The following is a 57,671-nucleotide window of genomic DNA, read 5'->3' on the forward strand; positions in this document are numbered from 1 at the left end:
TACGTACCCTTGGGAGTTCAACATAATCGCTTCGCCAACACCCGCATAATTGGATTGGATTTTAACCAATACGTTGTTCAGGTAGTTCAGGGATTTGATTTTCGGATTCAGCGCGTCCGGGATATTGCGTCGTTGTGATACGGACACGGCCTTTAACCCCGTCAAATAAGCTTCCTCCGGATAAATTGCGAGCTGCTCCACGATGATAATCACGGAAGCTTTCGGACAACGTGTCGGATCCAACCCCAAATTACCTGCTCCACGCGATACAATCAAACGGATATATCCATTGCGCATCTCGTTGCGGCGCACGGTTTCAGCCACAGCATCAAGCATTTCGTCATACGACAACGGAATGTTCAACGCAATGGATTTGGCGGAATCGTACAAACGGTCCAAATGGGCCTTGCATCTGAAAATATTGCCATTGTAAATGCGGATTCCTTCAAAAATGCCATCCCCGTATAAAAAACCGTGATCGTACACGGATATGGTTGCATTCTCCTTGGTTACAAATTGACCGTCCAAATAAATCCACTGCTCTGACATAATCATTGCACCTCCGTTATATTTCAAAATCACTGCTCCGAATACTCCGTCCAACTCCTCTATTGTACAACAAAAAGCAGTCAGGACGTGAATTTTCACCCATACGCATGACAACCTTCAACAAATCTCAACCCGGCCCTCAGGTCGTCTTCAACGAAGGATAGGTATAACAAGGGTAGCTTCCAAGAACACGCACCTGGCAATTCAAAGCCTCGATTTCGGCCATGGCCGCCGTTAATAGCACGGAGTCTACCGTCTCTTCTACATCAATGTAAAAGTAGTAACTCCCCAGCCTTTTTTTCGTCGGACGCGATTCCAGCCTGGTAAGGTTCAACTTCCGCCATGCAAATGCCGATAACACCTGATGCAGCGCCCCTGGAGCATCCTCCGGAAGCGTGACGAGCAAACTTGTCTTGACATGGTCCGGTTCCCGCGGAATTTGCACCGGCTCATGGCCGATGAGCACAAAGCGAGTATAGTTGTTGTCATGGTCCGTAACCCGTTCCGCCATGATGTCCAGGCCGTGTTTCTTCGCCGCAAGCTTTGTGCCGATGGCCGCCCAGCCTTTGCCCGGATTTTTTTTGACCAATTCCACCGCTTCGGCCGTACTGTTCACCCCTTCAAGATCTGCTTCAGGGGAATAAGTACGGATGAAGTTTTGGCATTGCGGAATCGCAACGGGGTGTGACATGATTTTGGTGATTTTGCCGAAATCATACCCTCCGTCGCCTGTTGCAAATTCAGACCCGTGCCCGATCACGTTTTGTATGGAAGGATAGACCCATTCTGCTTGCATGGGGATATCGACTTCATTGACTAACCAATCCATGTGGAGGCTGACCGAGCCTTCGATCGTATTTTCGATAGGGATCACGCTATATTGGGTCTTTCCGTTGTCTGTTGCGCGGAACACATCGGAAATCAATTTGGAATGGTACAATTCCAGCGGTTCTCCATTAAACAGAAATTCAATAGCCTCGTGGGAAACCGATCCTTCAGGTAACACGGCGATTCTTTTCATGCGTTGATTTCTCCTCTGACGATGTCCAGAAAAGGACTGTTTTCTTGATCTGAAAGCACGGTCACCCCGTCCAGGTCAGGATCAAGCCACAACGCGGAAGCAGCAATGCCCTCGCGCTTCATTGTATCCAACAAATATTGCTCCAAACCGGTCTTGCGAGGATCATGTCGGTCCACCAGCGTCAGTACCGTCGGTCCGGCTCCGCTCAACGCAGCGCCCAAAGCCCCATGATCCGCAGCATGCTCCAAAATCTCAGCCATGCCCGGCACAAGCGATGCCCTGTAAGGCTGATGTACCCGATCCTTCATTGCTGCGTGGATCATGTCCAGACGTCCGCCGGCCAAAGCGGCAACAAGCAGCGAAGATCGGCTCACATTGTACACCAGATCCCCTTTGCTGAATCGATCAGGAACTACATCACGGGCTTTCGAGGTGGACAACTGGAAATCGGGCACAACGACAAGTGCCTGCAGATCCTGATGAGGCTCGATTCGGATATGTTCTACCCGCGTTCCGTCCCAAGCTGCAACAACAACCCCTCCATACAGGGAGGCTCCAACATTATCGGGATGTTTCTCCAACGACGTCGCCATATCAAACAATTTAGCGTCCGTCAGGGGGGACCCAATCAAAGCGTTCGCCGCAGCAAGCGCGCCAACGATGGCGGAAGCGCTGCTGCCTAACCCGCGGGTAAGCGGAATGTCCGAGAACATGGAGACTTCCAGCTCCGGAACAGGCACCCCGGCTTCGCGGAACACCATTTGGGCAACCGCATAGATCAAATTGGTCTTGTCGGATGGCAAACCGTTCAGATTATCCCCATGCAAATGGAAAACGGTCTTATCCGCCGGCTTCATTTCCAGCCATGCATATAATGACAATGCCATGCCTAGAGTATCAAACCCGGGACCCAGATTGGCCGTGCTTGCAGGCACCTTTACAACAACTTTTTGATTCATGCTCATTCGGTTTGCATCTCCAATCGTTCGATTGCCACCATTACGGCTTTCTCGCTATCTTTAACAACCAACGGTTCGGATGCCACCGTCCGGATCGCAACGTTGGGATCTTGCAGCCATGATGGATCAGGACGCCTCTACCGCGGACTCTCCGCCTTTAAAATGCCTTTTCGAGCTTCAGCTCGTATACTCACGATGCCCAAAAGGTTGAAGCGCGCTCAGCAAATATGCTTTAACGCACAGCAAGGTCCGATACGCTTTCAAAATCGTATATCCATTCCGTTGTCCACTGATCCATCAGGCTCTACATCGGCAGCAACCGCCGTTTCCTCGTGATTCGCGCGCGTTAACCTTCTACGCGATATACGCTCTTGATTCGGCGTATGACACTCAAGGATTCAAAATGCTTAAGCACCTTATCCATGCTTGCCTTGCTTGCATTATGCGTCACGATAATGATTTCTGCATCCGGATTGTGCTCATTCGGCTGTTGAACAACCGAAGCAAGGCTAACGTTGTATTCAGCAAAGACTTGCGTAATCTGTGCCAACACACCTGCTTTGTCATCCACATGCAGCAGAATAAAGTTTTTGGATACGATCTGTTCGTCGCTTTGCAAACGTTTCTGCTTATAGGGAACGATAGCTTTAAGGCCGTTGACTCCCAGCTTCAAGTTTTTGATCACAGCCACAAGGTCAGCCACAACGGAAGTTGCCGTTGGCAATTCGCCTGCGCCCGCCCCGTAAAACATCGTTTCACCCACGGCTTCGCCATGGACATAAACCGCATTGAATACGCCGTTGACCGAGGCAATCGGATGGTTCTGTCTGACCATCGTCGGCTGTACGCTAATGCTGATCTCGTCGCCCTCGCGGTCGGCAATGCCGAGCAGTTTCATTTCATAGCCCAAACGTTTGGCGTAGGTGATGTCTTCACGGGTCACCGACGAAATGCCTTTTACGGCGACATCCTTGAGCTCCACGTTTGTCCGAAATCCAAGCGTTGCCAAGATGGCCATTTTCCGTGCGGCATCCAGTCCTTCGACATCTGACGTAGGATCGGATTCAGCGTATCCCAACGCTTGCGCCTCGGCCAACACTTCCTCATAAGAAGCGCCTTCCTGGCTCATTTTGCTCAAAATATAGTTCGTCGTTCCGTTCACGATCCCCATGATGCGGGTAATCCGATCGGAAGAAAAGCCTTCGATCAGCGTGCGGATAATCGGGATTCCTCCGGCCACGCTCGCTTCATAGAACACGTCGCACTGCTTCTCCTGTGCCTTTGCCAAAATTTCCGATCCATGCAGAGCCATCAGGTCTTTATTGGCCGTAACGATATGTTTGCCTCTCTCCAAAGCTTCCAGAATATACTCTTTCGTCCGATCGATCCCCCCCATTACTTCTACGATCACATCGATATCCGGGTGGCGGATGACATCCCAGGGATTTTCCGTCAGCTTGGCACGGTCAATAGGAATGACACGGTCCTTTTCCGTATTTTTCACCGCGATTTTCTCAATGACAATCGGCGATCCCACTTGGCTGCTGAGATCCTCCTGATTGCCTTCCACAATACGAACAACCCCTGTCCCTACTGTTCCGAGACCCAATAGTCCCACTTTTACCGGTTTCACGAACGATCTCCCCCTAATGTCTGTTGATGGTTGCCAACCACCTGCGATGAATCCGTTGCCTTCGAATCTGGCTTTGCATGTTGCCCCATGCAGTCTGTAATACAATCAACCTTGGCCTACAATCCGCGTACGACGAACACCAGGCAGTTCCTGCATCCGTTCCAGCATCTCCCCGATTTCGCCATGCAGATGCGACGTTTCGACTGAAATCACCACGTTGGCCCTTCCCTGGAGGGGGATACTCTGGTTAATGGTAAGCACATTGGCTCCATAGCCGGCCACATGCCCCAATACTTTGGACAGGATGCCCGACTGATGCTCCAGATCAATGGATATGGTCACGATTCTCTCGCGCTCGAGTTGGTTGATCAAATGAATTCCATCTTTGTATTTATAAAACGCACTACGGCTCAATCCTACCTGTTCTACGGCCTCATGCACCGTTTTGACATCCCCTGAAGCGAGCAGCTCCTTCACTTGCATCGTCTTCACGACTGCCTCGGGCAAAATGTCTTCTCGTACTAAGTAATAGCGTTCATTCATGAACGTCCTCTCCTCAAAGACTCATGTTTTTATTTAGTGGACATTATATCGGATATGTGAAAAAAGGGCAATACATAACACGCACATTTTCGAAACGACCGTCTCCCCGTATGCACGTTGGCCCAAAGTATGTAATGTACTAAAAATGACTACGTTCATTCAATACACGCCCAAGAACATAAAAAACGCAGGCAGCGGGAACATCCCGCCACGCTGCGTTCTTTACATCTTTCTTCCGGCAAAGACAGCTTTTAATAATAACTGCTGCTTTCCACGAATTCGAACTCGAAATCGCCAATGCGCACAATGGTGCCTTCTTCGGCCCCGCGCTTCCGCAGTTCGTCGTCTACGCCCATATGGCGCAGCGTGCGTGCAAGCTTGAGGATCGCTTCATGCGAATTCAATTGCATGCGCTTCATCATGCGATCAATCTTGGCGCTATGCACAACGAAGATATCGTTTTCCCGCACGATGCGGAACCCTTCGTCTTCTTTTTTGTCCAAGCTGTATACCTTGCGTTCGGATACCTCGGCCACTTCGTCCACCGTGACTTCTTCCGGCACTTGATCCAGCAGATCGGCGGCACGGTAAAGCAACTCTGAAATGCCCTTCCGCGTGAGGGAAGATATCGCCATAACTTCAATATCCGGTTGGACCTCGCGAACCTGTTTCAGGAATTGTTCCAGATTTTCTTCCGAATCAGGCATATCCATTTTGTTTGCCGCGACGATCTGCGGTCTTTCCGCAAGCAGCGGGTTGTACTGTTTCAATTCTTCGTTGATCTTCTGCCAATCTTCAAACGGATCGCGTCCTTCGGAACCGGACATGTCCACTACATGAATGATGATGCGGGTACGCTCGACATGGCGTAAAAACTCATGCCCCAGCCCGATGCCCTCATGCGCTCCTTCAATGAGTCCAGGCAAATCGGCCATCACGAAGCTGCGGCCCTCATCCACGGCTACAACGCCCAGATTTGGCGTGATGGTTGTGAAATGATATGCCCCGATTTTCGGCTTCGCCGCCGAGACGACGGACAACAACGTCGATTTGCCCACGCTCGGGAAACCGACCAGGCCAACATCCGCCATCACTTTCAGTTCCAGCACAATATAGCGCTCTTCGCCTTCCTCGCCATTTTCCGCAAGTTCGGGCGCAGGGTTGTTCGGCGTAGCGAAGCGAATGTTGCCGCGTCCTCCCCGTCCACCTTTAGCCACGATAACTTGCTGACCATGACGTGTAAGGTCCGCAAGCACTTCTCCGGTATCTTCATCCATTACGATTGTACCTGGTGGTATGCGCACGACCATATTTTCCGCATTGGCTCCATGCTGGCTTTTGTTGCGGCCCTTTTCTCCGCGTTTCGCTTTGAAATGGCGCTGGTAACGGAAGTCCATCAGGGTACGAAGCCCTTCATCCACGCGGAAGATCACATCGCCGCCCTTTCCCCCGTCACCGCCTGCAGGTCCTCCTTCAGGTACGTACTTTTCCCGGCGGAAGGAAACAATCCCGTCTCCACCGTCTCCGCCTTTGACATATATCTTCGCTTTATCTACAAACATGGCTACCCCTTCCTATACCTCACACGACATTCTGAATTGGATAAACGTATCTTCAGACGGAAGTTGCTCCGTTCTGACTTTCTTTCCTTTGAGTACGGCATCAAGCTGTTTTATCGTTTCCGGGTCGGGCGTCTGATCCCCGTCCAGCCGCACAACGACATCCCCGTGATCCTGTCCAAAGCTCAAGGTCAGTTTGCGAACCTCTCCCCAAGACGACCGGCCGCCGCCATACTGATAGGCACGGATGGCATCCGCAATTGCGCATGTTAGTGACTCGCCATCCTCGGGAGAGACCAGAGCACCAAGCTGCAGGTTTTCCTCCACTTCCACGTGCAAATCGAGCGCAGCCCCGCTCGCGCGGAAGGATTGAAGGTAAAATACGAGTGAAGGAATGCCCAGTTTGGAAATCCGGCTTTCCTCCTGAACCCGTTCTTTTATTCTTTCCACACATTGCAATGATTTATCAAGCTTGCCCATTCGAAGGTATCCATACAATACCTGAAGGTCGTTCATCCAATCATGCCGGTGATGATTCAGCGACGATATCGCTCTTTCTTCCAACGATTGTATAATGGCTCTGCGCTCCGCATCCGCCTGCTTTCTCATCGCAGCTAGCGAAACCAGCAGCACAACGACGGACCACAATGCATATGCAACGATCGATACGGCCGCCGGATACAGCATGATGAAAACCAAAGGAATCAGAAGTGAACATGCCGCAATCCACGGCACTCTTTTCCAAGATTTCATGGCTTCTCCCCGTTCTACCAAACTCGGTTGGTTTATCCCACCGTTACCAAGTATATCATGTCTGATCTGCCAGTTCATTACCGAATGCACATCCACGCAAAAAAGCCTCCGGCAAAAATGCCGAAGGCTTTCTGGCGAAGAATGCCGATATTACGCCTCTACTGCAGCTGCTACTGGAGCAACATCTACAGGATAGACGCTAACTTTTTTGCGGTCACGGCCCCAACGTTCGAATTTAACAACGCCGTCCACTTTGGCGAACAAAGTGTCGTCTTTGCCGATTCCCACGTTAGTTCCTGGGTGGATCTTGGTTCCGCGTTGACGAACCAGGATGCTTCCACCAGTCACGGCTTGACCGTCAGCACGTTTAGCGCCAAGGCGTTTGGAGCGGCTGTCGCGTCCGTTCTTCGTGGAACCCACACCTTTTTTCGATGCGAACAACTGAAGATTTAATTTCAACATGATGGTTGACCTCCTTCTTTAATTATTGAACTGCTCTATTTTAATATACTTCCCGTATGACTCTGCAATACTAGTGAGCATAATCACCATGGATTCGAGCAATAATTGCACCTGAGACCTGTCTTCATCCTTATTCAACGTTGGCATGGAGGCGCTCAGAAAACCGTTTTTCATCTTGGAATTCATCTCGACACCCGTCAACGCTTCAATGGAATTGACCGTACCTACCGTAACGGCAGAAACTCCGGCACAAACGATATCTTCTCCCCGCTTGGCATAATTGGCATGCCCTTGGATCGAAAATTTCTCTATACTGCCTTCACCATTGCGAAAGATTTGAACGATAATCAATTATCGCACCTTCTTACGCGTTGATTTTCTCAATGATTACTTTAGTGTACGGTTGACGGTGACCTTGCTTCACATGGTAGTTCTTTTTCGGTTTGTATTTGTATACAACAACCTTTTGACCTTTACCATGCTTCTCCACCTTAGCTGTTACAGTTGCTCCGGATACAACTGGAGTTCCTGCAGTCAGACCTTGCTCGCTGGATACAGCCAGGACACGATCGAACGTTACGCTTTCGCCGTCGTTCGCAGCCAATTTCTCGATGAACAGAACATCGCCCTCTTGAACTTTGTACTGTTTGCCGCCTGTTTCAATAATTGCGTACATTTGCCTTGCACCTCCTCATGTCTCAGACTCGCCCGATCTCGGGTGTCAGCCACCTCGCGGGGCTGTTCTTGTACCCGGCCAGTGCGGTTACAGCATGTGCAAGACCTACCGGCTCAACACATACCTGAACATTATAGCACTACTCACGGCAAAAATCAATGCAACGGCGAAATATATCTTTTCCCCGTTCCATGACAGGAAGAGCATGCCTCCACGTAAGGGAGCGTGCTTTCCTCACGCACCTTTTTGCGGGTCATTTCAAGCAGGCCAAGTTTGGTCCAACCTATCACGAATGCTTTCGTTCTGTCTTTTTTGAGCTGGGCCTCCAGCGTGGCCGCCACTTCCTGCCGATTCGCCTCTTCCTCCATATCGATGAAGTCCACGATAATCATGCCGCCAATGTCACGAAGCCGCATTAAGCGGGCAATTTCGACTGCAGCCTGCATGTTGGTTTCAGTGACGGTGTCTTCCAGTCGGTCTCCGCCAGCACCGGTATATTTGCCGGTATTTACATCCACCACAGTTAGTGCTTCCGTGTGGTCGATCACGATATATCCTCCGCCCGGCAGCCAAACTTTGCGCGCAAAATCAAGCTTCAGCTGCTCCTGCACGCCGTATGCCGCAAAAATCGGATCTTGCCCTCTGTAAACTTGCACTTTAGGCCGATGTCCCGGTCCGATTTCTTCCAGCAGGGCGGCGATCGCATCGGCATTCGGCTGGCTGTCGGTAATGACCTCATCGCTTCCAGGCGTGTACACGTCCCGGATAATGCGCTGCACCAGCCCAATATCACGATGCAGAAGTTTCGGAGAAGGCATTCCCTCGGCCTTTCGGAGAATATTTAGCCATTGTTGGCGCAGAACTTCAAGGTCTGCCTGGATGGCCTCCTGATGCTTCTCTGCAGATACGGTACGAATAATCAACCCTTCTTCGCCGTTCCGAAGTTGTTCACCGAGTGCCTTGAGTCGGGAGCGGTCCCCTTCGCGGGCAATCTTTTTGGATACGGCCACATAATCTGCCATGGGCATGTACACTAACCAGCGTCCCGGCAAAGAATAATGCGTCGTCACCCTCGCTCCTTTTCCGCCCACCGGCTCTTTCAGTACCTGAACAATAATATCCTGTCCAGGTTTGACCAACTCCGAGATGGAGGGCTTCACCTTGGGCTGTTTCTCCAGGTGTGGATGAAGCAGGTCATCCACGTACAGAAATGCGTTTTTTTTCTGCCCGATATCGACGAAAGCAGCCTGCATTCCCGGCAATACATTCACGATCCGTCCCTTGAAAAAGGAGCCGAGCAGTCCCCGGTCATTGGTATGCTCTGCCGCGAATTCTACAACCCTTCCTTCTTCCAGTAGCGCCATTTGCACGAGGTTGTGTTCATTATGTATGATCATTTGTTTCATGGCTGCACCTCAAGAAGAGCATTCAATTCTTCCACATCCGTTTCTGTATGTTAGCAATGCATGCACGCATGCATACATGAACCGTATAACCTTGATTTCGGCCGGTTAACCAGCCAAAACTATTATTTTTCGGTATTTTGCTTGAAATAAGAACCGATAATCCGCTGTTCCGGCAGAACGGCCATAATGCGGCCCTCTTTGTTCATGACGTATATCATATGATATCTTTCTCTCTTTAATAGACGCAAAATGGTATCCAAAGGTTTCGCCGGAAATGAGATTATCGGCTGCACAAGACTGCCAGCGGTCGCATGACGAACAAAAACTTCTTCCCTATTCATCAGAAAGCGGATAAATCGATAGGGAACATTCCTAAAATCGGTTACATTCGAATACAGCAGGAACACCCCGATCAGCAGCAGGTTTAAAGGCAATCCGTCTCCTGCAGCCAGCCAACGGCTAATTGCATATCCACTAATGCCCAAGCTGCACAAGATGCCTATACGATACGTCCACATCAATGTGCTGTAATAAGGAGCAAACAGGCTGACAAGCGCCTGCACGATTTTGCCGCCATCCAGCGGCATTACGGGTAGAAGGTTGAACAAAGCGATGAGCATGTTTCCCTGGATGATGTACCGGATAAATTCCGGATCGCCCACACCCAACTGCAGTATTAGCAGAGCAGCTCCTACCATCAGCATATTCTGCATTGGACCGGCGAGCGCGATCAGAATTTCCTTTCCCGCCGTAAGATTCCCCCGATCCTCGATGACAGCCACGCCCCCGAACGGAAGCATCTGAATCGAAAGGACTCGGCAGCCCAGCAGGCCCGCTGCAGCCGCATGCCCGCATTCATGAATGAATACGATGGCGAACAAGGTCACCAGCTCGATAAAATGCCCTGTCAGCACGGAAGCCAACATAATGATGACAAAGAACGGATGCATCGTGATGCGGACGCCCCAAAACCTAATCAAGGGCAACCACTTCTGCCGGATCTACATATTGGTCGCCTTCCTTAATGGCAAAATACAACGATGCAGGCTGTTCGCCCCGGCTTGCGGGCAAGCTTCCTACGACGCCTCCGGCTTCCAACCAGTCATTCACCGCTACATCGCTCTCTCCGAGTCGTCCGTAAATAGCCGTGAGGCCACCCGTATGCTGAACAACAACCGTAATGCCGCTCTCCGGGTCCCCCAGCACCTGCAGAACCCTGCCTGCATCCGAGCTGACCACCCGCACGGAATCTTCTCCGGACAGATCAGGAACGATCTCGATCCCTTTCATGCTCATCGCAAAAGGCTGCACAACGGTTCCGGATATCGGCTTGCCCAGCAGCGAATGCACTCCCTCCCCGCCGTTGACAGCATCCGCGGCATGCCCGAATACCGGCAAAAATGAGGGGTGTCCCCCAAAGTGCTTCTCATACCAAGCCGTTGCAGCCTCAAAATCCATCTCCCGATGCAATGCATCGGCTACTGCCGTTTTGGGAGATACCGTCCAGGAAGCATTCCATTGAAACATTCCCCAGACTGCTCCAAACAGCACTGCACTGACAAGCGTTCGCTTCATCAATGATTTAAAAAAATGGAAGCGGACGTGTCCATTCGGTCCGTACCGCCCATTCTCCTGCTTCCATAACAGCTCAGGATCGCGCTCCCTTTCCTGCATCGACGATGCAAGGTCTCGAGGCTTGTCCTGTATATCATCAGACATCGACGGTATGCGCCGCTGATTGGCTTTGTCTTCCTTATGAACGAATCCCGGCCGCTCCTCCAGCATGATCTCCTTCGCAGCTCCGTCCAGCAGCCGCCTGATCCGCTCTTCCCTTCTCTGCTTCACCCTCAGTTTGGTATCCATGGAATGTCCTCCCGCCAAGGCTTGTTCAGGATGCCGCGATTCTGCGTTAACCGCCATTCGCATCCTGTGATTTCGCCAGAAAACCTCCGTCATATGACAGACGGCTTGTCTGCTTGCGATGATCAATTCACAAACGCATTTCTTTGGTACATTCTATGAAGGGTCTGTCCATAATATGAGCAGGCACGTTCGGAGGAAAAGCAAATTCGGGACACAACAATAACGGCGTAAATAAAAAAAGAAGAGAAGCCGAAAAAGCCGCGCTTACCGCCACGGCTGTTCGTCTGAGGGAATCATGAATCGGCAAGCTAAACCTATCGCTTAACCCATACCGAAAAACTTTTTAAAGCGTGAGAATGCTCCCTTTTTTTGATCCATCTGCATCAAGGGAACGGTATCTCCGAGAATACGACGCGCAATATTGCGATAGGCAATCGCTGCATTCGAATCCGGGTTCATGACCGTCGGTTCGCCGGAATTGGCGGACTTGATCACCAGCTCGTCATCGGGCACGATCCCGATTAGATCAATGTTAAGCACCTGCAAAATACCATCGATATCGAGCATATCCCCCGACTTGACCATATTGTTGCGTATACGGTTCACCACAAGCTTCGGTGATTGTACATGGGAACTTTCGAGCAATCCGATGACCCGGTCTGCATCGCGAACGGCAGCATTCTCGGGCGTCGTAACAACGATAGCCTGGTCTGCGCCGGCAACCGCATTTTTGAATCCCTGTTCAATCCCGGCCGGGCAATCAATAATAACGTACTCAAAATCTTTTTTCAGTTCAAGGATGATATCCTTCACCTGTTCAGGCGATACGGAATTTTTATCTCTCGTTTGTGCTGCAGGCAGCATGTATAATTGTTCGAAGCGTTTATCTTTAACCAGAGCCTGATTCAGCCGGCAGCGGCCGTCGGCAACGTCACACAAATCGTAAATGATCCGGTTTTCGAGTCCCATTACGACATCCAGATTGCGAAGGCCGATATCCGTATCGACCAGACAAACCTTTTTCCCGAGCAGCGCCAGCGCCGTTCCGATGTTTGCCGAGGTCGTCGTTTTGCCAACGCCACCTTTACCCGAAGTGATCACGATCGCCTCTCCCATGAGCTACACTCCTTTAAACACATTAAAATCACGGCGTAACCGAACGATATTGCTCATTTTGTCGATCTGCATCTGATTGTCCTGCAAATAAGCAAATTCCATCCCGGCTTCGCGGCTCTCCCATTCATCGGGAGGACGGCTGATGATGTCAGCGATCCGCAACTGCGTCGGCGCAAAAAACGAGGCCGCAATAATGGATTCCTCATCCCCGCCGATCCCCGCGTGAGCCATGCCCCGAAGAGAACCCATTATGTATATATCACCGGTACACGTAACCGTTCCTCCCGGATTGATATCTCCCAAAAACAGCAGATTTCCTTCATGGTGCAGCACTTGGCCCGAACGAACCATGCCGCACATCGTTACGATTGGCGGCGGTCCTATCACCTCTGGTTTTAGGTCGGGCGAGTCGATGGAACGAATGAGCAGGTTGCCCTTTTGACTCAAAATATTCAGTATTGATTCTTTCTGGTCCTGGGTAACCTCACGTTTGCCCAATTTGACGTCGACATGAACGATGGGACCCGTCAGAATATTTTGATGGCTATGTTCCAGCTTATAGCGGAGCTCAACGAGCAGATCCTCGAATTCACATTGATCGTCCAGCAAAAAAACCAGGCCGTCTCGGATGCCTTTTATCGTCACGTGATTCGATTTGACCGTCATAAGCCTGTCCCTCCCATCTCATTACATTTCGTGCCCGACGCCTCAAGTTCCTGCTTCCCTATCCAGAAATGGTTTAAGAAGCTTCCTTTGGTTTGCTGCGCTTCTTCGCAATCTTCTCCAGCTGCTTGCGAAGCGGCACGTAAATGATCAAAGCAAACACAAAATGAACAAACAAATTCGGAATCATGTACTCGATCAGCGCCCAATCAAACGTAACATGATTCAGACGAAAAAGCTTGTACAGGAAAAACAGCATCGTATCGTTAAGAAGGCTTCCCAAAAAAACGACCGTAACCATTACCGGAAGCGGTGCGCGCGGTGCCTGGAAAATGAGGCCCATCATATAGGCGGACAATCCCATGGAGAATCCGTAAGGGCCGATCATCTCGCCATAGAATACGACATCGTGCAGCAAGCCGAATAATATCCCGAGCACCAGCGCCGTATGACGGTGGTAATAGACAGCGAAGAAAAGGATAACGATATACACAAGATTAGCCGAAATCCGCATCTGCCAGGCAGAGGGAATCAGAAGCGGCAGCACGGTTCCTTCTAAAATGAAGAGAATGAACAACAACAGAAACAGAACCTGTTTGCGAGCGCCCACTATTTTTTCACCTCTGGAGGGACAACCACCATCAGCTCTTTCCAATCCAGAAAGCTGGCATAAGGCTCAATCATTGCAGTCCGTGTCAGTCCATACTCCCCGACTTCAATGCTTTTCACTTTACCGATACGCATGTATTTCGGGAAGTTGTTGATAATCCCGGACGAAATGATTTCATCGCCTTCTTTAATTTTGGATTCTTCCGATATTTTGGTCATCTTGAACATGCCTGTTTTGGGATCATAACTTTCGATCATGCCGAATACGTTGTCTTCCTTACCCACGGCCGTAGCGGCGATGGCATTGGAGTTGGGATCGTTGGCATCCAGGGAAGTCAACAGATTGACGGTCGACGTGTATGCACTAACATGACTAATTACACCAACTAGACCTTCTTGTGAGGTCACAGCCATTCCCGGTTTGATGTTTGCATTTTCTCCGATGTCGATATTGATCGTCCTGCTGTTTGGATCGGCATTGGCACTGATGACCTGTGCGATTCGATAATCGTAGTTATAACGGTTTCTTTGTTCTTCCGTGAAATGAAAAAGTTCTTTGTATCTTGCGTTAACCTGCTCCATCTCATTGTATTTCAATCGATCCCGCGTATAGTGACCCATGGCAATACGAAGCCGTTCATTCTCTTCATAAACGGAACTCATGTTCGCTATATCCTTAAAAAAGCCCGCTACGTAGGAAGCGGGCTTGTAAAATACGTATTGTACGAAACCGACGGAATCCTTCAGGAATTTTTCCGGCCAGGATAACGCCGTCCGCGGACCGAGCGTAAAGCCCATTAACGCGATAAATGTAACAAGGCCCACCAGCAAAACAAAAAGTCTTTTGTTGCCCAGCAGCTTAAACAGTTCGAACACCCTCTAACATCCATTATTCTCTTCCGAGCCTGGCCCGGCGGGGAGACTGTCAGGTCTATAGTCCCTTTGAGAATATTCGCCATCTCCCCGAATACGCGGGTTTAGCTCTCCCGGCCATCCGCCGGGATTATTTTCGCTGTTTATACATATTCCGGTTCACAGGGAACCAGAATGTGCTTATCTTTCAATTAACGTTTGGAGCGAACTGCCGAGCTGCTTCTGCTTTTGAACAAATGGATGTTTTCCAACGCTTTACCGGTACCGATCGCTACGCAATCCAGCGGATTCTCCGCGACAATGACAGGCATACCGGTCTCGCCCGCCAGCAGCTTGTCCAGGTTGCGAAGCAATGCGCCGCCGCCAGTCAGTACGATCCCGCGGTCCATGATGTCGGCCGCCAGTTCCGGCGGGCATTTTTCAAGCGTCACTTTAACCGCTTCAACGATGGCGTTCACCGTATCCGCCAAAGCTTCGCTGATTTCATCGGAAGTGATGGTGATCGTTTTAGGCAGGCCTGTAACGAGGTCACGACCGCGAATTTCCATCGTTTCCACGGACTCGAGCGGCATCGCGGAACCGATCTCCATTTTCAACTGTTCGGACGTACGCTCACCGATCATCAGATTGTACTGGCGTTTGATGTACTGAATGATGGACTCATCCATTTCATCGCCCGCAACGCGAACGGAACGGCTGGTTACGATTCCTCCGAGGGAAATAACGGCCACTTCAGTCGTACCGCCGCCGATATCCACAACCATGCTTCCGGTCGGCTCCCATACCGGCAGATCGGCACCGATTGCGGCTGCAAACGGCTCCTCGATCGTGTAAGCTTCGCGTGCGCCGGCTTGCTTCGTTGCATCTTCAACCGCGCGTTGCTCCACCGCAGTGATCCCGGATGGTACGCACACCATCACGTTTGGATGACGCTGGAACATGGAACGCTGCTTTTGTGCCTGACGGATAAAATATTTGATCATCGTTGCCGTCGTGTCGAAATCGGCAATAACGCCATCCTTCATGGGACGAATGGCACGAATGTTGCCAGGTGTCCGGCCGATCATTTTTTTCGCCGATTCACCCACGGCCTCAATGCTTTTGGTATCCGTGCGAAGAGCAACAACCGAAGGTTCACGCACCGCAATCCCTTTCCCACGAACATAAACCAACGTATTTGCTGTCCCCAAATCAATCCCTAAATCCTTACTTCCAAACATGACGTAATCTCCTTTTCTGCCTTATATAGCCGTCCTGAATTTTCAGAACATTTTCATTTTTTTAGAATGCTTTTTGATTTGACATGCCATTTTTCATCATCGTTTTCATTTCCCGGCAATCTGCAGGGAGATTAGTATTGATCAAAAATTAGTTCAACGCCACCCATTATATTATACCAAGCCCTTCTCCTTCAAACTTACATAGGTTCCATCGCCAATAACTAGGTGATCCAGCACATCTATGCCAACAATCGTGCCGGCTTCGATCAATCGCTTCGTGATTTGGATATCCTCTGGGCTCGGTGTAGGATCACCGCTTGGATGGTTGTGAGCGCACACAATCGATGCGCTGCTGCATTTGATGGCAGCACGGAACACTTCGCGCGGGTGGACAATGGAAGCGTTCAGGCTGCCCATGGAGAGTGTTTCCTGGGCAATAATGTGGTTTTTGCTGTTCAAAAAGAGACAAACAAAATGTTCTTTTTGCAGATAACGCAACTGCTCGACCAAAATATCAGCCGCATCGCGCGGAGTGCGAATCGAAGGAGACTGTGCCAGTTTGCTCTTGGCAATCCGGTGGCCCAGCTCGATGCCCGCTTTCAACTGCACGGCTTTGGCTTTGCCGATGCCCTTCATTGCCGTCAGTTCCTCAAGCGTCAAGTCCATTAGCGAGCGGATCCCGCCCGTCTCTGCAAGAATTCGCTGCGCCATGTGAACGGCGGATTCTTTTCTTGTACCGGTTCGAAGCAGAATGGCCAGCAGTTCGGCATGGCTCAAGGCGCCCGCCCCATATTCCATCATGCGTTCTCTCGGGCGTTCTTCATGGGGGATGTCGCGCATCATATACTGCGGCGACTCCATATACTCCCTCTTTTCACGTCATCCATTCGAATTATTCATGTGCCGGGGCTCATTCACGCGGCAATACATGTACCCCGAATCCGTCCAGCATATCGCTGAGCAAGGATAAAGGCAGACCTACGACATTGAAATAACATCCTTCGATGCGATCAACCAGAGAAGCACCAATGCCTTGTATGGCGTACGATCCTGCCTTGTCCATAGGTTCTCCCGTACGTACATAAGCACGGATCGTGGCTTCAGACAATGCTTTCATCGTTACATCCGTTTGCCGATAATGAACCGAAGACTGACCGCTAATGGCATCGATACAAGCTACGCCTGTAAACACGCGGTGGGTTCGTCCTTGCAGCCTCGCAAGCATGTTCTCCGCATCCTTCTCATCTGCCGGCTTGCCCAAAATATCTCCATCCAGAACAACGATCGTGTCGCTCCCAACGATGACGGCATCCCGCTGCTGGCCTTCGACGCTGCGAAAGACGGCAAGCGCTTTGCGCATCGCAAGCTCCTGCACCGTTTGTTCAGGAGTCCATGATGGGGGCGTAGCTTCGTCAGCACGGCTTGGGATTACTTCAAAATCCAACATCAGTCCGGCCAGCAGTTCTTTGCGACGTGGCGATGTAGACGCCAAAATAATGCGGCGTTGTCCTGTTTTATCCAATATCAACGGCTCCTCACATTCCAGTGGTGTCCTCGTCCTTGCATACGCTTCTTGCGGTTCTGCAGCGTTCGTTGTTGTTCAATTCATCATAATTCGTCATTCTCCTACAATCTGCGGTATAGCCATACAGCGGCGATGATGCCGATCAGACTGAGGAGGCTCATTTGAAATTGAAGTGAAATGTCATAACTGAAAATGTCAAGATCAGCCTGTGGCGACCAGCGAATGGTCGTGGCTTTGGTTAAAAAAGCTACAGCCTTGACCGGCTGCAGTGCCTTGGCGATCCATGCTCCGGCCAACCAGCCGAGCAGCAGGAAAAGTAATAACATGCCGAAGTTTTTTTTCATCCGTTATCGTCCCTCGCCATTTTTTGACACCCACATTATTATACGGGGTTTTGTACGTCAATACAAACACAAATCCGGCAAGGGGAACTATTTCCAGTTCCCTGCCGGACAAGCATTTCAAGACTGTGTTAGGAGATCCAACGATTACTGCTCCTGCAGCGTATCAAGCCATTTTTTTTGCTGCAGCACGTAGTCCATCAAATTCGTCTGCACCGACCACATATGTGCGGCAGAAGGTTTTTTGTTATATTCGGCAACCGCCGTGATGGCGCTGTTCATCGCTTTGGCCATCGCCGCCGCATAAGGCGCTGCCTCCCCGTTCGTGTTTGCGGACAGGTCGTTGAAGCCGCGCAGCCACGATTCATGCCGATTCTGAATGGAGGTCATCGTTTCGGCGGATACCGCTTGGGGCGCTGCTTTGCCCAGTTCTCCGATGGACAACGTCGAGAGCAGCCCGATCAACGTTTCGCTATCGTTAAAGAACTGTGTCGCGGTTGCCTGGTTAACGCCCAACGCCGCCACACCGACTTCCGGATACGGAATCTCTTTAACGTAAAGTTCCACGCCCTGGGCCTTTAGGCGCGTGCTGAGCAGTTTGGCCTCTTCGCGATCAGGGGATATGCCGGCATAGACCCGATTACCGTCCTCCGGGTCCGCCTCTGCAGCAATCCCGGCCTGAGTCAATTCAAGTTTGGCCTGTTCAGCACGCTCCGGAGAACTGAAAACGCCGTACTGCAGCGCATAGTAATTGCCGCCAGCCAATGTGGCCTGGGCCTGCTGCCCTGCCGAGACCGATACATTGGCCGTATTCTTTTGAGGTACGACGTTCGGAGCTGCCCCGTCTTTGTTGAAAAACGAAAGGATGACGAGGCCGAACAATGCTCCGGTGACGATTGCTCCCGTTACGGAACCAATCATTTTCCACCCCCGCGGGGCCCGGTTTCGCTGATAGGAATAGTGATTGTGCTCGCTTACCCAGTTGTGGTCCGCGTACTCCTCGTTCCATGGATCAACGGCTTCGCTCGCTTCCGGAAGATCCCGGCGCTCATTGGCATACCCTGCCTGCGGGTACTCGCGTTCAGAAGCACGCTTGTCCATTCTTTCCCCCGGTTTGAGACCCTCGGTAAGTATCGGCAGCGTTTCCCCCCAATCTCCCGGTATCTCCTCCGCAGACCATTGCGGAGCACTGTCTATGCTCGCTGGAGCATGCGTTATCTCCTCGTTCGCCGCCTGGAGCGTTGCAGGCGCGAGCCGCCCTTCGTTTTGCGGCTTGACAGCATCGTGCTCCCCGAAGCGAAACGTCATTCTAGCATTGTTCACCCCGTACCCTCTCCCTTTGTCCCATTTATACAAGCTATATGCGGGAGAGCAGCCATTCATTCCTGAAACAACGAAAAACCCGTCTCTTCCCTAATACGGGAGACGGGTTTCCCCTTGTGTTCCGATTCTATGCTTTGATCAATTTGGCGAGCGTGTCGCCCACCTTCCAGATGTCGCCTGCGCCCATGGTAAGAACAAGATCACCCGGCTGCAAACGGCTCTGCAGATCGGCAACCACGTCCTCCTTCGCAGGCAAGTAACGAGCCGATGCATTGCTGTTCTGCACGATCAGTTCCACCAATTTGGCGGAATGCACGCCTTCGATCTGTTTTTCCCCTGCCGGAGAATAAATGTCGGTAATCAACACCTCATCGGCTTCGGCAAATGCACGGCTAAATGCGTCCAGCAGGAAAAACGTGCGCGTGTACCGCTGCGGCTGGAACACCGCGATGATGCGTTTTCCTGTTGCTTTCGCCGCACTGATCGTGGCCTCGATCTCGGTCGGGTGATGTGCGTAATCATCGATAATCAACATGTCGTTGGCTTCGCCCAGCACCTGGAATCTGCGTTTGGCTCCATGGAACTCAATGATAGCTTCGACGATTTTATCGAATGAAATTCCTGCTTCCAAACACGTAATGACCGTTGCCATCGCGTTGTATACATTGTGCTTGCCTGGTACGGAAAGTTCAACGGTTCCGAGCGTTTTGCCCTGGTGGTTCATCGTAAAGGAGATTTGACGGTCTCCCAATTGGATATCCGTTGCAGTGTAATCCGCATCCCGATCAATGCCGTACGTAGTAACGCGTGCCTGCAGCTGAGGCAAAATACTTTGAATGTTCTCGTCGTCGGCGCATACGATAGCCGTGCCTTCCGGACGAATCTGGCTAAGGAACTGCACGTATGCCTTTTTGAGCTCTTCAAAGTCGCTATTGTAATTTTCGAGGTGATCGGCTTCGATGTTGGTTACGATGCCAAGCCATGGATGGTATTGCAAAAACGAGCCGTCGCTCTCATCAGCCTCCGCAACGACCCAATCGCCTTGACCCGCTTTCGCGTTGGTGCCCAGGTTCATGATTTCCCCGCCGATGATGTATGTCGGATCCGTTCCGCATTTATCCATGACGAGCGCGATCATCGAGGAGGTTGTCGTTTTGCCGTGTGCTCCCGCAACCGCCACGCCCTTGCGTTCGTTAAGTAACCGTGCCAGCATCTGGGCCCGGTGCAATATAGGAATGTTCAGCTGCTGAGCAGCCACACGCTCCACATTGTCCGCCGGAGCTGCCGTCGAATAAACGACCAAGTCGGCCCCGTTTACATGCTCCGCAGTATGTCCGATGTATATTTTCGCCCCTTTGGCTGCCAACTTCTCGGTCAACTCCTGGGAAGCGACATCCGATCCGGTCACGGTGTATCCCATTTCAAGCATAACTCTGGCAATGGCACTCATGCCATAACCGCCAATCCCTATAAAATGAACGTGTTCCGATGTATTTAACAAAACCTTCACCAACCTTTTTCAGAATCGGTTTGATGCAAAAGGGCTGCCCGCACATCCGCAATCAAGTACAATGTGCCGGAGACTACCCCCAGATCTTCCGCTTCCGTCCGTGATTTCAATAATTCAAGCGCCTTCACCCAATCGGGCTCGACGATGATTTCAAGTTCCTTCTTCGCGAAACCGGGACGCACCCGTGCTACAACGTCCTGAAGCTTGGCTGCATCCATTTTGCGCCTAAAGTCCGGCTCGGTCAGGATCAGCGTATCCACTAGTGGCAGTATATGCTGCAAATATGCTTCATGATGCTTATTCTCCAGCATGCCCATCATCAAATTTAACCTTTTGTGGGGGTAGACCTCCTTAATGCTTTGGGCCAGCGATTCCGCCCCTTCCGGATTATGTGCTCCATCCAGAACGATCCGCGGATCATCAACCACTTTTTCGAAGCGCCCCGCCCAAAATGCATGTTCAAATCCTTGCACGAGATCCTTGTCTTCCAATACAAACGCCATGTATTGCCGCAGCACTTCAAGCGCCATAAGCGCGCCTGCGGCGTTGTCGCATTGGTATGTACCCTTCATGCAAATGCGAATGTCCAGTTCGCGGAAAGGTCCGGCAAAATGAATGGTCTGACTGTTTTCGTCGCGATCCACTCTGCGATAAGAAAACTGCTGCCCTGCCACATAAGCCGTCGAACGAAGTTCTTGGGCCCGATCCGTGATGACCTTGATGGCTTCAGGCTGCGACGCACAGGTGACCACAGGTACCCCCGGCTTGATAATGCCCGCCTTTTCCCACGCAATGGCCTCGACCGTATCCCCAAGCACATCCGTATGGTCCATGCCGATGTTGGTAATGACCGAAACGACTGGAGTAACGATGTTGGTTACGTCCATCCTTCCCCCAAGCCCAGTCTCCCATACTACCACGTCGGGGTAGCACTCCTCCGCATAATAGAGAAGCGCAAGCGTCGTCGACACTTCGAACATGGTTGGAGAACCGAGCGGAGTCGAAGCCATCTCCCGCACGAGCGGATGCAGCCGATTGGCAATTTTCAGCAGCGTCTCCTCAGGGATATCCTCTCCGTTGTATTGAAAACGGTTCGTGAATTTGGTGATGTAGGGCGACGTGAACGTACCTACGTCATACCCTGCCTGAAGAAGTACCGACGTCAAAAAAGCGCAAGTCGAACCTTTTCCGTTCGTTCCCGCGACATGAATGAATTTGAGACGCCGATGCGGATTCCCCAGCCGTGCCATCAGCGCTTCGATACGCTCCAGCCCCGGTCTGATGCCAAAAGGAATAAGACCATTGATCCAGTCTACCGCCTCGACATATGTCTGCAAAGGTGCCTTTTCGCCTGCTCCATTGATTTCCGTCATCTGATTTCACCTTCGGTCCCAATGTAATTGAAAAAATCGGCCGGATGGCGAACAGCCGCCATCCGACCCAGAAATGCCTTACGCCTTCAGTTCATTGATCCGGGCAATGACTTTATCCCGTTTGTCCGAATAATCGGCCATTTTGGCGCGTTCTTCTTCAATAACCTTGGCAGGAGCCTTGGATACGAAGCCTTCGTTCGCCAGCTTTTTCTCTACGCGCGACACTTCGTTTTCCAGATTCTGCAGTTCTTTCTCCAAGCGGGCAACTTCCTGCTCGATATCGATCAGTCCCGCCAGCGGCAAATACAATTCGGCGCCTGTGATGACTGCCGTCATCGCTTTGTCCGGAGAGCTGAGGTTCAGACCGCTGTCGAATTCGGACGTGTTGCAGAAACGTCTGATGAAATGGCTGTTGCGTTCGATGATGCTGTTGGCCTCGGCGCTATTGGCTTTGATCAGCAATTCGACTTTTTTGCTCATCGGCACGTTGACTTCGGCGCGAATGTTCCGTACCGCACGGATCGTATCCATCAGCAGGTTCATTTCGGCAACGGCTTCCGGGTTTTCCATGGCCGGGTCATACGTCGGCCAAGCAGCCAGCGTAATCGTCTCGCCTTCATGCGGCAGATGCTGCCAAATCTCTTCGGAGATGTAAGGCATGAACGGATGAATCAGGCGCATGGTCTGATCGAGCACATAAGCCAATACGGATTGGGTTTTCTTTTTCGCCACAGGATCTTCGCCGTAAAAGGACAATTTTGCAAATTCGATGTACCAGTCGCACAGATCGTCCCAGATGAAGTTGTAGAGGAGACGACCGGTTTCGCCAAATTCATACGCTTCGATTAGACGCGTAATGTCACGGGAAGTTTCGTTCAGACGGTGCAAAATCCAATAATCCGCGGTCCCAAGCTCGCCGGAAATGTCGCGATCCTCGATAGTGAAGCCTTCCAGGTTCATCAGGGCAAAGCGGGATGCATTCCAGATTTTGTTCGCAAAGTTGCGGGCCTGCTCCACGCGTTCCCAGCGGAAACGCAAATCTTGCCCCGGCGTGCTGCTCGTCGAGATCATGTAACGCATGGCATCCGCGCCGTATTTCTCGATAACGTCGAGCGGATCAACCCCGTTGCCAAGCGACTTGGACATTTTGCGTCCTTCCGAGTCACGCACCAATCCGTGCATGAGTACGTCCTTGAACGGAATTTCGTCCGTGAATTCCAGCGCGGTGAAAATCATGCGCGCAACCCAGAAATAAATGATGTCATAACCCGTTACAAGCACGCTGGTCGGGTAGTAACGTTTCAGGTCGTCCGTATCTTCAGGCCATCCGAGCGTGGAGAACGGCCACAGCGCGGAGCTGAACCACGTATCGAGCACATCCTCGTCTTGTCTCAGGTTGCGGCCCGCATATTCAGGGAGCGTTGTCGGATCTTCGGCGGAGACGATAATTTCGCCAGTTTCGTCGTCATACCAGGCAGGAATCCGGTGACCCCACCACAGTTGGCGGGAAATACACCAATCGCGAACGTTCTCGATCCAGTTCAAATAGGTTTTCTCGAAACGTTCCGGCACAAAGCGTACGCCGTCGCCTTCTTGCTGTTTCTTGATGGCTCTTTCGGCGAGCGGCTTCATTTCAACGAACCACTGCGTGGACAGATAAGGCTCGATTACTGCCCCCGTACGTTCGCTGTGGCCAACCTGATGGACATGGTCCTCAATGTTGATCAGCACGCCCAGCTCTTTCAGGTCTGCAACAATTTGTTTGCGGCAGTCGCTGCGATCCATGCCTTGATACTTGCCTGCTTCGGCATTCATCGTTCCCGTTTCATCCATGACGATAATTTGCGGCAGATCGTGGCGCAAACCGACTTCGAAGTCGTTCGGGTCATGCGCAGGCGTAATTTTAACGGCACCGCTTCCGAACTCTTTGTCGACGTACTCGTCCGCAATAATCGGGATTTCGCGGCCGATGATCGGCAGCACGAGCGTTTTGCCAATCATGTCGGCATAACGTTCGTCTTTGGGATGCACGGCTACGGCCGTGTCGCCAAGCATCGTTTCCGGACGCGTCGTTGCCACGGTAATATGGCCGCTTCCGTCCTTGAGCGGGTATTGCAAATGGTACAGGTGGCCCTGAACCTCTTTATATTCAACCTCGATGTCGGACAACGCCGTCCGGTTCACCGGATCCCAGTTAATGATCTTTTTGCCGCGGTAAATCAGACCTTTCTCGTACAGCTGCACAAACACTTTGCGCACCGCTTTGGACAAACCTTCGTCCAGTGTAAAACGCTCGCGGGAGTAGTCCAGCGACAGGCCCATTTTGCCCCATTGCTCGCGAATCGTCGTTGCATATTGTTCCTTCCAGTCCCAAACGCGATCCAGGAATTTCTCACGGCCGAGATCGTAGCGGGTCAGTCCTTCTTCCCGAAGCTTTTGTTCCACTTTGGTCTGAGTCGCGATTCCCGCATGGTCCGATCCCGGCAGCCACAGCGCATCGTAACCTTGCATCCGTTTGGTACGGATCAGGATGTCCTGCAGCGTAAAGTCGAGCGCGTGCCCGATATGCAGCATGCCGGTGACGTTCGGCGGCGGAATTACGATGGTAAAAGGCTCAGCGTCTTTGCGCTGTCCTGCTTGAAAATATCCTCGCTCGATCCAGGTCTGATACCATTTTTGCTCCGCAGCCTTCGGGTCATATGTCGTCGGCATTTCGGTTGCGGCTGACTTGTTTTGTTCCGTCATTTGTCATTCCTCCGTTACTCATCATCTTCGCCAAAAAACAAAAAAACCTTTCATCCCTCAAAGGACGAAAGGTTAGCTTTCGCGGTACCACCTTTGTTTCACGCAAGCACAGACCAAGACAGAGCATCCTTGAGGCTTCGCGTGACACTTTAAGCAGATAACGGCTGCTACCGGCCCATTCTACCAAGCAGGGATGAAGCTCATACCGCTTCACGAACTCCCGCGTTCAAAAAGGCAACTCCCGGGCGACTTCGATCAGCTGGTTCCTGCGGAATTTTTCAGCGCTGCAATCCCGCTCTCTGAAAGGTCATACTGTCTACTACTCCCGATCTTCGTCTTTCCTTAAAATTCCCATGAGGCTAATGAAATAACCAAACGCCCGCCATTCGCGGATGTTAGGAAAAAACCTAAACACATCATACCTTGCCCGTGCCCGATAGTCAACCTGGCAACCGCTGATTCACGTCCCTGCCATGCGTTTTGCGGCATACCAATGGCAAAAACCCGCAATCCAAACGGATCACGGGTGAAACAGCGCTTGTTTTTGATTCCAGAACAAACCCTTAACGGCATTGCCATTCAAGGAATGTAAAGGACCTGACCCTCTTCGACGACCTGTTCGGAGAGGCGGTTATACAACTGCAATTCCCTCGTCGTCAATTGATAGCGGTCGGCGATGGTATCCAGCGTTTCTTCCCGTTGAACGATGCACATTTTCACCTTTCGGAAAGGCGTCTGCTCTACGAGCGTACCCAAAAACAGGTTTTTCCACTGCACCTCTTCCGAAGCAGCAGACGGTTCCCGCGACGTTTCTGCAGCCGCCTCATTGGGGCGCTCCTCCTCTGCCTCTCTCGTGCCTTTGCCCGAAATTAAAGATGAAATGCCAACCCCATCCTCCTGGGGCGGACGCGTCTCCCGTTTGCTGCCAAAAGCCACCTTGAGTTCCGGCTTGTCTTCCGTTTCGGCCACGGGTTCGGGAATCGCCGATGGAGTTTCTGCCGGGGGATCAGCCAGCTGCACCTCATTAGACTCGCGTTCCTTTGCAGGAACAACCGCTTCAGAAGCGGCAAACACGTCCTGCCAGTTTTCCCCTCCTGCCGACTCTTCCTTCTGTTCTTCCTGCGTTGGAGCGGATCTTGTTTCTCCAAGGGTCCATGGGTTCGCAAAGGCTTCACGGGATTGACGAGATTCCTGAGCTTCCCGCTCCTGGTTTGCATGTTCCGGCAATGACGATGCCGAAAGTGCATGCCATGCAGGCAAGCTTGGTTCAGGTTCCGGTGGAGCCGGTACCTTCGCGGCATCCGCAGCGGTTCTTTCTTCGACATCCGTATTAGCGTCCGGGTCCGAAGCCGTATCGATCGGCTCGGAATATGCCGCTCCAAAGAAGGATAGATGGGCTGCTCCGTTCGCTTCAGCCTCCTCGTTTGCTTCGGCCTCTTCCACCACTCCCGGCTCACGCTCGGCTGCCTCCTGCGCAAGGAGTTGAGGTTGCTCCGCCGGAACCTGCCCGGAAACAGGACCGTTGATCGTTTCAGGCTCTAACGAATCGTCCAAACGTAAGGCATTGTCCGCTTCAGGCTGGTATAGAAGACCCCTGGCCGCCTCGTCCAGTTTGGGCGCTCCAATAAGCCTTTCCTCTTCGCTTCGCTGCAGCAGATATTCCTGGGCGTGAACGTTTATTTCGCTATCTGGTTGCTCCGGTTCCGTTTCGAAGCCATCCTGCGGCAGCTCCGGCGAATGAACGACTGTGAACTCGTCTGCCGGCCACCCTTGGTTCTCCTCCGCCGCAAAACCCTGAATGCCCCGAAGCGACAACACGCCGGTAATGTTCAAGCTTCGCTCCGATAACAGATCAACATCAAAGTTTTCAATTTCGATCGAAATATCATCAAGGGACCGAACACGGTTGAGCGGAACCGTGATTTCAACAGGAATGAAATGTTTCAACTCTTCGGAATAGTCATTCTCTCCCCTATAAGCCCCCGTTAGCAGCAAATGCCCCCTAAGTGTCGCGTAATCTTCCTGACCGATCACCTGAATGCGCGGAAAAAGCTCAATTTCCTCCAGTTCCTCAATCGCAGGGACTCCCTCTGACAAATGAACGCGCTCATAAATATCGAACCGCAAACCATATGGTTGATTCAGCAAAGGTGGCGTCCTCCTTTCGGCATATGTTCACCATAATCCTTCTCATGGGACTGATGCATGGTCCAAATGTTTCATTACCCCATCTATATGCCCTGCATGAGATAAGCATGCCACCTTTTCCTCAAACCTTATGTTTTAATGGTCCTGGCCCTCCCGCTTGGCCAACTGTTCGAAATCGGACGGCCACGGATCGGCGACCTCCACCTTAGCTCCCGTCAGCGGGTGCGCAAAAGTCAGCCTTTCCCCGTGAAGCGCTTGTCGGCCGATCTGTTCTTTCCGGCCTCCGTATAACACGTCCCCGACAAGGGGATGACCGACGTGAGCCATGTGCACCCGAATCTGGTGGGTGCGTCCCGTTTCCAGCTTTAACCGCACAAGCGTTGCGTTTTCCCATACCTCTACAACCTGCACACGGGTAATCGCCTCCTGTCCCCCATCGGACACGCGCCTGCGCTGTTTGTGATGCCTGTCTTTGCCGATCGGCGCATCAATGATTTTCAGCCGCCCCGGAATCTTGCCTCCTGCAATGGCAACATATTGCCGGTCGATCTCCTTGCGTCGCATGGCTTCGTCCAGCTTGGCTAAAGCAAATGCGTTTTTGGCGTACAAAACCGGACCTGTCGTATCCTCGTCCAAACGATGAATGTGGCGCACGCGGGTTTGTATCCCGTTCATCTCATAGTAAGCTGCCACGGCATGATCCAGAGTGACCGCCCGGTCCTCGCGGCTGCCGTCCGAATGCAGCTTCATGCCTGCCGGCTTGTGTACCACAAGGCAAAAATCATCCTCGTATAATACGTCAATATCTGCCCAGCGCGGCTCCACGTCCAGAGGAAGAGAAGCAAAAAGGGCCAGCCTTAGCCGGTCCCCTGCCAGTTGTATGCCGCCTGTCGCCTTGAGCTGGCGGAGCATTTTGTCGGGCATGCCAAGCTCCGAGAGCAGCCACTGCTCGGCTGCAGCTTGTCTGTCAGCACTGCCCGTTACTTTTTTTCCCGGCGTCAGCTCAAGCCAATCCCCGCGGCGTTTCCAACTTGTTATGCTCATAGCGATTGCAATGCCTTGCGGTTTGCCTCGATCGTGTCGTCGATGTCTTGTTCCGTGTGCACGCCCGATACGAACATGCCCTCAAACTGGGACGGTGCCACGCTGACACCTTGATCGATCATGGATGCAAAGTAGCGACGGAAATGATCCAGATTGCTTTCTTTGGCTATGTCATAGCTCGTCACCGGAGTCCCCGTAAAGAACGGGCAGACCATGGAGCCGACCCGGTTGATCGTGACCGGAATGCCGGCTTCCGCCGCATTTTGCTCGAATCCGGACTGCAGGCGTGCAGATAGCGTTTCAAGCCGATCATAAACTTCGGGCGTAAGCAGCTTCAAAGTTGTATATCCGGCAGTCATCGCAAGCGGATTGCCGCTAAGCGTTCCGGCCTGGTAGATCGGTCCGGTCGGCGCGATCTGCTCCATCAGGTCCCGTCTGCCGCCGTAGGCTCCAACAGGCAAACCGCCGCCAATCACTTTGCCGAGACAAGTCAGGTCAGGCGTTACCCCAAAGCGTCCTTGGGCACAGTTCAAGCCAACCCGGAAGCCTGTCATCACTTCATCGAAAATAAGCAAACTGCCGTATTGTTCCGTCAGGCTGCGCAGCCCTTCAAGAAATCCCGGCAGCGGCGGCACAACGCCCATGTTTCCGGCCACGGGCTCCACGATCACGGCGGCAAGCTCCTCACCATAACGCTCGAATGCCAGGCTTACGGATTCCAGATCATTGTACGGAACCGTAATCGTATTGCTTGCTACACCTTCGGGCACGCCAGGGCTATCCGGCAATCCAAGCGTGGCCACGCCCGATCCGGCTTTGATCAGCAGGCTGTCCGCATGTCCGTGATAGGAGCCCTCGAATTTCAAAATTTTGCTGCGGCCGGTCACGCCGCGAGCCAAGCGGATCGCACTCATCGTCGCTTCCGTACCCGAATTGACCATGCGCACGATGTCGATCGAAGGTACGCGCTCGCACACGAGCTTGGCCATTTCCGTCTCGATGAGCGTTGGAGCCCCAAAGCTCGTCCCTTTCAGGGCAGTCTCGCGCAAAGCTTCAACAACATCGGGATGGGCATGCCCCATAATCAGCGGTCCCCAGGAAGCGACATAATCGATGAATTCGTTCCCGTCGATATCGTAGATTTTGGAGCCTTCGCCGCGCTCTGCATAGATTGGCGTCAATCCAACCGATTTGAATGCGCGAACCGGACTGTTCACTCCACCGGGTATGTACTGCTTGGCTTCCTCGAATGCGCTGCGGGAGCGCTCGTCGTTCCGACGGCTTCCTTGTTGTGCGGTCATTGAACATCCTCCTTTGGATTATCCTCCGGCTGTCCATACAATCAAGTACCGACAGCCGGATGGAAACTTCAATATCAATTTGCTATTTAACGATGGAGTGATGGCTCGGGTGCCATGTCCATGATGCTTATATCGTCTAACCGTTTATTTCTCGGCAAGCCAGCGGCAAGCGTCCTTGCCATGATACGTTATGATCATGTCCGCGCCGGCACGTTTCATGCTGAGCAGGATTTCCATGGCCACTTTTTTCTCATCGATCCAACCTTGCATCGCAGCCGCTTTGACCATCGCGTATTCACCGCTCACATTATAAGCAACCAGCGGCAAGTCGAATTGATCCTTGATCGTGCGCATGACGTCCAGGTAGGAAAGGGATGGCTTCACCATCAGCATATCAGCGCCTTCGAGTACATCTGTCTCCGCTTCGCGAATGGCTTCCCGGACGTTAGCCGGGTCCATCTGATATGATTTGCGGTCCCCGAATTGCGGCGTGGAATCGGCAGCCTCACGGAACGGACCATAGAAGGCGGAGGCGTATTTAACGGAATAGGACATAATCGGAATATGGCTGAAGCCATTTTCGTCCAGTCCCGCCCGGATGGCTTGCACGAAACCGTCCATCATGTTGGAAGGTGCGATGATATCCGCCCCCGCCTTCGCTTGGGATACCGCGGTTTTGACCAACAGCTCCAGCGATTCATCATTCATCACATCGCCGCATACATGCCCGTCCACTTCGGTGGTATGCACCATGCCGCAGTGGCCGTGATCGGTATATTCGCACAGGCAGGTATCCGCTACAACGATCAGTTCGGGATACCAGGATTTGATCAAACGCGTCGCTTCCTGCACGATGCCGTCATCGGCGAAACCGGAAGTGCCTACACTATCCTTCGTTTCCGGAATGCCGAACAATAAGACGGCCGGGATTCCAAGTTCAACAATTTCGGTGACCTCTTCCTTAAGTCGGTCCAACGAGAACCGGAATACGCCGGGCATCGATTTGATCTCGGATTTGACGTTCTCTCCATAAATAACGTAAATCGGCTGGATGAAATCATCCACCGACAGATGTGTTTCTCTCACCATATTGCGAATGCCCGCTGACTGGCGCAAACGGCGATGACGTACAATCGGAAAACTCATAACGTAATGCCTCCCTTAAAATATGTTCATGCAAAAAGGGAAGCGCGCCGGGTTCATATCGAAATCAGCACGCTTCTGTCGTAAGCGCAACCTTGCAATGATCGCACTCTTCGGTTCAGTTCATTAACACCCGATCAACGTGAATCCTTGCCTGCAAGCACAGGCTTTCTTTGCCACTCGCACAGTGCCGAAATCAGGCTCTCCATCGTCGCTTCTTTCGCCATCATCGTTACATGCAATCCGGCCTTCTCGGCCGTTTTGGCTGTAACCGGCCCAATGCACGCAATTTCCACGTTTTTCAGCAGCGGCAGCGGATCGGACAACCCCATGCGCTTTAACATTTCCATAAAGTTCGTCACGGTGGAAGAACTGGTGAACGTCACCGCATGAATTCCGCCTTCTTCAAGCAGCTTCAGCAGCTCGTCGTCGTTCTCGCCCGCAAGCACCGTATCGTAGATTATCGCCTCGGTGACCTCAAGCCCACGTTCCCGCAGCTGCTCGGGCAGCCACGACCTGGCGAGGTCGCCGTGCGGAAGCAGTACTTTTTGCCCCTGGATCAGTTCGTTTTCATAGGCGTCAAGCATGCCTTCGGCCTGGAACGGTCCGGGAATCAGCTCGGCAGCAATGCCGCGTTTGCGCAAGGCTTCCGCCGTGGACGGGCCTACCGCAGCAATTCTCGCTTTGTACATGGAACGAATGTCTTTGCCCTGCTGCTCCAAATGGCGGAAGAAAAATTCGACGCCGTTAACACTCGTAAAAAACACCCAATCATAAGCATCCAGCTGATGAAAGGCTTGCTCTACGCCATGTAAAGCAGCCTCGTTCGTTGGCATCACCGTTTCGATGACCGGGAACTCATAAGGCTCCCCGCCAAGCTCTTCGATGCGGTTCACCAGTTCGCTCGCCTGGCTGCGCGCCCGGGTTACCAGAATCCGCTTGCCAAAGAGCGGCATGAATTCCGCCCACTTCAATTGTTCCCGCTGCTTGACGACATCACCAACGACGATGACTGCCGGCGGCTGGAAATCGGCAGCGAGCACTTTAGCCTCAATGTCCGCCAGCGTACCCGTGAGCGTGTCCTGCTCGGCCCTTGTCCCCCAACGCACCAGCGCTACCGGCGTTTCCGGCGGTCTGCCGTGTTTGATGAGCTGCTCGCTGATATAACCGATTTTCGCTACGCCCATCATAAATACCAGGGTACCCGTAGCGTTCGTCACTTTATCCCAATGAATGCTCCGGTCCAGCTTGTCCGGGCTTTCATGGCCCGTAATGATGGAGATGGATGAGGCGTAATCGCGATGGGTCACAGGAATGCCTGCATACGCAGGCACGCTAATCGCTGCGGTTACGCCAGGTACGATTTCGTAAGGAACGCCGTTTTTGCGCAGCAAATCGGCTTCTTCGCCTACCCGTCCGAATATTGTGGGATCTCCGCCTTTAAGACGGACCACAACTTTGCCTTCAAGTGCAAGATCGACAAGCAGCTGATTGATCTCTTCCTGCTTCATCGTGTGTCTGTCCGGCCGTTTGCCCACATATATTTTAACTGCGCCAGGCTTCATCAGCTTGAGCAATCGCGGACTGGCCAAACGATCATAAACAACCGCATCCGCCTTGCCGATGGATTCCCATCCTTTAACCGTGATCAGCTTTGCGTCCCCTGGACCAGCACCAACCAAAAACACCTTTCCCACCATGTCCTCATCCCCTAACTTCTGCCAGTATCTGCTCTGCTCCCCGTTCAATCAGTCTCCAGGCCACTTCTTCTCCGAGGCGAACCGGGTCCTTGCCGGTAAGAGTCTCCTTCAAAATCAGTCCGCCATCCGGCGTACCGACCATTCCCGTTAATTGTAACGTGTTTTGTCCATCGGGGGAATCCACTTCTTGTTTCGTCCAGACGGCATGTGCACCGATCGGAACCTGGCATCCACCGTTCAGCACGCTGAGAAACCGTCGCTCGGCCATTACCGGCAGCGCTGTCTCCTGATCGTTATAAAGGCTCAGCAAGTGGCGAAGCTCCGCGTCGTCCTCACGGCATTCGATGCCCAGCGCACCTTGTCCTACAGCCGGAAGCGACTGCCCCTCGTTCAGATATTCGGTAATGCGATCCTGCCAGCCCATCCGGTGCAATCCTGCCGCCGCCAAAATGATGGCATCCAAACCTTCGGTCTCCAGCTTGCGCAGGCGGGAATCGATATTTCCGCGCAGCGATTCCAGCTGAAGGTCAGGACGGTAGGCTTTGATCTGGCTGGAACGCCGCAGGCTGCTTGTGCCGACCCGCGCGCCTTCGGGCAGCTGATCCAGTGTAAGACCTTTGCCTGAAATCAGCGCATCCCGGGGATCGACGCGACGGGGAACCGCCCCGTTGATGAGTCCTTCCGGCAATTCTGACGGCATGTCTTTCATGCTGTGCACCGCCATGTCGATCGTATGATCCAGCATGGCCTGTTCGATTTCTTTGACGAAGAGGCCTTTGCCGCCAACCTTGGAGAGCGTTACATCCAGAATAAGGTCCCCTTTGGTGACGATCTTATGGACCTCAAAATCGAACTCCAGCCCCTCGCGTTTGCTTATGCTGCGCAAATCGTCGATGACGTGACCCGTTTGGGTCAATGCCAAGGCACTTTGCCTGCTTCCCACTTTAATGGTTCTCATGTTCTACGTCCCCTCCTGAATTACGGGATATCCAGCTCCCGATTTCTTCTTCCGTCCACCACTTGAACCGGCCGGAACGAATGTCCTCCAGTAGATTCATCTCGGTCAAGCTTCGCAGCAAGATCGCCCGTTTCCGGGGAGATGGCACACGCGCCTTCACTTCCTTGCGCATCCGATGAAGGAATTCGATATATGTTTCGTATTCATCGCCGAACTGCTCTTCCAACGCGGCACGGATTGCCGCAGCTGCGGCCGGACCTGCTCCGGCAGTGGAAATCGCAATGCTCATTCTCCCCCGTCTGACCACGCTCGGGGTGGTGAATGTACTCCGTTCGGATGACATCGCATCGTTGACCAGAATATTTTCAGCCATTGCCTCCTTGACCACGGACAAGTTGACGTCTTCCCGGTCTGTAGCCGCATATACGAGAAAGGCCCCCCGCAAATCTCCGTTGCGGTAGGCCCGGGCCATCCATTCGATTCGGGAATCCTGATGCAATTGTTTCAATTCCGGCGTCGCGTCCGGACTAATGACTTTAATTTTGGCCCCCGTATTCAGAAGTCCTCTGACCTTCCGCTCAGCAACGCGGCCTCCGCCGATTACGCAGCAGGTCTTCCCGGCTGCATCTACAAAGAGCGGCGTGTAACACTCCATGATTCACTCTCCCGTCCAACGATGAAATGCCGAATATGCATTGGATAAAAAGCTTATGATGACCAAACCATAACCGATCAGCGTCCATCTTGCCATAACGATCGCGGAGAACTGCTTTCTTCTTTTGGAGATAAAATACCCGATATAGATCGCGATGGCCAGGCCGGTGGCCAACACCTTCAAATCCAGCAGCAGCATCCAGCGGGTTTCCGCCACGATGGACAACACGGCCAGCACGACCGATACACCTAAGAGCGGCGTTCCGATCAGTGTGGCTCCATCCATGGTTTTGCTGATCACTTCAAGACTGGGCAAACGACGCATCGTTTCATTCCATTTTTTGCTTTTCAGCTTGCGATGCAGGAACATGTAAAGCAAGGCAAACACGGCAGCTACGGTCAAAGCCGCAAACCCCAGATTGGCAAGCGTAATGTGCATAATCAACAGACCGTGTACCGTTTGCCAATTATGGAGCGAAATTTCGCCGGCCGTAAACCACAATCTGTTCAGCACGGTGACCGCAAACCCAACGATGTTCAGCAGCAGGATCGCAAATTCCGAACGCGGAATCCGGGTCATCGCCAAAGACATCAATACAAGGCTGAACGAAAAGATGCAAAGAAAATCAAAGGTCGTATAAATGGGAAAATGCCCCTCGGTCCACATACGCATCACGATATGCGTTACCTGGAGCAACCATACAACGATAAGAAACCCCAAGCCCGTCCGCTTCGCCCCCACATTGCGTCGAATGCAATCCGAGAAATAGAACAGAAGGCTCAGGGCATACATGTAAATCAGAGCTTCATAAATTTGTTCAGCAAGGGTCAAGCCGTCCACCCGCCTTATACACTTGCCGGAGCATATGTTGTCATTGCGCCTTGCCGCGAGTCGTTCATGCGTACAGAACCCGATTTGCGCAATGCGGAGGCGTCGCTTTGATCCACCTTCTCAGCAGCAGTCTCCACGGCATCTTCCAAGGCAAAAATTTGGGTGAACATGCGCAAGGCGTCATCGCCCTGCTTTGTCCCCGCCATTTCCTTGATCCGGTTAATCGGATCCGTGGTCATCTGGTTGACGATGCTTTTGGTCAGTCGGCGAATGACCTTGCGCTGGTGCTCATCCAGCTCGGGCAGCTTGTTGAACAGGCTCTCCATCGTTTCTTCATGGATGGAAGCCCCCTTCTCCTGCAGCGCACGAATGACCGGACGAACACCCAACGTTTTGAGCCAATGATAATAATCTTCCATGTCCAACTCGATCATTTTCTCGATCTTCGCCGCTTCCGCTTTGCGCATCTCCAGATTGCTTTCCACGATCCCTTCAAGGTCGTCGATATCGTACAAAAATACGTTGGACAGCTCTCCAATGGCCGGATCGATATCGCGGGGAACCGCAATGTCGATCAGGAACAACGGACGGGATTGACGGTGTTTCATGCTCTCCCTCACGACTGATGCGTCCAAAACGTAGCGATCAGCTCCTGTCGAACTGATCACGATGTCCACTTCATGCAACCTGTCCAGCGCCTCTTCCACGGTGCACGGCGTCCCCCGGAATTTGGCTGCGAGCTCCTCGGCCCGCGCCAGCGTCCGGTTAGCGACAATCACCTCGGAAGCTCCACTCGCGTACAAATGCTTCACGGTCAGCTCGCTCATTTTACCGGCCCCGAGAATAAGCACCTTCTTGTCCGTAAACATGCCAAAAATCCGCTTGCCCAATTCAACGGCCGCATAACTGACGGAAACGGCGCTTTCGCCGATCGACGTTTCGGAATGCGCACGTTTGCCGAGCGTAACCGCCTGTTTGAACAGCATGTTGAACCAGGTCCCCGTCGCTTTCTCCTCTTGCGCTTTGAAGAAGGCTTGCTTGACCTGACCCAAAATTTGCGTTTCTCCGATGACCATGGAGTCCAGGCCGCAAATGACCCGGAACAAATGGCGGATCGCCTGGTCATCCTCATATATATATAAATGCTGCGTAAATTCCTCGCGCGGAACGCCGAACCACTGTTCCATAAAAGTGCGAATGAAATAACCGCACATGTGAAGACGGTCTACCACGACATACAACTCTGTACGGTTGCAAGTGGCCACGATTACACCTTCCAACACACTCTTGGTCAGCTTGAGCTGCTTCAGCGCTTCGGACAGATCTTTTTCTGCAAACGTGAACCGTTCCCTTACCTCTACAGGCGCCGTGCGATAATTCAAACCAACGACAACGATGTGCATTGCAAGTTCACCTGCCTAATAAATTTCCAATCATAGTGTTTTCTTCATATCTTCATCCATCTTGGATCAACATAGTTAATTATATCACATATCATGGACTTGACAGGGGCGTTTTTATGAAATGTTTATGAAATCCCCATGAGCATGCTTCGCTTGCAATGCCAATAATGGTAGTGTTTCACAAATCTTCAGCGTTATGCGCGCACATCCGATTTAACATGCTTAAGCCAATAGCCACGGAAGAATCCATGGCCATTTTGGCATTCGACTCTCCTTGAAATCCATTGAAATCAAGCAAGCCTTGTCATTAAGCTCGCATCATGGCAGGTCGACCCATCACGTTCAGGTGTCAAGCTTCGGTTTCGTCCTGCGGTTGATCGGTTTGTTCCTCCGATGCCGGCGTTTCGCCGATGCCGGCATAACTTTCAATGATCGCCCACAGTTCTTCTTTTCCCCATCCTTCTTCAGAGGAAAACGGCACGAACGGATCATCGGCACGAAGGCCCAACGCTTCCTTGATCACCTTCAGGTGTTTGGGGCGGCGCGTTTTGGGGATCTTGTCCATCTTCGTCGCCACGACCACGACGGGCAAGCCGTGATGCCGCAGCCATTCATGCATCATGACGTCATCCTTGGAAGGCTCGTGACGCATGTCCACCATTTGCATGACCAGTTTGAGCTCATCACGCTCCAGCAAGTACTTTTCCATCATTTTTCCCCAGGCAAAACGCTGCTGCTTCGACACCTTTGCATAACCGTATCCTGGAAAATCGACGAAATAAAGATCCTGATTGATCCGGTAATAGTTCAATTGCTGCGTTTTCCCCGGCGTTGCGCTTGTACGGGCCAGGTTTTTGCGGCTGATCATGCGGTTGATCAAGGATGACTTGCCCACATTGGAACGCCCCGCCAAGGCGATTTCCGGCAAGCCGTCGGCTGGATACTGCTCAGGCCTCACGGCGCTGATTACAAATTCGGAATGCTTTACTTTCATGTCTGCTCGATCCTCTCTTTACCCCTGCCCACTCAACGAGAATCGATGAGGGCAGGTCGTTCATCATCACCATCATACCAAAAAAACCGTTCCAGCGGACGCCGAAGCCTCCGCAGAACGGTTTATTCTTCATACGCTCCCTCGGATGGCGCGCTACAATTGGATTCCCGTTTGCTCTACCAGTGCATGCTGCAGCACTTGATCCATGTGGGCTACGGGCACAAATTCCACATCTTCCTTGATGCTGTCCGGAATGTCCCGCAAATCCCGCTCATTGTCCTTGGGCAATAATATTTTTTTGTAACCCGCGCGATGGGCAGCGAGGGACTTCTCCTTCAGGCCGCCAATCGGCAAAACGCGTCCACGCAGCGTGATTTCGCCTGTCATGGCGATGTCTTTGGAGACGTGTTTGTTGGTCAGCGCCGAGATGAGAGCCGTCGCCATCGTAATTCCCGCCGACGGACCATCCTTCGGAATCGCTCCCTCCGGTACGTGAATGTGAATGTCGTTTTTCTCGTGAAAATCGGCCGGAATGCCCAGCTGAGCCGCTTTGGAACGGGTATAGCTGAATGCCGCCTGGGCGGATTCCTTCATGACATCACCGAGCTTGCCCGTCAACGTCAGCTTGCCCGTACCTGGCACGACGGTGACCTCAATCACGAGCGTGTCCCCGCCGACCTCGGTCCATGCCAGCCCCGTCACCGTACCGATTTGATCTTCCAATTCGGCCATCCCGTAACGGAATTTGCCTGGGCCCAAATATTCCTTAACGTCATCCGGCTCGATGTTAATCGGCGTTTCCGCGCCTGAAACGATATTTTTCGCCGCTTTGCGGCAGAGCGAAGCCATCTGTTGTTCCAGGTTGCGTACGCCGGATTCGCGGGTGTATTCACGAATGACGCGCAGCAAGCTATCGTCTCCCACATGCAGTTGGTTTTCTTCCAGGCCATGATCGCGTTTCTGCTTCGGAAGCAGATAGTTTTTGGCAATCTGCAGCTTCTCCAGCTCCGTATAACCCGGGATGTTCAGCATTTCCATGCGATCCAGAAGCGGACGCGGAATGTTGTGCACCGTATTGGCCGTCGTTACAAACATGACGTTGGATAAGTCAAAAGGCAGCTCCACGAAATGGTCGCTGAACGTATTGTTTTGCTCCGGATCGAGCACTTCGAGCAGCGCAGCTGACGGATCGCCCCGGAAGTCCGAAGCCATTTTGTCGATCTCGTCCAGCAGGAAAACAGGATTCAACGAACCTGCCGTCTTCATGCCTTGAATGACGCGCCCCGGCATTGCCCCTACATAGGTGCGCCGATGACCGCGAATTTCGGCTTCATCCCGCACGCCGCCCAAGGAAATGCGCACAAATTCCCGACCGAGCGATCTGGCAATGGAACGGGCCAGCGACGTTTTGCCGACCCCTGGCGGTCCCACCAGGCATAGAATCGGTCCTTTAAGCTTTTTCACCAGCTTCTGAACGGCCAAATACTCAAGCACGCGTTCCTTCGGTTTCTCCAGGCCATAATGATCGGCATTCAGCACGTCCTCGGCCTTCTGGATATCGAGATCGTCCTCGGTCATATGGCTCCACGGCAGAGCCAGCAGCCAATCCACATAGTTGCGAATAACCCCGCCTTCGGCGGAGCTTGCGGGCATTTTTTCAAGGCGATCGATTTCCTTCTCGATTTTTTCCTTGACCTGCTCAGGCAGATTCAGTGCTTCCATCTGGCTCCGCAGCTCTTCCACTTCGCCGGCACGGCCTTCTTTTTCGCCGAGCTCCTTCTGGATTGCTTTCATCTGTTCGCGCAAGTAATATTCCTTTTGTGTTTTTTCCATCTGTTTTTTCACGCGCTGGCTGATCTTTCGTTCCAGTTCGAGCACTTCGCGTTCGTTATTCAAAATGTCAAGCAGCTTCTCCAGCCGCTCACGCACGTCGATCGTTTCCAAAATCTCCTGTTTGTCCTTGATTTTAAGGGACAGGTGGCTTGTAATCACGTCGGCAAGACGTCCCGGCTCTTCAATGTCCGACACAGCCGCAAGCGTCTCGGGAGTTACTTTTTTAGATAAATTAATATAGGTTTCGAACTGGTTAAGCACCGTCCGCATAAGCGCATCCGTCTCCGGATGAACGTTGTCCTCTTCAGGCAGCTCCTGCGCGAGCACCTCGTAAAATTCCTCGTTATCCGTATATTCAATGATTTCAGCCCGTTCCAGGCCTTCCACCAGCACACGAATCGTTCCGTTAGGCAGCTTCAGCATTTGTCTGACCTTGGCTACCGTTCCGATTTTGAAAATATCCTCAGGGGTAGGTTCCTCAATATTGACTTCGGCTTGGGAACACAGGAGAATCAAATGTTCTTCTACCATCGCTTTTTCTAAAGCCTTGACCGATTTCTCCCGGCCCACATCGAGATGCAGTACCATACTCGGGTAGACGAGAAGTCCTCTTAAAGGCAGTAAAGGAAAACGACGACCTTTCGTTTTGCTCGGTCCCATCGCTTTCGCACCTCCAATGGCTCTCAGGTTGTAATCCATATTATTTTATCAAATGTTCACATAAAAAACCAATGAAGGGAAGCTCTTAGCAGCTTCCCGAATCGCTAACCTGTCCCGGGCGCGGCAGATCCGCACGCAAAATGGAGGCAGAGGCCGGCGGAAAAATGTCTGAGGCCGGCGCAGCCGGTTCCTCCACCATTCGCTGCTCCTTGGCCTGCTGGGCATCCGGCACCCATGAGAAAACCTCTTGGAATACCTCCTGCACCGTACTCACGGGCACCACCCGCACACCGTCCAGGTTTTCAAAAATGGACTGCCAATTTTCAGCCGGGATGATGACCTTTTTGGCCCCCGCCTGGAAGGCTGCCTCCACTTTGGCCAACACGCCGCCGATCGGCTTCACGCGGCCATGGATGCTGATCTCGCCCGTCATGGCCATTTCGTGGTCTACCGGGCGCTCCTGTATGGCCGAAGCGATCGCAGTTGCCATCGCAATCCCCGCAGACGGGCCGTCAATGGGCGTACCTCCCGGAAAGTTGATATGCAAATCATAATCATATGGGCGAAGTCCCATCGACTTAAGTACGGTGAGCACGTTTTCCACCGAGCCTTTGGCCATGCTCTTGCGCCGAAGCGTGCGGGATCCGCCGCCGATTTCTTCTTCATCCACTACACCCGTAATGTTGATGCGTCCTTGTTCTTTTGCCGCCGGCACAGCCGATACTTCAATTTCGAGAATGGTGCCCATGTTCGGCCCATATACGGCCAAACCGTTTACGAAACCGACCTGCGGATGCTGGGGAATTTTGCGCTCCGGGCGTGGTTGAATCTGGCTGCTGCCAGCTACCCATTCCACGTCAGATGCCTGCAGCAGCTCGCGCTTCTCTGTCAACGCAAGCCCGGCGGCAAGCTGAACGATGTTTACCGCTTCGCGTCCATTGGTCGCATAGCGCTTCACAACGTCCACTGCCTCGGGGCAGGGGTTGAAGCCAATCTTTTGAATTGCGTCCTCGGCGATCCGCCCAATCTCCTCCGGCAGCAGTGGACGGAAATATACTTCCATACAGCGCGAACGCAATGCAGGCGGAAGCTCATGCGGCGAACGCGTGGTCGCACCAACCAGACGAAAATCAGCGGGTAGACCGTTTTGGAAAATATCGTGGATATAAGCAGGAGTATGTGTGTCCTCTGAATTATAGTACGCACTTTCCAAAAAGACTTTGCGGTCTTCCAGCACTTTTAGTAATTTGTTCATCTGAATAGAGTGCAATTCGCCAATCTCGTCAATAAAAAGCATGCCTCCGTGGGCCTTCGTCACCGCCCCGGGTTTCGGCTGCGGAATGCCGGCAACACCCATGGCCCCAGCTCCCTGATAAATGGGATCATGTACCGATCCGATCAACGGGTCAGCAATTCCGCGCTCGTCGAACCGGGCGGTCGTGGCGTCCAGCTCCGTAAACTTGGCATCCGGCTTAAACGGGGACGACGGATTTTTTTTCGCTTCCTCCAACACTACCCTTGCCGCAGCCGTTTTTCCGACGCCCGGAGGCCCATAAATGATGACGTGCTGCGGGTTGGCACTGCATAATGCCGCTTTCAGAGCGCGCAACCCGTCCTTTTGTCCAACAATATCGTTTATCGTCATCGGCCGCGTCTTTTCCGCCAGCGGCTTTGTCAGCGAGATGGAGCGCAGCTTGCGCAGCTTCTCCAGCTCCTTGCGGGATTCGCGCTCAACCGCACCGCGGTTTGTTTTCTGGCTCCGAAGCAGATTCCAGAAGTATAAGCCGATCACCACGCCGAAAAATAGCTGAATCAACATGAATACCATACCTAATTCACCCATGTCTCCACATCCTCCTGTCCAGTATTCATTATTCTGAGACCATGCTAATACTTGGTAGTATAGCCTTTTCCCTAAGACGTAAACGGGCAGGAATGAAATTATGTGGATTAACGTTACAGCTCGACGGTTGGTCGGCTTGCAAACACAAGAAAACCCGCCATCGCTGACGGGTTTTCTTATATTTTGCATATGAATGATCGAGCAATCAGTGCGATCGACCAGGAATAACTCCTGTTTTCTCATAGGCTTCGACGATTTGATCAATTTCCTTTTTGAGTTCGTCGACCATAATTTCTTCCGGTACCTTGCGAATCATTTGGCCGTGACGGAACAGCAGTCCTTCGCCGCGCGCTCCCGCAATGCCGATATCCGCTTCCTTCGCCTCTCCCGGACCATTAACGGCACAACCAAGCACGGACACCTTGATCGGCACTTTCAGCTTCGAAATGTATTCCTCGACCTCGTTGGCAATCGAGAACAGGTCGATATCCAGACGTCCGCATGTCGGACAGGAAATCAGCGTCGCTGCATTGGAAATCAATCCAAAGGTTTTGAGCAAATCGCGGGCAACCTTGATTTCTTCCACCGGGTCCGCGCTGAGCGAAATACGCATCGTGGAACCGATGCCCATCGACAACAGCGCGCCCATGCCGGCAGAACTTTTGATCGTACCCGAGAACAGCGTCCCCGCTTCCGTAATACCCAGATGCAGCGGATACCTGATTAGCTCGGCTGCCTTGGAGTACGCCGCAATGGCCATCGGCACATCTGAAGCTTTGAGCGATACGATAATGTCGTGGAAATCGAGTTCTTCCAGAATGCCTATGTGATAAAGGGCACTTTCTACCATAGCATCGGCTGTAGGATATCCGTATTTTTCAAGCAAATGATTCTCAAGCGACCCGGCATTGACCCCGATCCGAATCGGAATGCCACGTTCTTTGCAGGCTTTGACGACCTCTTCGACTTTCGCACGTTTACCGATGTTGCCCGGATTGATCCGCACTTTATCGATCCCGTTCTCGATCGCCAGAAGAGCAAGCTTGTAGTTGAAATGAATATCCGCCACCAGTGGAATATGAATGCGTTTTTTGATCTCCTTGATGGCTGCGGCAGCTTCCTCATTATTCACTGTTACACGCACGATCTGGCATCCTGCTTCCTCAAGTCGCAAAATCTCTGCTACGGTTGCCTCAATGTCTGCCGTCTTGGTTGTACACATGCTTTGGATAATGACTTCGTTGTTACCGCCGATCGTTAAGTTCCCGACCTTGACGGGACGTGTATCTTGTCTTAAATACATGAGTGATTTCTCTCCCCATAACGTCAAAGCTCCACCTTAACAGAATGCCTTACGCCTTCTGCCAAGGTGGAGAACTGACAAGTCTATATTTCAGAGCCGGACGGAAAAGCGCCTGATTCAGGCACTCTCCTCCTGCTTGTCGTCCTTCGATTGGCCAAGTTCAGGCACGACTTTTTTCTCTACGACCTCTTCGGTAATCACGCAGTTCGTAACATCTTCGCGCGAAGGCACTTCATACATGATATCCAGCATGATGCCCTCGATGATCGCACGCAATCCGCGTGCACCCGTGTTACGTTTAATCGCTTCTTTGGCGATGGCAAGCAAAGCAGCCGGTTCGAAGGACAGATTAACATTGTCCATCTCAAGCAGCTTCTGATATTGTTTGGTCAACGCATTTTTCGGCTCGGACAAAATCCGTACCAGCGTGTCTTCATCCAGCGGCTCCAACGTGGAGATTACTGGAAGACGACCTACGAACTCCGGAATCAAACCGAATTTCAACAGGTCTTCCGGCAGAACCATGCCCAGGTATTCGCCTGGCTTCAGGTCCTTTTGCTCGGATACGGTGTTGAAACCGATCACTTTTTTGCCGATCCGGCGTTTGATCATTTGCTCCAGACCATCGAAGGCTCCGCCGCAGATGAACAAAATGTTCGTCGTATCGATCTGGATAAACTCTTGATGCGGATGCTTGCGGCCACCTTGCGGCGGAACCGAAGCAACCGTACCCTCCAAAATTTTAAGCAATGCTTGCTGCACACCTTCACCCGATACGTCGCGTGTAATAGACGGATTCTCGGATTTGCGCGCCACCTTATCAATCTCATCAATATAAATAATTCCGCGTTCCGCTTTTTCCACATCGTAGTCCGCAGCTTGAATCAATTTGAGCAAAATGTTCTCAACGTCCTCACCTACGTAACCTGCTTCCGTCAAGGAAGTGGCATCCGCAATGGCAAAAGGAACGTTAAGGATTTTGGCCATCGTTTGCGCGAGCAACGTTTTACCGGAACCGGTAGGACCGAGCAGCAGGATATTACTCTTTTGCAGCTCGACATCCTCAATTTTGTTTTGTGTGTTGATCCGTTTATAGTGGTTATACACCGCTACGGAAAGAGATTTTTTCGCAAAATCTTGTCCAATGACGTATTGGTCGAGAATGTCGCGGATTTCTTTCGGTTTCGGAATATCTTTCAGATCAAGCTCTTCATCATGTCCGAGCTCTTCCTCCACGATTTCGGTGCACAACTCGATGCATTCATCACAAATGTAAACACCAGGTCCCGCAACAAGCTTGCGAACTTGCTCCTGAGATTTACCGCAAAAAGAGCATTTCAGCTGCCCTTTCTCATCGTTGAATTTAAACATGTGAAACCACCCCTTTAGGAATTGATCGGTCTGGTGAGCACCTGGTCAATAATGCCGTAAGCCTTGGCTTCTTCAGCGCTCATGAAAAAATCACGGTCCGTATCCCGCTCAATTTTATCAAGGGGCTGACCTGTACGTTCGACGTAAATTTGGTTCAATTTTTGGCGCGTCTTGATGATCCAGTCTGCATGGATTTTAATGTCCGCAGCCTGTCCTTGTATGCCGCCGAGCGGCTGGTGGATCATCACTTCGCTATTGGACAGCGCATATCTTTTGCCAGGCGCGCCGGCTGTCAGCAGCAACGATCCCATACTTGCCGCCATCCCTACGCAGATGGTAGAAACATCTGGCTTAATATATTGCATCGTATCGTATATACCCATTCCTGCGGTGACAGAGCCACCCGGCGAATTAATGTACAAGCTGATATCCTTCTCGGGATCCTCGGCCGCCAAGAACAAAAGCTGTGCTATGACAAGATTGGCTACATCGTCATCAATCGCACTGGTCAGAAAGATAATGCGATCCTTCAGCAAACGCGAATATATATCGTAAGACCGTTCGCCTCGATTGGTTTGTTCCACAACCATTGGCACCAGACTCATGAGACCAACCTCTTTTCTACATGTAATTGGACATCGGGCCACCATTAAAGCATACCCCAAATTTTATTCTAACACGTTCCGATGACAATGTCATTTTTCCAGGAATGTGTCAAGTAAAAGTTGGTTTGCTTTTTAGCCTGATCATATTTAACCATGTTTTCTATGTATGTGCAAATCGGAGGCATCCTATGCCCTCATCCCTTTTTAATTCGCTCCGCCGGGAATCGGAATCTGCAGCCGGTAAAAAACCATCCATTTCGTGAATCATTTATGCATAAAATGGATGTCGTAATTTAAAAATAAGGCACGCAATGAATCACGTGCCTTATCGTTATTCAGCTGTTATCCAACAGCTTGTCTTATTTTTCGTCAGCTTCTGCAGCAGCTTCTTCCGCTGGAGCTTCAACCGGCTCAACCACAGTGCTGTTCTCCACGAGAACGTCGATGGTTTTGCGCAGTTTCACTTCTTCGCGAAGGCTGTCAAGGGAACCGTTGCTTTCCAGAATGCCGCGGATCTCTTCAGCGGAACGCTTGTAGGACTCGGCCATTTTTTCAAGCTCTTGATTCACTTCTTCGTCGGAAACTTCGATGTTTTCCGCTTTACCTACAGCTTCCAACACGAGGTTGTTGCGAACGCGCTTCGCTGCATCGTCTTTCATTTGTCCTCTCAGGTCAGCTTGCGTTTGACCGGAGAAGCTCAGGAACATTTCGAGGTTCATGCCTTGGCTGCGCAGACGGTTGTCGAAATCGCGCATCATGTTTTGAACTTCGCTGTCGATCATCGCAGAAGGGATTTCCACTTCGGCGTTTTCGGCCACTTTTTCCACAACGGCATTCTCTTGAGCGCCTTTGAACTCGTCCGCTTTGCGGGATTCCAGTTGTGTTTTCAGGTCAGCCTTGTACTCTTCCAGAGTATCGAATTCGCTGACGTCTTTAGCAAACTCGTCATCCAGCTCAGGAAGCTGTTTGCGTTTGATTTCGTGAACTTTCACTTTGAATACGGCTTGTTTGCCAGCCAGTTCGGCAGCATGGTACGTTTCAGGGAAAGTCACTTCCACGTCTTTGAAGTCGCCTGTGGACAGACCCACAACTTGCTCTTCAAAACCTGGAATGAATGTGTTAGAGCCCAGCTCCAAGGAGTAACGCTCCGCTTTGCCGCCTTCGAAAGGAACACCGTCAACGGAGCCGTCGAAGTCGATTACAGCGATATCGCCATTTTGTGCAGCGCCTTCGTCGATCACAACGAGTTCTGCATGACGTTGTTGAAGACGCTCGAGCTCTTCATTTACGTCTGCTTCAGTTACTTCAGCTTTTGCTACAGCAACTTCCACACCTTTGTAGTCGCCCAGCGTTACTTCAGGCTTAACGGTTACTTTTGCTTTGAATTTGAAAGCTTGTCCTTTGCCAAATTGCTCGATGTCCACGTCAGGACGATCTACCGGGAAAATATCCGTTTGATCGATCGCTTCAGTGTAAACCTCTGGCAGCAGAATGTCGATTGCATCCTGATACAGGCTTTCCACGCCGAAGCGCGCTTCAAAAATCGGACGTGGCACTCTACCTTTACGGAATCCAGGCACGTTCGCTTGTTTTACCACTTTATTAAAAGCTTTGTCGAGAGCTGCAGCTACACGTTCTGCATCCACTTCAACTTCAAGAACCCCAACGTTCTTCTCTATCTTTTCCCAAGTTGCTTTCATTATAAACTGTCCCCTCCAAAATTCACATGTTCACGTAGGCGATCACAAAATAACCATTTTAGTATAAACAAGTTTACATTCTTTTTCAAGGGGAATCCCTTGAGGCAGGTTAAGGAAAACGTTTCCGCCCCCTACCCGCCCTCCAAACCTGTCGAAACAAATTGTTTCATGGAACGATATGCCTGCTCCAATCGGAAGCGCAAAGGCCCCGAAACAGCATACATGGAACGAATTTCTTCCTCGTCATGTGCCCCGCCCAAACTGTCAGCCACGGTCATGTGCAGGGCGGCTGCCCAGATATCGGTCATCAAATCATCATCTTCAAGCATCGTTTGGTAATCACGCGTTCCGTACACGGCCATGACAAACTGCACCCATAATTCCTGTGCAAAATAAAAAAGCGTTGGCTCGTGCACTTCCGTTTGATCGGCGACCCTTTCCAAAATGTGAACAATCTGGATCGGAAAATCCTCCGGACTAAGCGGAACCGTTTCTACATCCACCTCGATCCGTTCTTCTCCCCGTGAAAAAGACACGACCTGCTGCACGCCTCTGCGCCTCAGTGTCTGAAGCACGCGGAATTGAAGCAAAGGATGAAGCGCCTTTTCCTTTAACCAATCTATAAGCGCGTCATCGATTTCCGGCAGCTCCAGGTAAGCCAGCTGCTCCAGAGCCAGCATCGTTTGTTCGGATAACGGCTCTTCCTTTACCGTGCGAAGCAGTTTGTCTGCATAACCGCTATCCTGCTCAAGCTTAAGTCGGGCATGCTCGCGAGCCATGTCTTGTTCGCTGATTTCTTCGTCCTGATCCTCCTGATCGGTCTCCGCCATCTGCTCGTATTCGGGAAAAGCAGCCTCAAGCCATTCGAGCAGCGCTCTCCATTCCTCATGATGCCGTTCCTCTTCCCCTTGGCACTGCAACAAGAATCGCAGCATATTCATCGCTTCGCCATACCGTTCGTTCTCCAGCATAACCGTCAACTGAATTTGGTAATAGTCCAGCGTTTTCGGAAAAAGAATTAAATTATTGTCCTTACCGGTTTCCCGATTATTGGATTCCTTGATAAGGAGCACCTCCTCATATGTCCTGAATCATCAGTGGCATCAAACCCCGATTCGATGTATATTAAACGAAAAACGCGTCCATTTCCCGAGTTCACCTGATATTCTAACATAATGCCAAATATAAGAAAAACTTCAATCGGTGTATCCGTCAAAGAAGACAGACCGCGTTTATCTGTTGTTTTTCTTGCAATATCCAGAAGTGCCTCCATTTTGTCGGATCAACAGGTGCTGGAAGTCGCCAACGGTCAGCACCTGTACCGAACCTACCTCTTACGAATCTGAGACACCTCATTTACTGCTTTTCGGGCATGTTCATTTTCTAGCGAACGTATATGGTATGAACAGGCTAAACACCACCAAATAGCAGCGCTCAGGTTCGTTAGAAGTTTCCGCCCCCTTAAAATCAGCATATAAGACTTCTCATGTTCGTTAGAGCTTGAAGACTGAGGGAATTTTTCGATCTGGTATTCGGAAGAAAAATATCAGTCATATATTTAGGCACCCTTAAATCCCAATTCCTCAGTTTGGTCAACTCTGCAAGAAATCATACAGATCTTTAATTTCAAAATAAAAGAGGGGAACGTGCTCAACCCTGCCGAACATCGTGGCAATTGACCAACATAGAACAAAACCCTTGATCTCCAGAATTCATTGTGATATAATCATTTTTGCGCGAAAAAATATGTCCCAGTAGCTCAGCTGGATAGAGCAACGGCCTTCTAAGCCGTCGGTCGGGGGTTCGAATCCCTCCTGGGACGTAATGAAAAAGCTCTGTTAAGAGCTTTTTTTGCGTTCCGGGGATGAGAATCCCATTGAAAAATCTCTAAATAACTTGCGCCAGATTCGACGCACTCCACTTTTTATCCACTCTGACTACTACTCCCCTCCATTTATATGTGTTTATAATTACATATTAAACCGATACATCTTAAGCATCGTATCTTTTCCCCTCCCATTGAAGGCATTGACATGTAGTGCTATGCTTGCAGATGTGTATGTATCAATGCATACATATTCACTTCATAGAACACAGGAGACTTTGCCATGTCATTATCAATACAGCAACACGCTTCTTCCCCTTCTTCTGCAGAAGAGCATTCGGCTGCATCGAAGAAATTCGGCCTGTTATTGGCAGGCATTATCGTTATCGCGGCCACCATGCGTTCACCGATTACGGCCACCGGTCCCGTCGTGGAAATGATCCGTGCAGACACGGGAATCGGCCATACGATGGCAGGGCTCTTAACATCGCTCCCTCTGCTTGCCTTTGCCGCAGTCTCTCCCTTCGCACCGCGCCTGGCCAAACGTTGGGGATTAGAAATTGCCTTGTTTATGGCCATTATGATCGTGACCCTTGGGGTGGCCTTAAGATTGCTGCCCTCCGTTTTTGCTTTATATGCGGGAACGGCCATTCTGGGATGCGGCATAGCGTTAAGCAATGTGCTGCTTCCAAGCTTGATCAAACGGGACTTCCCTTTAAGGGTAGGCATCGTAACCGGACTATATTCCGTATCGATGAACATATTCGGCGCCATCGCTTCCGGGATCAGCGTGCCGGCGTCGGGGGCAACCTCCATGGGATGGCGCGCCTCATTAGGCATGTGGGCCTTATTATCCATCTTGGCGCTTGTTTTGTGGATCCCGCACGTCGCGGCAGGACGCCGGCAGAAGCTTCAAGTGTCAGGCCATGTACAGGGATCGACCGTACGGCTTCGCAATTCTTCGCTCGCATGGGCCATTACCATGTTTATGGGGCTGCAGTCTTTAATATTTTATACCACGATTACCTGGCTTCCGGAGATTCTTGCCGAACAAGGCTTTAGTGCCACCTCTGCAGGCTGGATTCTTTCTCTCATGCAAATGGTTAGCGTGCCGGCGAGCTTCATCGTTCCCATTCTTGCCGGAAGAACCAGAGATCAACGTGTTCTTACCATAATGACTTGCTCGTCTTTGATTATTGGGTATTCCTTCTTGTTAAGCGGCATTTCTTCCCTCGTGACCGCGGGCGTCATTTTGGCAGGCATCGGAGCAGGCGCTTCATTCGGCGTAGTAACCATGTTCTTTGTTCTTCGCACAAGTGACGCGAGGCAGGCTGCGAGCATGTCGGGCATGGCCCAGTCTTTTGGTTATATGCTGGCAGCAGGTGGTCCTTTGTTATTCGGCGTGCTGCATGATTGGACGAAAGGATGGACCATTCCCCTGTTGGTTCAGGTTATCCTTGCCATTGTTTTATTAATCGCAGGCATCCAGGCAAGCAAGGATCGCGTAATCGGGTAAATTTCACACCGCCGAAACGAAAATACGAATCCAATCAAAACGGCCTTCATCCCTTGAAATCAAGGATGAAGGCCGTTTTGATGTTGTCCTATATTCTACTTCACTTTTACCGTAATTTTATCGGTGCTGGTCACTCCAGCTTCGTTGATTAATTCCGCCCTGTACGTATACGTACCTGAAGCACGACCCGACAGCTCGCTAACCGCACGTTGAGCAGAAGGCGTAGCTGCGCCCAGTGCTTGAGTATCGATCAACTGATCATTTTCATAAAGACGATACTCCGTCGCATTGGTTCCCCACCACAAGTTCATGGTGATCTTGTAGTTTCCATCTCCATCCCAGTTATCGTGGGAAAGTACAGCCTTGCCTGGCGATGCATCGGTAACCCGGACAGTCAGCGTTTGACTGCGCGTTGTGCCCTTGTCGTTTGTCAGTTCTGCTACATACGTATAGGTGCCATTTGTTTTGCCCGTAATCTTCGTTTGGGCAAATTGTGCCATAGGCGCATTATAGGTCAGCTTCTGGGTATCGATTAACACGCCGTCTTCATAAAGCTTGTAGCTTGTGGCATTCTCCCCCCACCACATGTTCATGCTAACGGTATACGAGCCTCCGAGCAGGCCATTGGCATGACCGTTGTTGTGGGACAATACAGGGGTTCCTGGCGCCCGAGTTGCCGGTGTTTCCGGCTCAGGCTCCGTGAACTTCAAGCTGAGCGCCGTTCTGGCGGTACCGGCAAGCCCCTGTTGATCTTTTACGCTGAACTCGACGACATATTCGCCGGCTTCGATGCCCTCCAAAGGAAGGCTGAAGGTACCGTCGTTCTGCACGTCTAACTTGCCTTCCGCATAGACGGATCCATCCTCCTTTTTCACAACATACGCAGCGTCCAACGAGCCTGCAGGGTCAAACTCGATGTTCCAGCCGCTTTGGAGCGCTGGGGCAACCTGAAAGTACAAATCTTTCACGCTGCCGTCAACGACAACCGTTTCATCATGTTCGAATTCAAGCTTCTCTGGAGCCGTCACGACCGGAGCTGTCTTCTTTACCAAAAACGGAGGCGTGTCTTCGACATACGTTTTGCCGTCCGTTCCGATCGACGTAATATCCACGGTGTACAATCCGTCCGGGATATCCATTGCTGCTTCTGTCGCATAGTCCAAATAATTCCCGGTCCAAGCCAAATTGTATCTCGTATTTGCATTGAAGTTATAATAATTTCCGAAAATGTACCCGATGTATCCATCCTGGTAAGGGCCACCTTCCGGATCCAGGCCGTTGAAAATTTCGATCAACGCAAAATTCATCGGATTGTGGAATTCCATCGCCACGTTCAACGTATCCAACGTACCGTCCGCCTTGAGCGGATAATGGAACGGATTCGTTTCATTGCCATATTTCGTTTCGATATACTTGACGCCGGATTGTGTCAGATTGAAGTGGGCTACGTACGGCACGCTGTACGTTTTCGTTCCATGGCTGAATTGAAGGTAACCTTGGGCTTCTCCTACAGTGGTCACGCCTTTTGGAACTGTAATCGTAACCTGTACTTCTTCCTCCCCGTTCAGCGTGAAGGACGCCTTGTCCACGGATACCGAAACACCGTTCACGGTGCGCGTCGGATTGACGGATACGGCATAATCGCCGCCTTCTCCCTTAAGCGCCTGTACCTTGATCGTTTTGCTGACCGTTTTTTCGTCCGTGCTCAAGAAATTGCCAAAGTTGATGCTGCCCGTTATGTTTTCTTTTTCGATCTCTTCGCCGCTGACCGTATATTTCGTCACGTCCATGACTTTCACGAAAGCCTCGGGATCGAACGCTTCAACCGCCTGAACGCGGCCAGCCCCTTGATCGAATACGTCATAGCTGGCAGTATCCAGAACCTTGGTGTTGTTCATGAGCGCAGCTTTAATGTCAAAAGGAGTCCAATCGGGATGTTTCTCGATGAGCAAAGCAGTTAGTCCCGCCACATGCGGGGTAGCCATGCTTGTCCCCGTTTTGCGGCCATAGGCCTGCGTATAATCCGCTCCCGGCTCATCTTTGCCATAAGCAGGAATCGTGGACAAGATGCTTGTTCCCGGCGCCACTACATCCGGCTTAATGTCTAGCGTAACTTTGGCAGGTCCGCGGGAACTCGAAGAATATACTTCGTCGCCTGGTGCCATGTCTTTGACAAAATCGCTGAAGCTGACCTCGACCTTAAGGCCGGCATCCAGTTGAGCCTTGATGGCTTCTCCATCTTCCTTGCTCATGCTCAGGGCGGGAATGAATTCGAAATCATCCCCCAGGCTTACCCCAATCGGGCCAGGAATATTGTTAAACACAATGACGGCTACCGCGCCCGCCGCTTTGGCATTGGCGATCTTCTCCACGAACGCCAGCTCGCCGCGTTGGATAAGCGCAATTTTACCGTTTATCTCTTTACCTTCGAAATCCGTCGGTTTGCCCAAACCGGTGTACACCAATTCGTATTTTCCATTCAAGACCGCCTCCGGGTCTTCCGCAAGATTCCATCCCATCAAATCCAGATGATAAACGGACTCTGTTACCGACGAAGAATCAGCAGCCGCTGCATCAAGCGCAGGAAGACCTGCTTCCACTGCAGGCGTTGAATTGGAGTCTTCTTCTGCAGGCGCAGAAGGTACACTTACAGGACGTTCTTCATTAGCAACACGTTCGTCAAGACCCGATTCTCCATCAGCATCGGCTCCCTGTTCAGGCTCGGTGTGCTCTGCGGCTTCTTCCGAAACAGCAGGCTCCTCTTTGGGGGCGCTCAACGAAGAATCATCGGATATTGCCCCATTCTCGGGCATGCCCTGAGCAGAGACATCCTCATCGTTTACCTCTGGCACAAGACCCAACTCGGGTGTTTGCTCTGCATCAGGTACGGGTTGTTCCTCAGGCAGTTCCCCTTTGCCCTCCGTGCCGATCCAAAAATGCGCATCTGCCGCAATCGTCTGGCTCGGTCCCGTGGAATTCCCTACCGTGATCGCCATGGCCGAGGCACCCGGCGAGCCCAACGTATAGCGATTAGGCCCATCATTGCCGCTTGCAACGACCGAGGTGACGCCAGCCAGCATCGCGTTGTTCAACGCCACAGAGGTCACATAACTAGGATCGTTCGACTTATTGCCCAATGAAAGGTTGATGATATCCATATTGTCTTCCACCGAACGGTCAATCCCGCCCAAAACCCAGGAGGTTTGGCCGCTGCCGTAAGGGCCCAGCACTCGGTAGGCATAGATTTCGGCCTCAGGCGCTACTCCTTTTACGCCAAAATCGCCTGCTTCGCGGGCAGCGATGGTACCGGCAACATGCGTTCCGTGAGAGGTGTAGTATGCACTGCCGTTTTCGTTAAATTCGGGTTGCCCCGAACCTTTCCACTCTTCATGCGTCGTTTCGTACGGATCATCGTCGTTGTCGACAAAATCCCATCCGCCTTTATAGGCGTCCTGGAGGTTGGGATGCTCGTAATCGATCCCCGTATCAATGACACCGACTTTGACGCCCTCGCCCGTGTATCCAAGCTCCCAAACTTCAGGGGCTCCAATGAAAGGCGCCGAATCCTTCATATAAGGATTGACTTCTTCGTTCTCTGGTGCCAGAGATATTTCCGTATCGGGATAAACGCTGACCACCCCTGGCATACGAATCAATTGCCCCAACTGGTTTCCTTTTATCTCAAGGGCAATTCCATTAAGTGCATATTCATAGTTTTCCACGACCTCGTGGCTGATGTTGTTCTTTGTGAGGTTATGTACAAATGTCTGTTGTTGTTGTTCTACTCGCGCGACAGCATTTGTTTCCATAGAGGAGGTGAATGATCGGCCGGAAAGGGTCGCTTCCCCTTGCGCTACAGCCACGGGTTTATCGGAAAGCTCCACGATGACTTTGGTTGTCTGTCCACCAAGGCCTTCAAGGCTTTGATCCAGATAGGGTTCGGCACCCAGTCGTTCTTCCCGCTGCTCCAAAATTTCCTTCCACTGCTTAAATTCGGCTGCACCAGGCGCTTCGAGCGAAACGGCCGGATCGGCTGGAGCGGCTCCAGCCGCCGGCAAGATGGCAGTACTCATCAACAATGCGCTTAAAAATGCGGACAACAATCGTTTACTCATGGCCAAGCCCTCCTTCTCATGGTTTTTTCGCTAATTCGCTAAAACGGTTCGGGTCACCAAGCAACGACACAGCATCTCTCCCGATCAACGATCCCTCCTTCAACCAGAGTTTGACCCTTGGTAAATTATTCGAGCAGAACACCACGTAAACCTTCTAAATAATTACATTTTTTATATAAAAATTGGTGATATGGGTCCTTTTAAATAGAAATGTGACAAACTGCTTATTTTGTCGATGCTATCGCCCGTGCCAAAAGTCCATGCCATAAAAAAAGGACCAGGCTTCTCGTTGAAGAGAACGTTCCTGATCCTTCGGTTCACATACATGCTCGGTATACTTTACCAACCAAAACCGTAACTTCGATTTAAAAACACTCTGGTTTGATCGCTTCAATCCGAATGCGTTTATAATCGGCATAGACGGCATTGCCGTTCCATAACTGCGGCACCACAATCTCGCTGACTTCCTGACAGATTGCGTTAACCATATCATCATTCATGCCTTGAAAATAATCCCCGCCAAAGTTGGCGAGCCACCCTTCAATACCCGATTCTCCGTCGGCCAATTTGGTCGGACGGTCATAGTGGTAGGCCTGACGAACCATAAAGCCTTGTTTTTCCAACAGAGAGGTGTAATCCCCGATCGTCGGAAAATACCACGGATTGCGTTCGGCGGCGTTGATGCCCGTTTTGCGCTCAATCACTTCTTCCAGCGACTTCACGATCGTTTGCACATTTCCCTTTCCTCCAAACTCGGCCACAAAGCGACCTCCGGGTTTCAACACGTCCCATACCCGGCCGGCAACAAGCTCTGGGCCTCGCATCCAATGAAGGGCTGCATTCGAGAAAACGGCATCATAACGTCCGCGCATTTCAAAGTGATGTGCATCGCCTTGGATAAATTCAAGCTCAGGGAACTTCTCCTTCGCGCGGTGAATCATGTCAGAAGATGCGTCCAAGCCAACAACTTCCGCTCCCGATTGCGAAATTTCGAATGTTAGATCCCCCGTCCCGCAGCCCAGATCGAGAATGCGTTCCCCCTTCTGCGGCTGTAACCATGAGATCAGCGTCTTCCCATATTCCGATACAAAGGCCAGCTTGTCATCATAATCCGCTGCCTTCCATTGGTTGATGGATTGCATAAACACCACCTGCGCTTTCGATAAGATATCTATATTGTGGCACAAATTTATTTATTGATGAAATATATAAAACTAATTTTGTTGATAGGAATTACCTATACAAAAGGCGAATGGCCTCCCTTTGAACAGGAGCACCAAAAGATTTCTTTCAAAGGCCATTTACTCATACAATGAATCATGAAAAGCGTATTTGCGGATGAAATCGAGGTTAAACGGAAACGTTTTGTGCATGGCTTTGTTTTTCAAGCGTTCAAGCGCATCGATGGCTTCAGACTTTAACTCCACTGGGTATCGGTACATCATGCTGTTAGACTCGAACTCGTCCTCATCCACGACGACCCATTCCTTATCCTTTTCCCGGATCAAATCCAGATCCAAATCCGTAAATTGAAGCCCCTTATCAGTCCAAACAGAAGGCATGGCCACATTGCAATACGTGAACGAAACCTCCCCATCGACAACAGCCATGGCAGCCGTAAACCATTCCTTCAGGGAAAAATATTCGATGGACGCATGTTCCATGGTAAACACCTTGTTTTTGGTATGATGGATCAGCTGCCTGCCCGGTTTGCAAAAGACGATCACATGATCGGGTGTACTTTCAATCAGCTGCCCCTCCCATTCATAGTGCGGAATATCCGGATATTTCAAAGCTCTGATTTGGATCATTTTGTTCAAGATCTGTTCTCCCCCTTATCAACGAATGCCACCAAAGCTTATCTCAGGAAGCTCCTTTTGACAAACGTCCGCAGAAAGTGCTGCTCCGACGAACCTTTGGGGTTCTCATCCCCTAATGTAAGCCTCGACAATAAATCACACTACGCCACTACGAGTGCAGTACCATCTTCCGATCGCTGTTATCCCCAGATTTTTTCCGATTCCTTTTCCCAAAGGAAAAATCCGGTGATAAACGCGCCCGCTTCGCTTCTTCAGATTGGTTCTGCCTCTCCGTTAACGTGTGAATATTTTTTCGGGTTTATATTAAGAGAGCTTATTTTACGTCCCAGGAGGGATACTCTCCTTTCAGTCGAGACTGCGGTGTATTCCTCCCGAAGCTTATGCTCCGACGAACCATTGGGGTTCTCATCCCCGGACGCAAAAAAAAGCTCTTCTCAGAGCTTTTCTTTTTACGTCCCAGGAGGGATACTCTCCTTTCAGTCGAGACTGCGATGTATTCCTCCCGAAGCTTATGCTCCGACGAACCTTTGGGGTTCTCATCCCCGGACGCAAGAAAAGCTCTTCTCAGAGCTTTTCTTTTTACGTCCCAGGAGGGATACTCTCCTTTCAGTCGAGACTGCGATGTATTCCTCCCGAAGCTTATGCTCCGACGAACCTTTGGGGTTCTCATCCCCGGACGCAAGAAAAGCTCTTCTCAGAGCTTTTCTTTTTACGTCCCAGGAGGGATTCGAACCCCCGACCGACGGCTTAGAAGGCCGTTGCTCTATCCAGCTGAGCTACTGGGACAAGTATGTATTATTTTTTTCGGAACGTTCTCTATTATACTCCAATTTCTATAATTTTCAATACTTTTTTAAAAAATTAATAATCCTTCTCCATCATCTTCATGCTTCAGACCGATATGGAGAAATAGGCCAAGACCGTTAAAACATAAAGCAGTAAAACCCGTCGTTACAAAGAACGACGGGCCTTGCATTCCGGTTACTTGTTTCCCTGACGCCACGGATTTTTCTGGGCGGCATGCTTGCTGTTTTTCGCCAGCACTTCCTCGGCAAACTCGGTATGATGCGCGTATTGGTTCCCTTTGTTTTTCTTGTACTTGGAAGCCATTGCAGTCACCTCCCCGGAACTGTCTATAGTATGCTCCGGGGGAACAAGCTTACTCTCGAAGCTGGCAGGTAGTTGATGGAGCCATCAACTCGCCCAATCTCAGCGTTGACCAAGCAAATACCGTTGCAAAGTCGGACCAAGCAAACCAAAGCCGAAAAGCTCCTGTTCGAAACGTGCTTTGTCCTCTCCTGAGGTAATGCCCTCACTGTTCTGAAACGCCGTTTCGGTCGCTTCCTCAAAAGCGGTGTGCAGGTTATTGTTGTACCAGTCGAGGGTGGAATCCGAATGATTGCGCACGATCCGAGTGATTTGCAGCGTATTTTGCGGCTGGCTTGCTGCCACATAGACCAGCAACGACGGATCTCCGGCATTGGCAGGCTGGACCTCAACTTCGGCGCAAGACAAACCATCCACTTCGGTTAATCTGCGAATTTTGGCATCCTGAATAGCATACATGTTATATCGCGCTCCTTCTCCATTCATGTCGTTTGCTCGATTTCACGTCTCGTTTCGGAAGTCCCCAAACGGTAGATCTCTCCGTATACGTTTTGCAGCGCTATTTCGTAGGCACGATTTACGGATTCCTCCGGTGTATCTGGCCAGGGCAATACCATTCCCGGAAAAGCCTCCTCTTCCTTCTCCTGCATTACATCAAGCAGTCTCTGCAGCTGCAGGGCTTCATCCGGTGTGGCTTGGATGGTCCATTCGTACGATGCAGCATGTTGGTCCGGTAACACGGAACGGCCAGCCACCGAAACGTAGTAAATGGGCTTTCCCATATTTAGAAATTCTCCTTTGCGTGGCATGCTTCGAACCTGGTCCTCAGATATAGTTTCCGAAGCGGACAGACATTTTATGCCTACTTTCGGCATATATTTGTTACACTTCCGACGAAAAAACCGTATTTGCTGGCCGTGATTACAAGATAAGAAAACATCTATACAGATCAACACTCGACTAAGAAAGGATGAACAAACCATGTGCGGTATAACCGGCTTCATACAATGGAATCGGGATTTGACCCAGGAATCGGAGCTGCTTGTCCGAATGACCGACAGTTTGTCGAACCGG

Annotated in this window: 50 protein-coding genes, 2 tRNA genes and 1 other annotated feature (2 of these 53 running past the window's edge); of the genes, 3 read left to right on the top strand and 49 right to left on the bottom strand. The window is 51.4% G+C overall.

All coding sequences use genetic code 11. From position 1 onward, the window contains the following. The 42 genes from ilvE to MKY59_RS24915 form a co-directional block, all read right to left on the bottom strand. Nucleotides 1-549, bottom strand: partial view of a branched-chain-amino-acid transaminase gene (ilvE, locus tag MKY59_RS24710; protein WP_236414382.1) — the 5' portion only. The gene continues 336 nt to the left of window position 1, outside the view; 549 of the gene's 885 nt are visible here — the first part of the coding sequence; the start codon lies at nucleotides 547-549; its stop codon lies off the left edge, out of view. A gap of 139 nt (nucleotides 550-688) precedes the next feature. Next, nucleotides 689-1,570 (bottom strand): prephenate dehydratase, encoded by an 882-nt coding sequence (pheA, locus tag MKY59_RS24715; protein ID WP_236414384.1) that lies wholly within the window; start codon nucleotides 1,568-1,570, stop codon nucleotides 689-691. After that, nucleotides 1,567-2,535 carry a homoserine kinase gene (gene thrB / locus MKY59_RS24720; protein WP_339274278.1) on the bottom strand — a complete coding sequence of 323 codons (969 nt, stop codon included), beginning with the start codon at nucleotides 2,533-2,535 and terminating at the stop codon, nucleotides 1,567-1,569. Before thrB ends, pheA begins: the two co-directional genes overlap by 4 nt. Nucleotides 2,536-2,875: 340 nt before the next feature. Beyond that, nucleotides 2,876-4,162: a homoserine dehydrogenase gene (locus MKY59_RS24725; protein ID WP_236414388.1), complete on the bottom strand. Its 1,287-nt coding sequence runs from the start codon at nucleotides 4,160-4,162 to the stop codon at nucleotides 2,876-2,878. 105 nt (nucleotides 4,163-4,267) lie between these two features. Then, nucleotides 4,268-4,705 carry an ACT domain-containing protein gene (locus MKY59_RS24730; protein WP_236414391.1) on the bottom strand — a complete coding sequence of 146 codons (438 nt, stop codon included), beginning with the start codon at nucleotides 4,703-4,705 and terminating at the stop codon, nucleotides 4,268-4,270. A gap of 251 nt (nucleotides 4,706-4,956) precedes the next feature. After that, the gene (gene obgE / locus MKY59_RS24735; RefSeq protein WP_236414392.1) at nucleotides 4,957-6,267 is read right to left on the bottom strand and encodes a GTPase ObgE; all 1,311 of its coding nucleotides are present in this window, start codon (nucleotides 6,265-6,267) and stop codon (nucleotides 4,957-4,959) included. A gap of 12 nt (nucleotides 6,268-6,279) precedes the next feature. Then, complete coding sequence (locus MKY59_RS24740; protein WP_236414394.1) at nucleotides 6,280-7,017, bottom strand: Spo0B domain-containing protein; 738 nt, start codon at nucleotides 7,015-7,017, stop codon at nucleotides 6,280-6,282. A 150-nt stretch (nucleotides 7,018-7,167) separates the two neighbouring features. Continuing rightward, nucleotides 7,168-7,479: a 50S ribosomal protein L27 gene (gene rpmA / locus MKY59_RS24745; protein WP_236414395.1), complete on the bottom strand. Its 312-nt coding sequence runs from the start codon at nucleotides 7,477-7,479 to the stop codon at nucleotides 7,168-7,170. Nucleotides 7,480-7,497: 18 nt separating this feature from the next. Further along, nucleotides 7,498-7,830: a ribosomal-processing cysteine protease Prp gene (locus tag MKY59_RS24750; protein WP_339274279.1), complete on the bottom strand. Its 333-nt coding sequence runs from the start codon at nucleotides 7,828-7,830 to the stop codon at nucleotides 7,498-7,500. Between the two features lie 13 nt (nucleotides 7,831-7,843). Then, nucleotides 7,844-8,155, bottom strand: a complete 312-nt coding sequence (gene rplU / locus MKY59_RS24755; protein WP_236414399.1) for a 50S ribosomal protein L21 — start codon at nucleotides 8,153-8,155, stop codon at nucleotides 7,844-7,846. Nucleotides 8,156-8,310: 155 nt separating this feature from the next. Further along, entirely contained in the window at nucleotides 8,311-9,561 is a 1,251-nt protein-coding gene (locus tag MKY59_RS24760; protein ID WP_236414401.1) for an Rne/Rng family ribonuclease, read from the bottom strand. 122 nt (nucleotides 9,562-9,683) lie between these two features. Continuing rightward, a complete protein-coding gene (locus MKY59_RS24765; RefSeq protein ID WP_339274280.1) occupies nucleotides 9,684-10,541 on the bottom strand; it encodes a M50 family metallopeptidase in 858 nt (285 codons plus the stop codon). Beyond that, complete coding sequence (locus tag MKY59_RS24770; protein ID WP_339274281.1) at nucleotides 10,534-11,424, bottom strand: M23 family metallopeptidase; 891 nt, start codon at nucleotides 11,422-11,424, stop codon at nucleotides 10,534-10,536. Before MKY59_RS24770 ends, MKY59_RS24765 begins: the two co-directional genes overlap by 8 nt. A 321-nt stretch (nucleotides 11,425-11,745) precedes the next feature. Then, on the bottom strand, nucleotides 11,746-12,540 hold the full coding sequence (gene minD, locus MKY59_RS24775) for a septum site-determining protein MinD (protein WP_236414406.1): 795 nt from the start codon (nucleotides 12,538-12,540) through the stop codon (nucleotides 11,746-11,748). A gap of 3 nt (nucleotides 12,541-12,543) precedes the next feature. After that, nucleotides 12,544-13,206 carry a septum site-determining protein MinC gene (gene minC / locus MKY59_RS24780; RefSeq protein WP_236414407.1) on the bottom strand — a complete coding sequence of 221 codons (663 nt, stop codon included), beginning with the start codon at nucleotides 13,204-13,206 and terminating at the stop codon, nucleotides 12,544-12,546. Between the two features lie 73 nt (nucleotides 13,207-13,279). Beyond that, complete coding sequence (mreD, locus tag MKY59_RS24785) at nucleotides 13,280-13,813, bottom strand: rod shape-determining protein MreD (RefSeq protein ID WP_236414408.1); 534 nt, start codon at nucleotides 13,811-13,813, stop codon at nucleotides 13,280-13,282. Then, the gene (gene mreC, locus MKY59_RS24790; RefSeq protein ID WP_236414409.1) at nucleotides 13,813-14,688 is read right to left on the bottom strand and encodes a rod shape-determining protein MreC; all 876 of its coding nucleotides are present in this window, start codon (nucleotides 14,686-14,688) and stop codon (nucleotides 13,813-13,815) included. Before mreC ends, mreD begins: the two co-directional genes overlap by 1 nt. A gap of 188 nt (nucleotides 14,689-14,876) precedes the next feature. Further along, a complete protein-coding gene (locus tag MKY59_RS24795; RefSeq protein ID WP_236414410.1) occupies nucleotides 14,877-15,905 on the bottom strand; it encodes a rod shape-determining protein in 1,029 nt (342 codons plus the stop codon). Between the two features lie 171 nt (nucleotides 15,906-16,076). Continuing rightward, nucleotides 16,077-16,766 (bottom strand): DNA repair protein RadC, encoded by a 690-nt coding sequence (gene radC, locus MKY59_RS24800; protein WP_236414411.1) that lies wholly within the window; start codon nucleotides 16,764-16,766, stop codon nucleotides 16,077-16,079. Between the two features lie 49 nt (nucleotides 16,767-16,815). Further along, nucleotides 16,816-17,427 (bottom strand): Maf family protein, encoded by a 612-nt coding sequence (locus MKY59_RS24805; RefSeq protein WP_339274285.1) that lies wholly within the window; start codon nucleotides 17,425-17,427, stop codon nucleotides 16,816-16,818. A gap of 104 nt (nucleotides 17,428-17,531) precedes the next feature. Beyond that, nucleotides 17,532-17,774: a DUF4321 domain-containing protein gene (locus MKY59_RS24810; protein ID WP_339274287.1), complete on the bottom strand. Its 243-nt coding sequence runs from the start codon at nucleotides 17,772-17,774 to the stop codon at nucleotides 17,532-17,534. 144 nt (nucleotides 17,775-17,918) lie between these two features. Beyond that, nucleotides 17,919-19,094: an SPOR domain-containing protein gene (locus MKY59_RS24815; RefSeq protein ID WP_339274288.1), complete on the bottom strand. Its 1,176-nt coding sequence runs from the start codon at nucleotides 19,092-19,094 to the stop codon at nucleotides 17,919-17,921. A 127-nt stretch (nucleotides 19,095-19,221) separates the two neighbouring features. Beyond that, on the bottom strand, nucleotides 19,222-20,544 hold the full coding sequence (gene murC / locus MKY59_RS24820; protein ID WP_339278471.1) for a UDP-N-acetylmuramate--L-alanine ligase: 1,323 nt from the start codon (nucleotides 20,542-20,544) through the stop codon (nucleotides 19,222-19,224). 56 nt (nucleotides 20,545-20,600) lie between these two features. Further along, on the bottom strand, nucleotides 20,601-21,977 hold the full coding sequence (locus MKY59_RS24825) for a folylpolyglutamate synthase/dihydrofolate synthase family protein (protein ID WP_339274290.1): 1,377 nt from the start codon (nucleotides 21,975-21,977) through the stop codon (nucleotides 20,601-20,603). A gap of 78 nt (nucleotides 21,978-22,055) precedes the next feature. After that, nucleotides 22,056-24,722, bottom strand: a complete 2,667-nt coding sequence (locus tag MKY59_RS24830) for a valine--tRNA ligase (protein ID WP_339274292.1) — start codon at nucleotides 24,720-24,722, stop codon at nucleotides 22,056-22,058. A gap of 57 nt (nucleotides 24,723-24,779) precedes the next feature. Next, nucleotides 24,780-25,064 (bottom strand) — a binding site (T-box leader). A gap of 237 nt (nucleotides 25,065-25,301) precedes the next feature. Continuing rightward, nucleotides 25,302-26,870: a LysM peptidoglycan-binding domain-containing protein gene (locus MKY59_RS24835; RefSeq protein WP_339274294.1), complete on the bottom strand. Its 1,569-nt coding sequence runs from the start codon at nucleotides 26,868-26,870 to the stop codon at nucleotides 25,302-25,304. Between the two features lie 135 nt (nucleotides 26,871-27,005). Then, nucleotides 27,006-27,914 (bottom strand): RluA family pseudouridine synthase, encoded by a 909-nt coding sequence (locus MKY59_RS24840; protein WP_339274296.1) that lies wholly within the window; start codon nucleotides 27,912-27,914, stop codon nucleotides 27,006-27,008. Continuing rightward, the gene (gene hemL, locus MKY59_RS24845) at nucleotides 27,911-29,215 is read right to left on the bottom strand and encodes a glutamate-1-semialdehyde 2,1-aminomutase (protein ID WP_236414420.1); all 1,305 of its coding nucleotides are present in this window, start codon (nucleotides 29,213-29,215) and stop codon (nucleotides 27,911-27,913) included. Before hemL ends, MKY59_RS24840 begins: the two co-directional genes overlap by 4 nt. 144 nt (nucleotides 29,216-29,359) lie before the next feature. Further along, a complete protein-coding gene (hemB, locus tag MKY59_RS24850) occupies nucleotides 29,360-30,361 on the bottom strand; it encodes a porphobilinogen synthase (protein WP_236414421.1) in 1,002 nt (333 codons plus the stop codon). A gap of 134 nt (nucleotides 30,362-30,495) precedes the next feature. Beyond that, nucleotides 30,496-32,058, bottom strand: a complete 1,563-nt coding sequence (cobA, locus tag MKY59_RS24855; RefSeq protein ID WP_236414422.1) for a uroporphyrinogen-III C-methyltransferase — start codon at nucleotides 32,056-32,058, stop codon at nucleotides 30,496-30,498. 4 nt (nucleotides 32,059-32,062) lie between these two features. Beyond that, complete coding sequence (gene hemC / locus MKY59_RS24860; protein ID WP_236414423.1) at nucleotides 32,063-33,016, bottom strand: hydroxymethylbilane synthase; 954 nt, start codon at nucleotides 33,014-33,016, stop codon at nucleotides 32,063-32,065. Beyond that, nucleotides 33,003-33,671, bottom strand: a complete 669-nt coding sequence (locus tag MKY59_RS24865; RefSeq protein WP_236414424.1) for a bifunctional precorrin-2 dehydrogenase/sirohydrochlorin ferrochelatase — start codon at nucleotides 33,669-33,671, stop codon at nucleotides 33,003-33,005. Before MKY59_RS24865 ends, hemC begins: the two co-directional genes overlap by 14 nt. 3 nt (nucleotides 33,672-33,674) lie before the next feature. Beyond that, entirely contained in the window at nucleotides 33,675-34,463 is a 789-nt protein-coding gene (gene ccsA / locus MKY59_RS24870) for a cytochrome c biogenesis protein CcsA (RefSeq protein ID WP_236414850.1), read from the bottom strand. A gap of 53 nt (nucleotides 34,464-34,516) precedes the next feature. Then, on the bottom strand, nucleotides 34,517-35,905 hold the full coding sequence (gene hemA, locus MKY59_RS24875) for a glutamyl-tRNA reductase (protein ID WP_236414425.1): 1,389 nt from the start codon (nucleotides 35,903-35,905) through the stop codon (nucleotides 34,517-34,519). 349 nt (nucleotides 35,906-36,254) lie between these two features. After that, nucleotides 36,255-36,899 carry a ribosome biogenesis GTP-binding protein YihA/YsxC gene (gene yihA, locus MKY59_RS24880; protein WP_236414427.1) on the bottom strand — a complete coding sequence of 215 codons (645 nt, stop codon included), beginning with the start codon at nucleotides 36,897-36,899 and terminating at the stop codon, nucleotides 36,255-36,257. A 153-nt stretch (nucleotides 36,900-37,052) separates the two neighbouring features. After that, on the bottom strand, nucleotides 37,053-39,392 hold the full coding sequence (gene lon / locus MKY59_RS24885) for an endopeptidase La (RefSeq protein ID WP_236414428.1): 2,340 nt from the start codon (nucleotides 39,390-39,392) through the stop codon (nucleotides 37,053-37,055). Nucleotides 39,393-39,477: 85 nt separating this feature from the next. Continuing rightward, nucleotides 39,478-41,235, bottom strand: a complete 1,758-nt coding sequence (gene lonB / locus MKY59_RS24890) for an ATP-dependent protease LonB (protein ID WP_339274298.1) — start codon at nucleotides 41,233-41,235, stop codon at nucleotides 39,478-39,480. A gap of 205 nt (nucleotides 41,236-41,440) precedes the next feature. Next, nucleotides 41,441-42,538 (bottom strand): flavodoxin-dependent (E)-4-hydroxy-3-methylbut-2-enyl-diphosphate synthase, encoded by a 1,098-nt coding sequence (gene ispG, locus MKY59_RS24895; RefSeq protein ID WP_339274300.1) that lies wholly within the window; start codon nucleotides 42,536-42,538, stop codon nucleotides 41,441-41,443. A gap of 117 nt (nucleotides 42,539-42,655) precedes the next feature. Next, nucleotides 42,656-43,909 (bottom strand): ATP-dependent protease ATP-binding subunit ClpX, encoded by a 1,254-nt coding sequence (clpX, locus tag MKY59_RS24900; RefSeq protein ID WP_236414431.1) that lies wholly within the window; start codon nucleotides 43,907-43,909, stop codon nucleotides 42,656-42,658. A gap of 14 nt (nucleotides 43,910-43,923) precedes the next feature. After that, entirely contained in the window at nucleotides 43,924-44,514 is a 591-nt protein-coding gene (clpP, locus tag MKY59_RS24905; RefSeq protein ID WP_236414432.1) for an ATP-dependent Clp endopeptidase proteolytic subunit ClpP, read from the bottom strand. Nucleotides 44,515-44,873: 359 nt separating this feature from the next. Further along, entirely contained in the window at nucleotides 44,874-46,214 is a 1,341-nt protein-coding gene (gene tig / locus MKY59_RS24910) for a trigger factor (protein ID WP_236414433.1), read from the bottom strand. Between the two features lie 131 nt (nucleotides 46,215-46,345). Then, the gene (locus MKY59_RS24915) at nucleotides 46,346-47,278 is read right to left on the bottom strand and encodes a hypothetical protein (protein WP_339278472.1); all 933 of its coding nucleotides are present in this window, start codon (nucleotides 47,276-47,278) and stop codon (nucleotides 46,346-46,348) included. Nucleotides 47,279-47,962: 684 nt separating this feature from the next. Here MKY59_RS24915 and MKY59_RS24920 point away from each other — a divergent pair. Then, nucleotides 47,963-48,036 (top strand) — tRNA-Arg (locus MKY59_RS24920). A 286-nt stretch (nucleotides 48,037-48,322) separates the two neighbouring features. Next, nucleotides 48,323-49,555, top strand: coding sequence for an MFS transporter (locus MKY59_RS24925; protein WP_339274303.1), 1,233 nt, complete (start codon nucleotides 48,323-48,325; stop codon nucleotides 49,553-49,555). A 95-nt stretch (nucleotides 49,556-49,650) separates the two neighbouring features. Here MKY59_RS24925 and MKY59_RS24930 read toward each other — a convergent pair whose 3' ends face one another. The 7 genes from MKY59_RS24930 to MKY59_RS24960 form a co-directional block, all read right to left on the bottom strand. After that, nucleotides 49,651-53,670, bottom strand: a complete 4,020-nt coding sequence (locus MKY59_RS24930; protein WP_339274305.1) for a S8 family serine peptidase — start codon at nucleotides 53,668-53,670, stop codon at nucleotides 49,651-49,653. A gap of 365 nt (nucleotides 53,671-54,035) precedes the next feature. Beyond that, complete coding sequence (locus MKY59_RS24935) at nucleotides 54,036-54,812, bottom strand: class I SAM-dependent methyltransferase (RefSeq protein WP_339274307.1); 777 nt, start codon at nucleotides 54,810-54,812, stop codon at nucleotides 54,036-54,038. Between the two features lie 159 nt (nucleotides 54,813-54,971). Then, nucleotides 54,972-55,481: a DUF402 domain-containing protein gene (locus MKY59_RS24940; RefSeq protein ID WP_236414852.1), complete on the bottom strand. Its 510-nt coding sequence runs from the start codon at nucleotides 55,479-55,481 to the stop codon at nucleotides 54,972-54,974. A gap of 721 nt (nucleotides 55,482-56,202) precedes the next feature. Then, nucleotides 56,203-56,276, bottom strand: a tRNA-Arg gene (locus MKY59_RS24945). A gap of 195 nt (nucleotides 56,277-56,471) precedes the next feature. Further along, on the bottom strand, nucleotides 56,472-56,600 hold the full coding sequence (locus MKY59_RS24950; RefSeq protein WP_290371429.1) for a hypothetical protein: 129 nt from the start codon (nucleotides 56,598-56,600) through the stop codon (nucleotides 56,472-56,474). A gap of 99 nt (nucleotides 56,601-56,699) precedes the next feature. Further along, entirely contained in the window at nucleotides 56,700-57,056 is a 357-nt protein-coding gene (locus tag MKY59_RS24955; RefSeq protein WP_236414439.1) for a hypothetical protein, read from the bottom strand. Between the two features lie 23 nt (nucleotides 57,057-57,079). Then, a complete protein-coding gene (locus tag MKY59_RS24960; protein ID WP_339274309.1) occupies nucleotides 57,080-57,379 on the bottom strand; it encodes a hypothetical protein in 300 nt (99 codons plus the stop codon). A gap of 199 nt (nucleotides 57,380-57,578) precedes the next feature. On the opposite strand from MKY59_RS24960, the gene asnB reads away from it, so the two are divergent. Then, nucleotides 57,579-57,671, top strand: partial view of an asparagine synthase (glutamine-hydrolyzing) gene (gene asnB, locus MKY59_RS24965; protein ID WP_339274311.1) — the start only. Its footprint extends 1,752 nt past the window's final position; the window shows 93 of its 1,845 coding nt (coding positions 1-93); its start codon is at nucleotides 57,579-57,581; the stop codon falls past the right edge of the window.

It is taken from the genome of Paenibacillus sp. FSL W8-0426, assembly GCF_037969725.1.
GTDB classification, from domain to species: domain Bacteria; phylum Bacillota; class Bacilli; order Paenibacillales; family Paenibacillaceae; genus Paenibacillus; species Paenibacillus hubeiensis.

Excerpts from the sequence above, each read along its gene's own strand:
- pheA (WP_236414384.1), bottom strand. The coding sequence starts at position 1,570 with ATGAAAAGAATCGCCGTGTTACCTGAAGGATCGGTTTCCCACGAGGCT.
- thrB (WP_339274278.1), bottom strand. The coding sequence starts at position 2,535 with ATGAGCATGAATCAAAAAGTTGTTGTAAAGGTGCCTGCAAGCACGGCC.
- MKY59_RS24730 (WP_236414391.1), bottom strand. The coding sequence starts at position 4,705 with ATGAATGAACGCTATTACTTAGTACGAGAAGACATTTTGCCCGAGGCA.
- obgE (WP_236414392.1), bottom strand. The coding sequence starts at position 6,267 with ATGTTTGTAGATAAAGCGAAGATATATGTCAAAGGCGGAGACGGTGGA.
- MKY59_RS24740 (WP_236414394.1), bottom strand. The coding sequence starts at position 7,017 with ATGAAATCTTGGAAAAGAGTGCCGTGGATTGCGGCATGTTCACTTCTG.
- rpmA (WP_236414395.1), bottom strand. The coding sequence starts at position 7,479 with ATGTTGAAATTAAATCTTCAGTTGTTCGCATCGAAAAAAGGTGTGGGT.
- rplU (WP_236414399.1), bottom strand. The coding sequence starts at position 8,155 with ATGTACGCAATTATTGAAACAGGCGGCAAACAGTACAAAGTTCAAGAG.
- MKY59_RS24760 (WP_236414401.1), bottom strand. The coding sequence starts at position 9,561 with ATGAAACAAATGATCATACATAATGAACACAACCTCGTGCAAATGGCG.
- MKY59_RS24770 (WP_339274281.1), bottom strand. The coding sequence starts at position 11,424 with ATGGATACCAAACTGAGGGTGAAGCAGAGAAGGGAAGAGCGGATCAGG.
- minD (WP_236414406.1), bottom strand. The coding sequence starts at position 12,540 with ATGGGAGAGGCGATCGTGATCACTTCGGGTAAAGGTGGCGTTGGCAAA.
- minC (WP_236414407.1), bottom strand. The coding sequence starts at position 13,206 with ATGACGGTCAAATCGAATCACGTGACGATAAAAGGCATCCGAGACGGC.
- MKY59_RS24795 (WP_236414410.1), bottom strand. The coding sequence starts at position 15,905 with ATGTTTGGAAGTAAGGATTTAGGGATTGATTTGGGGACAGCAAATACG.
- radC (WP_236414411.1), bottom strand. The coding sequence starts at position 16,766 with ATGGAGTCGCCGCAGTATATGATGCGCGACATCCCCCATGAAGAACGC.
- MKY59_RS24810 (WP_339274287.1), bottom strand. The coding sequence starts at position 17,774 with ATGAAAAAAAACTTCGGCATGTTATTACTTTTCCTGCTGCTCGGCTGG.
- murC (WP_339278471.1), bottom strand. The coding sequence starts at position 20,544 with ATGAGTGCCATTGCCAGAGTTATGCTTGAAATGGGATACACCGTGACC.
- MKY59_RS24825 (WP_339274290.1), bottom strand. The coding sequence starts at position 21,977 with ATGACGGAAATCAATGGAGCAGGCGAAAAGGCACCTTTGCAGACATAT.
- MKY59_RS24830 (WP_339274292.1), bottom strand. The coding sequence starts at position 24,722 with ATGACGGAACAAAACAAGTCAGCCGCAACCGAAATGCCGACGACATAT.
- MKY59_RS24840 (WP_339274296.1), bottom strand. The coding sequence starts at position 27,914 with ATGAGCATAACAAGTTGGAAACGCCGCGGGGATTGGCTTGAGCTGACG.
- hemL (WP_236414420.1), bottom strand. The coding sequence starts at position 29,215 with ATGACCGCACAACAAGGAAGCCGTCGGAACGACGAGCGCTCCCGCAGC.
- hemB (WP_236414421.1), bottom strand. The coding sequence starts at position 30,361 with ATGAGTTTTCCGATTGTACGTCATCGCCGTTTGCGCCAGTCAGCGGGC.
- cobA (WP_236414422.1), bottom strand. The coding sequence starts at position 32,058 with ATGGTGGGAAAGGTGTTTTTGGTTGGTGCTGGTCCAGGGGACGCAAAG.
- hemC (WP_236414423.1), bottom strand. The coding sequence starts at position 33,016 with ATGAGAACCATTAAAGTGGGAAGCAGGCAAAGTGCCTTGGCATTGACC.
- MKY59_RS24865 (WP_236414424.1), bottom strand. The coding sequence starts at position 33,671 with ATGGAGTGTTACACGCCGCTCTTTGTAGATGCAGCCGGGAAGACCTGC.
- ccsA (WP_236414850.1), bottom strand. The coding sequence starts at position 34,463 with ATGTATGCCCTGAGCCTTCTGTTCTATTTCTCGGATTGCATTCGACGC.
- hemA (WP_236414425.1), bottom strand. The coding sequence starts at position 35,905 with ATGCACATCGTTGTCGTTGGTTTGAATTATCGCACGGCGCCTGTAGAG.
- yihA (WP_236414427.1), bottom strand. The coding sequence starts at position 36,899 with ATGAAAGTAAAGCATTCCGAATTTGTAATCAGCGCCGTGAGGCCTGAG.
- lon (WP_236414428.1), bottom strand. The coding sequence starts at position 39,392 with ATGGGACCGAGCAAAACGAAAGGTCGTCGTTTTCCTTTACTGCCTTTA.
- lonB (WP_339274298.1), bottom strand. The coding sequence starts at position 41,235 with ATGGGTGAATTAGGTATGGTATTCATGTTGATTCAGCTATTTTTCGGC.
- ispG (WP_339274300.1), bottom strand. The coding sequence starts at position 42,538 with ATGTATTTAAGACAAGATACACGTCCCGTCAAGGTCGGGAACTTAACG.
- clpX (WP_236414431.1), bottom strand. The coding sequence starts at position 43,909 with ATGTTTAAATTCAACGATGAGAAAGGGCAGCTGAAATGCTCTTTTTGC.
- clpP (WP_236414432.1), bottom strand. The coding sequence starts at position 44,514 with ATGAGTCTGGTGCCAATGGTTGTGGAACAAACCAATCGAGGCGAACGG.
- tig (WP_236414433.1), bottom strand. The coding sequence starts at position 46,214 with ATGAAAGCAACTTGGGAAAAGATAGAGAAGAACGTTGGGGTTCTTGAA.
- MKY59_RS24925 (WP_339274303.1), top strand. The coding sequence starts at position 48,323 with ATGTCATTATCAATACAGCAACACGCTTCTTCCCCTTCTTCTGCAGAA.
- MKY59_RS24930 (WP_339274305.1), bottom strand. The coding sequence starts at position 53,670 with ATGAGTAAACGATTGTTGTCCGCATTTTTAAGCGCATTGTTGATGAGT.
- MKY59_RS24935 (WP_339274307.1), bottom strand. The coding sequence starts at position 54,812 with ATGCAATCCATCAACCAATGGAAGGCAGCGGATTATGATGACAAGCTG.
- MKY59_RS24940 (WP_236414852.1), bottom strand. The coding sequence starts at position 55,481 with ATGATCCAAATCAGAGCTTTGAAATATCCGGATATTCCGCACTATGAA.
- MKY59_RS24950 (WP_290371429.1), bottom strand. The coding sequence starts at position 56,600 with ATGGCTTCCAAGTACAAGAAAAACAAAGGGAACCAATACGCGCATCAT.
- MKY59_RS24955 (WP_236414439.1), bottom strand. The coding sequence starts at position 57,056 with ATGTATGCTATTCAGGATGCCAAAATTCGCAGATTAACCGAAGTGGAT.
- MKY59_RS24960 (WP_339274309.1), bottom strand. The coding sequence starts at position 57,379 with ATGGGAAAGCCCATTTACTACGTTTCGGTGGCTGGCCGTTCCGTGTTA.